The sequence below is a fragment of the Echinicola shivajiensis genome (assembly GCF_018642165.1).
In the GTDB taxonomy this organism is placed as follows: domain Bacteria; phylum Bacteroidota; class Bacteroidia; order Cytophagales; family Cyclobacteriaceae; genus Echinicola; species Echinicola shivajiensis.
In genome coordinates this window covers 57,672-115,342 of sequence record NZ_JAHHZM010000010.1, presented here as the reverse complement: position 1 = coordinate 115,342, position 57,671 = coordinate 57,672, and the positions used below count along the sequence as shown (strand labels likewise).

Sequence of the window (57,671 nt, the reverse complement as noted above, 5' to 3'; positions counted from 1 at the left end):
GAAGTAGAAGTGGTACTTATACCAACCTATTTGATGCGCATCCTCCTTTCCAAATTGATGGTAATTTTGGAGCTACAGCTGGCATTGCAGAAATGTTATTACAAAGTCATGATGGAGCAGTCCACCTTTTACCAGCCTTACCTAAATCTTGGGATTCGGGCAAGATATCAGGACTTAAAGCTAGAGGTAATTTTGAAGTGGCCATAGAATGGTCAAAAAACAAACTTAAAAAAGGACAAATCATTGCTAACTCAGGAGGAGTATTACCCTTGAGAAGTGTGACACCACTCTCCTTCAATGATGGAATCAGCATTCTAGAAAAACAAAGTAACGAACTACTTGAACCTATAATGCCTGGAGATTTCCTTAATCACTTTGAGGGTGAAATCAAAGACAAAAAAGAAGCATCATTTTTTGAATATTTCATACAAACAGTGCCTGGTCAAATAATCAATTTTAGCGAAAAATAAAACAGGGTTTTATCGAAGTGATTTTTCATTTAATGTTTCCGATTCCTATGATCAACATGATATTGATCATAGGAATCGGAACACTGTTTAAAAAAGGACAAACAATTCTTTATTAAAACACATAATTTGTCATTGAGGCAAAAAAGGAATTAAATTCAGGAAATTAAGTCCAATTAAAATTTCCCTCATTATTTATATGAATGGACAATCGATTTTATAAATAGTTCTTATATTGTGAGCCAAATATTATTAAAAGTACAAGTTATATGTTGATTAATAAGTTCTTTTTGGCTGCAGTTTTGGCAGGTGGAATTCTACCAAGTCAAGAAAATGCCAAGATTGATTCTGTTGATTTTAAAGCTTATCAACAAGAAATCCCTAATACCCAATTGACCTTTGGACTGACTCCTATACCTGCTGGAAAGTTTGTAATGGGAAGCCCAATTTCTGAAAAGGACCGAGAGTCAGACGAAGGCCCACAAAGAGAAGTAGAAATCGACGCCTTTTGGATGGGAACCCATGAGGTTACATGGGATGTTTTTGAATTGTTCCTTAATAAAAATTATGAAGCTTCTGTAAGTGAAAAAGCCCTTAGTCCAGAGGTAGATGGATTAACCCGTCCTTCTACACCTTATTTAGATATGACATTTGGTATGGGCAAGGAAGAAATGCCTGCTATTGGCATGACCCAATACGGGGCTATTCAATTCTGCAAATGGCTTTATACCAAAACAGGTGTATTTTACAGGCTTCCAACAGAAGCTGAATGGGAATATGCTGCTAAGGCAGGCAGCGAATCTGCTTACTTCTTTGGAGATGACGCCAGTAAATTGGGAGAATATGCTTGGTATGCTGAAAATTCCGAAGAAAGTACACATAAAATTGGCCAGAAAAAAGCCAACCCATGGGGATTGTTCGATATCTATGGCAATGTAATGGAATGGACTGGTGATGCTTACGTTCCTAATTATCCAGAAGCAAATGGTCCTGTTTCTAATCCACAGGAAACTACTGATGAATTATATCCTAGAACGATTAGGGGAGGAAGTTATGTAAGCGAAGCTACGGAACTTAGAAGTAGTAACCGATTTGCCTCAACCCCAGATTGGAAACAAATCGATCCACAAATCCCAAAGAGCCAATGGTGGTTCCCTGAAGCTCCATTCTTGGGTATCCGTGTGGTTAGACCATTGGAAACTCCATCTGAAGAAGAAATTATGGCTTATTATAACCAAGCCCCAATTGATGACTATTAATCATAAAACCTATAAATAACATGAACCTTAAACAAAAAAATGACAGAAGGGATTTTTTGAAAACCACCGCATTAGTTACCGGTGGTGCCATGATAAGCCCTTTTACTCTTCCAGGTGCCTATGCCGCTGGATCTGATGAAATCAAGATTGCCTTGATTGGCTGTGGTGGTCGTGGAACCGGTGCTGCTTTCCAAGCTTTCGGTACAGACCAAAATATCAAATTGGTCGCAATGGCTGATGCTTTTAGAGATAGATTGGATAATAGCTATGATGCTTTATCGAAAAAAATAGGACCTGAAAAAGTACAAGTTCCAGAAGATAAAAAGTTTGTAGGTTTCGATGCTTACAAAAAAGCCATCAAAGAAGCCGATGTAGTGTTATTGGCAACACCTCCGGGTTTCAGACCGATGCACTTTGAAGAAGCTATCAAACAAGGCAAGCATGTCTTTATGGAAAAGCCGGTAGCAGTAGATGCCAATGGTATCCGTAGGGTAATTGCTGCTGCTGAAAAAGCAAAAGCGCAAAAGTTAAACGTCGTTGTAGGCCTTCAGAGAAGATACCAAGACAACTATATTGAAACCATCAAAAGAATTCAGGATGGTGCTATTGGTGAAGTAGTAGGAGGTCATGTTTACTGGAATGGAGGCGGAGTTTGGACCCGTGCCAGACAGCCAGAGCAAACTGAAATGGAATACCAAATGAGAAATTGGTATTATTTTAACTGGCTTTGTGGAGACCATATTACAGAGCAGCACGTTCATAATTTGGATATTGCCAACTGGGTAAAAGGTGGTTATCCTGTCAAAGCAGAAGGTACTGGTGGTAGAATGGTAAGAACAGGATTGGATACAGGTGAAATTTTTGATCACCATACTATTCGATTGACCTATGCAGATGGTACTATTATCAATAGTGAGTGTCGTCACTTCCCCGGCGCAGATAATAAAGTAGATGAATCCTTTATTGGAACCAAAGGACGTGCCTATATGAATGCAGGTAATGTAGGTAAAATCTGGGGATTAGATGGAAGCGAACTTTATAACCACGATGGCAAGGGCAATATCAACCCTTATCAACAAGAGCATAATAAGCTATTTGGTGCTATTGTAAATGGTGAATACAAATATGAAGATGCTACAAGGGCTGCCATGAGTACTATGACGGCTATATTGGGCAGAAATGCCACATATTCTGGTAAGGAAATCACTTGGGATGAGGCCTTTAATTCAGAAATTGACCTTATGCCAGAAACTTATACTTGGGATGCTATGCCTAAGGTACTTCCAAATGAAGATGGACTTTATCCTCATGCGGTACCAGGAAAAACTAAGGTGGTGTAATTGAACCTTAATCAAATCCTAAAGGCCATAAAACTATCGTTTTATGGCCTTTTTTTAATAATTAATAGTTTAAAAAAAAGCGGGGAATTATAATTCCCCGCTATTAACTTCATGGTTGCTATATATTAAATGGTTGGTTCGTAACCTTTTTCATATTCTCTTGACCAAAGCTTTTTAGCTTCCTTGTTATTGATGATATGACCATTTTTAGGATCACATTCCAGAACCTCACCAGTTCTTGAAGCTATATTGGCCAAGTGGCATAGTAAGGTACTTTTAGCTCCTTCATCAATAGGGGAGTTTTGTTTTTCTTTACCCCTAATAGCCTCAAAGAAATTGTATACGTGAGTTGTAGAAACATCTCCACCACCACCTAAGGCAGTAGCTGATTCAGATCCTTTACCATAATTCTCTCTTACCAATTTACCACCACGATCATACTGCTTATACCCACTTCTATCTATAAATACAGAACCTTCAGTTCCATAAATAATTGTTCCTCTTCCACCACCGTAGGTTTGCATTCCATTTCGACTTTTTCCATCCCATTGGATGGTCTTGTTGTCTTCAAACTTAAATACCGCATCCATGGTATCATACATGGTCCAGCCATCGTCTTCCCAATGGTACTTTCCTGAGTCCACCATGACCCTGTTAGGGAAATCAACTCCCAATGCCCATCTGGCGATATCCAATTCATGAGTGGCATTATTACCGGTCTCCGCAGTACCGAAGTCCCAACCATACCAGTGCCAGTTATAATCCCAAGTATCGTGCATATATTCCTTCCTTGGCGAAGGCCCCTGAAAAAGATCCCAGTCCAAGCCTTTTGGTACAGGAGCTTTTGTAGGATTAGGCACCTTTCCCCTAGAATTAGAATAGAAAGCCGTAGCCTTATAAACTTTTCCTAATGCTCCTTCATGGATCGCATTGACAATTTCATTACTTGGTAGGGAAGACCTTTGTTGATTTCCCATCTGAATGACTTTATTATACTTCTTTTGATACTCTACTAAAAGCTCTCCTTCTCTAGGATTATGGCTACAAGGCTTCTCAACATAAACATGTTTCCCCGCTTCCACAGCCATCCATGTACCTGGAGCATGCCAATGATCAGGAGTGGCATTGATAAGGGCATCTACCTCTTGATCCTCAATTACCTTGAAAATACTATTTTCCAACTTTGGGCTGTATCCCAAAAGGCTATGAAATTTCTTTCCGGCCTTTTCTCTTTGGGATTCCATCACATCACATAGGTAAACCAGATTAACATTGGATTGTGGTAATTTAATAGGATCATAATAAGCGCCCAATCTCCTGCCTAATCCACATATTGCCACATTTAGGCGTTCATTGGCCCCAATAATATTTCCATAGCTCTTGGCTGAAAAACCCAGAGCTCCCAAACTGGAAATCCCTGCTGTAGCCAAAGCAGACTTTTTGATAAATTCTCTTCTGTTATTTTTATTCTTCATAATTAAACGGAATATTGATTCTAATTTTTTGGGACTATTATTAATTGACCTTTAAAGAACAAATGACCCCAAATACCAATTTTAATTGGACCTGGAGTCATCAGTATAGCTGTTTAAAAGCAACATGTAAATTTCAAATAATATTACTTGAGCTCCTTAATCTTAATGGACTTAAAGCTCACTCTGTTGCCATGATCCTGTAATAGGATATGACCTTCAGGTGCTTCGCCAAAGTTCTCCCAGTTCTTATATTTACTACCAGCTACCAATTTTCTGAATTCATCAGAACCTCTAACATATTCTACCACCTTAACTCCATTTAGATAATGTTCGACTTTATTGTCTGGGTATACCACAACTCTACCTTGGTTCCACTCACCAATTGCCTTAGTAAATCTTCCTTGCTTGTCGGCTTTAATCAAATCATAAAGAGAAGATAGAGTACGGTTTCCATCTTTTCCTTTTTTTGCATCTGGATGTTTTTCATCATCTAGGATTTGATATTCCAAACCAATAGCAGAACCACTATTTCCCTCACTTAGTGTCACAAAATACTTAACGCCACTGTTAGCTCCTTCAGAAAGCTTAAACTGGAAAGATAGATCAAAAGCACTGTATTTATCCTTGGTAACAATGTCACCATAAGTTTCTGACTCACTACCATCTGATTCTTTGATAGTCAATACACCATTTTCAACTATCCAACCATTTGATGGGAATTCTTCTTTATAGGCAGCTTTCCATCCATCATGATTTTGACCATTGAACAAAAGTTTCCAACCATCTTCTTTTTCATAATCTGTCAATGTATTATCAACAGTGCTTACCACATAATGTCCAGCTGGGAAAGGCTTAGACTCTAGGTTTCCAGTTTTAACCTTAATATTCTTAAAATATGTTTTTCTACCAGCGTGATCAGGATTGCTTCCAATACCATGCACTTGCAAACCGATAAAACCTTTGCTGTCCATATCATCAACTACATAAGCGACAGGCACACCGTTTACCCAAGTTTTGATTTCATTTCCGATAGCCTCAATTCTATAGTGGTTGTATTCGTCTAATTTGAAGGCTTTTCTAGCCTCTTCATTTAAGGTCAACGGGTATAGCCAACCTCTTCTAGCCTCATCATATAGTCCGCCAGACCAAGCTCTTTCTTTTGGATCAGCTTCGATTTGGTAACCAAATACTCTGTTTTTCTCGGCATTATATTGTCCTCTGGTCATTACACCTGAATTACTGGTTTCATCTTCAATTTTAAGATCCAGCTCAACGATATAATCTGAATATAGCTTTTCAGTACAAAGGAAAGTGTTTGGCGTATTTACTTTAGAAATACCAACGATTGCACCATCCTCAATCTTAAATTCAGCTTCACCACCTAGTGCCTTCCAGCCTTCTAGTGATTCACCATCAAATAATGAGGTCCATGATTCTTTCTGGACACTTGATTCGGCCTTTTGGGAGCAGGAAAAGGAAATTAATCCTCCAAGGATTAACGCTGCAGTAAAAGAAAATTTCTTAAACATGATTTTTCTATTTGATTAAATTATTCAAGTCTAAAAATGACAATTAAATCATAGCTTGTCAAATAAAGGATTCAGTTTAATTACGAAATCGATTCCGAGAAAAGTGAAGATCAGAAAACTTTAAAAGGAAATGGCTCATGTGGTTTTTACTGAATAATCCCTCATCATTTCTAAATTACCCTTAAATAATAGCCGCTTATCTTGAACAAGGTGGATCAATCTCCAATTGAGCACAGCATCACTGGCATTAAAATCTATGTCCAATAGTGTAAGGCCGATAATTCGCGCAGCTTTAGTTAATTTGCCAGAACAGTTGTTTAAAAGAAATTGATCAAAAAAATCATCTGCTGTAGATATAATCTTTGCTTCATTATCAAGAGTTCTCAGATTCTTACCCTCTTCGCACAATCTATTCCACAACTCTATCCATCTTATTTTAGCGCTTTCATCAATTTTTTTAAAATACTTAATGATTAAAGGTATCTCCTCTGAATTCATAACTGATAGGCATATCGGCACATATTGGTGACCAAACTTTGATTTAATGGTGATGTATGGAATATTTGTGACATAGATGTTTCTATGAGCTGATAATTCTTTTACTAACCTAGCAGTGGATATTAGATCCAATCCAGTTCTACCACACCAGATATAAATTATTTGGTCTTTCTTAACTTCAGATTTTAAACGTTTTATTTTCTAATATCATCATTCAATGAAGAGGAATGCTTTTTTCTATCCAATTCATTGAAGGTATGCTGGGACAACCACCTCGTTCTTTTATTGATTCCTTGATCTTGGTCAAGCTGGTCAATTGGACCAAATCTTAAGTCATCATCTAAACAAATTATTGTACCAGTGATGGATAGTTTTTCGAAGGCAACTTTCAAACGTGGTATCGATGTAAAGCCAAAAACAAGATATAAACTATTAGGAATCATAAAGTTAAAATTTGTTGACTTATTGATAAATGTATAAAAATAACCTTCTAGGCAAAAATCATTTGATGTCCCCAAGTTATAACTACCATACTAAAAAAGGCGCCAATCGGCGCCTTTTTGTCTACTATCTTATATTTCTCTTCTAGAACCTTACAAAGAAACGCCTCTCTTCCAAGGAATGAAATCATCCTGATTAAGCTTCATCGCCTTCGCCTTTTTATTTCCGCTGGCCACTTCAATGATATGTTCAAGAATTTCCTCACCCATTTCATCGATTGTTTTATCACCGGAAATTACTCCACCAGTATTGATGTCAATGATGTCAGACATCTTTTCTGCAAGAATGTGGTTTGAAGAAACTTTTAAAACAGGTGTCACTGGATTTCCTGTTGGGGTACCAAGTCCTGTGGTAAATAAAATGATATTGGCTCCAGATCCAGCCATGGCAGTAGTACTTTCCACATCATTTCCAGGTGTGCACAATAAATTCAAACCTGGTTTGGTGACAAATTCCGCATAATCCAGAACATCAACAATAGGGGAGGTACCTCCTTTTTTGGCAGCACCGGCTGATTTCATGGCATCTGTGATCAAGCCATCCTTGATATTGCCAGGGCTTGGGTTCATATCAAATCCTGAACCTACTGCTTCTGCTGATGCTGCATAAGCCCGCATCAAGCTGACAAATTTTTCTGCAGACTCATCTGTGGTGCATCTGTTTATTAGTTCTTGTTCAACTCCACATAATTCTGGAAATTCTGAAAGGATGGTTTTTCCTCCCAAGGCTACGACCAAGTCTGATGCGTGTCCTACTGCCGGATTAGCAGAAATACCAGAAAAACCATCCGAACCACCACATTCTAAGCCTACGGTTAATTTACTAAGTGGGGCTGGTTTTCTGGAGATTTTGTCAGCTTCTGTCAAGGCCAAAAATGTTTGCTGTATGGCATTGGTCAACAAGGCACTTTCAGTTCCTTCTTTTTGCTGCTCAAAAAGTAAAACCGGTTTTTGAAGATCAGGATTTATCTTATTCAACTTATCTTTAAGGATTGCTGGTTGAGCATTTTGGCAACCAAGACTAAGAATGGTTGCTCCAGCCACATTAGGGTTATTTATATAGCCGGCTATAAGTGCACAAAGCATATCTGAATCTTGTCTGATCCCCCCGCAACCACCTTGATGGGTCAAAAATTTTATTCCATCAATATTTTTGAAAATCTTGTTCTCTTCGTTTTGCTCTATTGTCTCGACGTTGAGTTCAGCTATTTTTTCCTTATCTCCTTGAGCATAAAGCTCACGCATCTGTTTGACAAAGGCTTTGTATTTGTTAGGCTTCGCAAAGCCCAATTCCTCTACAAAGGCCTCTTTCATGATCTCAATATTCCTGTTTTCACAGAAGACCAAAGGAACTACCAACCAATAATTGGCCGTCCCTACTAGACCATCTGCGCGATGATAGCCCATAAAATTCAACTTACTCCACTTATTAACATCAGGAGCAGTCCATGTCTTAGTTTCTCTCTTTCCTGTAAATTCAGCAGTTTTATGAGCTACATTTTGTGTGGTAAGCACTTCTCCTTCCATAATTGGTGACAGGGCTTTTCCACAGATAATGCCATACATGAAAATATTATCATCAATGTTCAATCGCTCTTCAGCGAATTTATGCTTTGCCTTGACGTCATGACTAAGGGTAATATCTTTTCCCTCAAAGTGTATGTGTTCACCTTTTTTCAAATCTTTTAGGGCAACTAAGACATTGTCCTTAGGATGAATCTTTAAAATTTTATGTGTCATATCTGTATAATTTTGCTATATTGCGCAATCGATTGCGCAATTTATGCAATAAAAAAATTAATCAGAATAAATTCTGCTGTTTTTTTCTAAACAAATTTATTTTGGCTTTAATTCGGGAAATAAAATAGAAGTTATCAATGAAAAAACGGGTGATCACCCTAGGGGAAATCATGATGAGGCTTTCCACACCAGGGCACGAAAGATTTGTTAATTCAAACACATTCAACACAGTATATGGTGGGGCAGAGGCCAATGTAGCGGTCTCTTTAGCTTATTGGGGAATGTCCGCAGCTCATGTTACCGCCTTTCCAAAACACGATTTAGGCAAGGCTGCCACACAGTATTTGAGATTTGCCGGAGTAGACACCTCATATGTATTTTTTGATGAAGGAAGGATGGGATTGTACTTCGTGGAGAATGGAGCCATGCAGCGATCTTCGAAAATTATTTACGACCGTTTTGATTCTGTCTTTGCCAATTTTGATCCCAATAAAATTGATTGGAAAGAAATATTTGAGGGTGCGGATTGGTTCCATTGGACGGGAATCACTCCTGCGATATCTTCCAGTGCTGCCCAAATCTGCTTTGACGCGGTGATAGCAGCCCGCCGATTAGGTGTAAAAATAAGTGGCGATATCAATTACAGAAGAAATTTGTGGCAATATGGAAAAGGTCCTTTGGATATAATGCCAGGACTCATTGATAAAACCGACTTGATCATTGCTGGGCTTACGGATTTTGAAAATTGCATGGATATTCATGAAAACGATTTTGTGACCGCCTGTCAAAAAGCACAGGAAAAATACCCTTCCATCAAGTATGTTTCCACCACTTATAGGGAATCCATTAGTGCTTCCCATAACAAACTTTCGGGCGTTCTATGGAATGGAGAAGATCTTCTGAAGTCAACAACGTATGATATGACCCATATAGTGGACAGAGTAGGTGGCGGTGATGCTTTTATGGCCGGTCTGATTTATGGTTTACTCGGTTCTTCGGATAAAGAAGCCTTAGAGTTTGCTGTGGCTGCATCTGTTTTGAAACATTCCATACCAGGGGATGCGAATTTTGTTTCAGTTGAAGAGGTAGAACAGCTGGTAAGAGGAGAAAATGTAGGAAAATTATTAAGATAATAATCAAATATGAAGTTTAGCAAAAGTGATATTATTGCAGCCATGGAAGAAACAGGGATGATCCCTGTTTTTAACCATAGCGATACTGAAGTTGCAAAAGAAGTAATGGATGCCTCCTACCGAGCAGGCATAAGGGTTTTTGAGTTTACAAACAGAGGTAACAATTCTCTTGAGGTGTTTAAAGATTTAAAAACTCATGCCGATCAATATGAAGGAATGATTTTGGGTATTGGTACCATATTTACTCCTACAGAGGTCGAAGAATTTTTAGAGGCAGGTGCCGATTTCATTGTTTCTCCAGCTTTAATTCCTTCCGTTGCTGTAGTCTGCAACAGACAAGATATATTATGGATACCAGGTTGCGGAACTGTTACTGAAATTTTTAACGCCAAAGAAATGGGAGCACAGGTATTCAAAGCCTTCCCGGGAAATGTCCTTGGTCCATCGTTTGTTTCCGCGGTAAAAGCCGTATTACCCGAAATAAAAATTATGCCTACGGGTGGTGTGGAACCCACCGAAGATAATTTAGGAAAATGGTTCAAAGCAGGTGTTACTTGTGTTGGGATGGGTTCACAGTTATTCAAAAAAGAGTGGATTCAGGACAAGAAATATGATGCCTTGGAAGAGAAAATCAGCCAAGCTCTTTCTGTCATAAAATCCCTTAAATCTTAAACTATTGAGAATGAAATTTTTAAGATCTACAAAAACAATAACCCACTTTAACTTACTGGTTTTTATTATGATAGCTTTGGCTATCTCATGTAAAGGTCCAGGTGGTAAAACAGTAATAAAATTAGGACACGGCTTAGACACTAATCATCCAGTTCACGATGCCATGATATATATGGCGAAAAGAGTTGAGGAAAAGTCTAATGGGCAAATGAAGGTTCATGTTTACCCAAATGCACAGCTTGGCAATGAGCGTGAATTAGTAGAATTACTTCAAATTGGAAGTTTGGGTATGACCAAAGTATCCTCTGCGGTAATGGAAAGTTTTGCCCCCAAAATTCAGGTACTGAGTCAGCCATATTTATTTCGAGATGATCAACACAAAGAAAGGGTGCTCAATGGTGAAATCGGAAAAATGTTGCTTAATGAAGGTACCCAATATTGGTTAAAAGGCCTTTGCTTCTACGACGCTGGATCAAGGAGCTTTTACACCAAAGACAAGCCTGTAAGAAGTCCTGAAGATTTGATTGGAAAGAAAATCAGGGTAATGGAAAGTAATACAGCCATCAATATGGTGAACAGTTTGGGCGGTTCACCCACACCTGTTTCTTGGGGTGAACTTTATACCGCCTTACAGCAAGGTATCGTTGACGGCGCTGAAAACAATCCTCCAAGTGTAGTGAGTTCCAGACACTATGAAATCTGTAAATTCTATTCTATCAATGAGCATACTGCTGTACCTGACATGTTAATTGTCAGCACTAAGGTGTGGGACAGATTAACCAAACAAGAACAGCAATGGTTACAGGAAGCAGCGGATGAATCTGCCACCTATCAATACAAAATTTGGGCAGAATCAGTTGAAGAGTCCATGAAACTGCTGGAAAAAGAAGGGGTGACCATCACCTATCCTGATAAGGAACCATTCAGAAAAGCAGTAGAGCCCCTGTATGAAACCATTAAGCGGGAACAGCCAGAAATGTATGAAATCATTGAAAAAATCAGAAACCATGACTAAACACAGCAGTTCTATTAAGAATGAAATTAACCATCGGGTAGGCTATGTGCTAATGATCATTATGAGCTTAATGGTTATCAATGTGACTTGGCAAGTGCTATCTAGATATATTTTGATGTCTCCGAGCTCTTTCACCGATGAATTGTCCAGGTTTTTATTGATTTGGTTGGGTATGCTTGGATCTGCCTATGTTGCAGGTCATAATGAACATTTGGCCATTGATATCCTCCCAGCTAGGCTGACGGGAAGGGTCAAAAACAATCTATTGATATTTATCCATATTATCATCCTTGCCTTTGCCATACCTGTAATGATCTTTGGTGGAAGCAATTTGGTCTACATCACCTATATACTTGGACAAAAATCGAGCACATTGCAAATTCCTTTGGCCTATGTGTATACGATAATCCCTCTTAGTGGGCTATTGATTACCATTTATCAAATAGCAGATATCAAACTTTTGACCCAACATAAACCAGCCGCATAACCATGGAATATTTAACCATAATAGTTTTAGTATTAAGTTTTATTACCCTTATGGGACTTGGAGTACCAGTTGCCTGGAGCTTAGGTTTTAGTAGCTTATTAACTTTGATGATCACTGTTGCTGCTGTACCTTCCATGACCACTATCGCTCAAAGAATGGGAGCTGGATTAAATAGTTTTTCATTATTAGCCATCCCCTTTTTCATACTGGCTGGGGAAATAATGAATAAAGGAGGGATAGCCAACCGACTAATTAATCTTGCCAAGGCCATCACCGGAAGACTACCAGGTGGCTTATTGTATGTCAATGTAATTGCGGCAATGCTTTTTGGGGCCATAGCCGGTTCTGCGGTGGCGGCAGCCTCTGCTTTAGGGGGAATTCTAGGAAAAAGAATGGATGATGAAGGTTATCCTAAGGAATTGGGTGTTGCGGTTAATGTAACCTCTTCCACCACCGGTTTGATCATTCCACCATCAAACATTCTTATCGTTTATTCCTTGGCTAGTGGTGGTGTTTCCATTGGTGCATTATTCGTTGCTGGTTATATCCCGGGTTTATTTGTAGGACTTTTATTGATGATAACTGCAGCATTCTTTATCAGAAAACACAAATTACCGCAAGGTGAAACAACCACTGTTAGTGAATTTGGAAGTGTATTTCTAAAGGCTGCCCCAAGCTTGACTTTGTTGGTTATAGTTATTGGAGGAATCGTAGTTGGAATTTTCACAGCCACAGAAGCTTCAGCAATTGCTGTCTTATATACATTAGGGCTTTCCTTTATCTATGGAGAATTAAAAGTAAAAGATATACCAGCCATCTTACTTAAATCTTCATCCACAACGGCTGTTGTGGCATTATTGATCGCGACTTCTATGAGTATGTCATGGGTTATGTCGAGTGAAGATATTCCACAATCAATTAGTCAAATCCTACTTTCATTAAGTGATAATAAATACATCATCCTTATTATCATCAACTTAACCTTACTATTTGTTGGGGTATTTATGGACATGACACCAGCAGTATTGATCTTTACGCCAATTTTCTTACCGGTTGTAAGCGAATTGGGTATCGATCCAGTTCATTTTGGGATCATTATGGTACTGAATCTTTGTATTGGACTATGTACTCCTCCAGTCGGCTCAGTACTCTTTATTGGCGTTGGTGTGGCTAAAACATCCATTGCAAAAGTAGTCCGACCATTGCTTCCTTTTTTTGTGGCAATGATCATAGGATTGATCATTATTACTTTATTCCCACAAATGACCTTATGGTTGCCAGGACTATTTGGTCTGTAATCTTGAAGATAGTTAAATTCGAAAGCAGTTCTTTTAGGACTGCTTTTTTTATGTTTCCTTGAAAGTACCACAGCAACATACACTGCTATTTCATTTTTTATCTTGAATATTAATATCTTGTACAAATAGCAGCGATAAATAAACTACTTTGGGTTTAATGTAGTTATTGTTCCTTATGGCAGACTGTTTTCTATAACCAATGAAGAAACTACTTTTACTAACATTCCTGATTTCATGTAATATATACCTTGCCAATGCCCAGGATCAAGGTTTTATTAAAAGGTATATTAATAAAATCATCAATGATACCAGCGATGTAGCTGAACCCCAGTTCCTGCTTTATCCAACTTTGGCTTATTCTCCCGAAACCAGTTGGGAGATTGGTTTCAGCTCCCTATATGTCTATTATGCTAAAAAGGATACGAGCAATAGACTCAGTGAAATTAATGGATTTACATTTTTTACCCTGGAAGGGCAATATGGGATTTGGTTCGATCATGCTAACTATGCAGATAAAGAGGAATGGTTCTTCCTAGGAAGGCTACGATATCAACAATTCCCCCTATATTATTATGGTTTGGGCCCAGATACCAGTAATGATTATTTAGCAATCGTAGATTCAAAACAAGTCCTCATCAAGGAAAGGGTTCTACGAAAATTAAAGAAGGACTTTTATTTTGGTATGGAGCTTGATTTTAACCATTTCGGATCAGTTGAGTTTGAGCCACAGAACTCCGATGAAGTACTTGAGCTACCTGTTGGATATGAAGGGTCCACCAATATTGGCCTGGGAATGGGAGTAGTTTATGACAATAGACACAATGTGCTTAATGTAAGGCGTGGACTGTTCTCAGAACTGGCTTATATCAAGTATGCCCCCTTTTGGAAAGGAAAATATGAATTTGCAACGATTGTTTCAGACAATAGGATATACCGGCCCATTGGAAAAAACAATGTCTTGGCTGCACAACTTTTTGGGCAGTTCAATACTGGAGAAGTTCCTTTCAATATGACCAGTGCCCTAGGAGGAGAGAGCCAAATGAGAGGTTATTATTATGGACGCTATAGGGATAATAACTATATATCAAGTCAAGTGGAATTTAGGTTTTTACCCCTTCCATTAGGATTTACCAAGAGGCTAGGAGCAGCAGCCTTTGCAGGTGCTGGAACCGTATTTCCTGATTTCGACAATTTATACCTTGACAAGATAGTATGGTCAGCTGGTGCTGGTTTGCGCTTTCTTTTGTTTCCCAAAAAAGACATATATACCCGTTTGGATTATGCTTTTGGTCAGGATACAAATGGATTTTATATTTATATAGGAGAGGCATTTTAAAACTGTTCTCTCATTTTCAGCCTCTTGAATAGGATTATTTTTACCATTTGTGGAAATACTAGTTCCATATTACCAATTGTAAAAATCAATCCTTAAATTAATTACTTTATCAAGACTTTTTGATACCCTTAAACCATGATAATAAAATGACCCAATTTAAGCTAAATATTAATGATAAGACCCACGAAGTGGATGTGGATCCTGATATGCCCTTACTTTGGGTGATCCGTGATATTGTTGGATTGACAGGGACAAAATACGGATGTGGAATTGCCCAATGTGGTGCCTGTACCATCCATCTCAATGGCAAGGCGGTAAGATCATGCGTAATTCCCGTTTCTAGCATTAAAGATGATCAAATCACCACTATTGAAGGCCTATCCAAAAATGGTGACCATCCATTGCAACTGGCTTGGGATAAAGAAGATGTTCCACAGTGTGGCTATTGCCAAGCTGGTCAGATTATGGCAGCAGCTGAGTTATTAAAAGAAATCCCGAGGCCTACAAACGATGACATTAATGTTGCAATGACCAATATCTGTAGGTGCGGAACCTATAAACGAATTAAAAAGGCCATTAAAATGGCTGCGGAAGGAGGTAAATCATGAAAAGCACTATGAATTTATCTCGCAGGAATTTTATGAAGGTGAGTGCTGCCTCGGGTGGCGGGTTGATCTTAGGTTTCAACTGGCTTTCGTCCTGTAAAAATCCTACTTCTGAACAAATGGCCGAAATGGTCGATATAAATGCCTTTGTAAAAATTGACACCAATGGAACTGTCACCCTAATGGCTCCCAATCCTGAAATTGGACAAGGTGTTAAAACGGCTCTGCCAATGATTGTTGCGGAAGAATTGGATGTAAAATGGGAAGATGTAAAAATTGAACAGGCAGGGCTTGATACTGAAAAATATAATCGGCAAGTAGCTGGAGGAAGCGGCTCTGTAAGATCAAGCTGGGATGCATTCAGAAGCGCCGGAGCTACAGCAAAATTGATGTTGATCAATGCTGCAGCTGAAATTTGGGGAGCCACACCAAGTAACTGTTATGCTTCAGAAGGAGCCGTTTTTCTCAAAGATGGTAACAAGTCTCTAAGCTATGGAAAATTGGTAGAAAAGGCTGCAAGCATGACTGTTCCTGTGACTGCTCCTTTAAAGGACATTTCTGAATTCAAATTGCTTGGAAAAAGAATTAAAAACGTCGACAATAAGGATATAGTAAGCGGATCACTAAAATATGGCATTGACACCAAAAAGGAAGGCATGTTCTATGCCGTTATTGCCAGGCCTCCTGCATTTGGACAGGAATTGATTTCCTATGAAGACCAAGATGCCCTAAAAGTAAATGGCGTACATCAGGTCCTTAGTTATGACCATAAGGTTGTGGTATTGGCCAATAATACTTGGTCCGCAATGAAAGGGAAAAAAGCACTTAAAATAACATGGTCTGACCCAAATGATCTGGAAAGCACGGATGAAATCAAAGTCAAATTATTTTCAGCGCTTAATTCCAAAAATAACGCTACAGCAAAAAGAAAGGATGGAAATATCAAAAAAGCCTTTGCTAATGCGCACCAAGTGGTAAAAATGGATTTTGATGCTCCCTTTATAGCTCATAATACCATGGAACCTATGAACTTCTTTGCAGATGTAAAGGAAAACAGCGCTGAACTCTATGGCCCCATCCAAACTCCTGAGGGAACCAGAAAAAAGGTGGCCAAGCTAATAGAAATTCCTGAGGAAAAAATCAGTTTAGGTCTGACTAGGATGGGAGGTGGATTTGGACGAAGGTTGATGTCCGATTTTGTGGAAGAGGCAGCCATGGTCTCTAAACTAGCCAAGGCTCCGGTAAATGTTATTTGGTCCCGAGAGGATGATATGGGAGGAGGTTTCTATAGGCCCATGGCTAAATACCAATACCGAGCCGCATTGGATAAAAATGGTGAAATAATAGGCTGGCATCATAATTCTGCCGGAATTGCAGGAAATCTTTCAAGACAGGATAATTTTCCAGCTGGTGCAGTACCGAATTTCCAGGTGGATACTCAAAGATATGATTCACCGGTAAGTACGGGACCTTGGAGAGCTCCCAATCACAATTTCATAGCCTTTACTGAAGAATCCTTTATCGATGAAATTGCCCATAAAACTGGTAAAGATCCTTTAGCATTTAGGCTTCACTTACTTGAGAAAGCCAAATCCAATCCCATAGGAAACGTTGCTTATGATGTAGACAGATATGCGGCAGTCTTAAAGAAAGTGGCCGATATGGCTGGCTGGGGAAAAGAAAAACCTGAAGGAGTTTATCAGGGAATTGGAGCTCATTTTTCCTTTGGCTCGTATGTAGCAGAGATCGTCGAATTGGAAGAATTACCTGATCAAAAACTAAAAATCAATAAGGTTTATTGTGCTGTTGACTGTGGGATAATTATTAATAAAAGTGGTGCCGAAACTCAAATTGAAGGTGGAATTATTGATGGCCTAGGACATGCCATGTTTGCTGAAATAACCTTGACCAATGGTCAGGCTAACCAGAAAAATTTTGATGCATACAGAATGATCAAAATGAAGGACATCCCAGAAATTGAGGTGCATTTTATCGAAAGCAATGAAAATCCCATGGGACTCGGTGAGCCAGGCCTACCACCTGCTGGCGCAGCATTAGCAAATGCCATATATTCAGCAACCAAGGTTCGACTAACCGCTCAGCCATTTAATAAAAGTGCCTTTTTCATTTAGTTTATGACTAAACAAAACCACTTCAAACCCACTTTGAATTAATGCTAGCTAATTATTTACTATGAAGCGGCCGATTTATTTAGATTATTGCTCCACCACACCTTGCGACCCAAAGGTAGTAGAGGCCATGTTGCCCTATTTCTCTGAATTTTCTGGAAATGCGTCCAGTACTGATCACTATTATGCTTGGCTAAATAAAGAGGCTGTTGAACGATCTAAAGAGCAAATTGCCGATTTATTAACTAGTCATCCCAACGATATTTTCTATACAAGTGGAGCAACAGAATCTATTAATTGGGCGATTAAGGGGCTGGCTGAAATGGCTCCAAATAATAAAAAACATTTTATTACCAGTCAAGTTGAACATAGCGCCGTTTTAGAGACATTCAGATACTTGGAAAAAGAGGGCTTTCAAGTAAGTTACCTTCCAGTTGATAAGTATGGGCAGATAAATTTAGATTTATTGAAATCAACAATTAAACAGGAGACCCTAGCTATATGCTGCATGTACGCCAATAATGAGTTGGGAACAATATACCCTATTAAAGAAATGGCTGAAATAGCAAAAGAGCATGACCTCTATTTCGTTTCAGATGCTACTCAGGCTGTCGGAAAAATTCCAATTGACCTGTCTTCATCAAATATTGATTTACTTGCCTTTTCATCCCATAAAATCTATGGACCGAAAGGAATAGGGGGACTGATAATTAATAATTCTTCCTTAAAAAAAGTTTTTCCTTCAATGATCCATGGCGGAAAACAAGAGGGGGCCAAAAGAGCAGGAACTATCAATGTCCCTGCGGCAGTTGGTTTTGGGATGGCTGCCGAATTATGCAAAGAAGAACTGTCAAGTAATAGCAAAACACTTAAGCAATACAGGGACAAAATTGAAAGTGCTTTACTAACTCTCCCCGGAACCAGGATCAACGGAAGTTTATCTACTAGACTAAGCCATATTAGCAATATTACATTTAAGAATATAGAGGCTGAAACATTGCTTTTGACCATGTCGAAAACCTTGGCTATAAGTAGGGGAAGTGCCTGTTCATCAATTGTCCAAAAGCCCTCACATGTACTAAAGGCGATAGGTTTAGACGATGAAAATGCTTTAAATTCTATTAGGATTAGTCTTGGTAGGTTCGTAGGGAAAGAAGAAATAGATATAGCCATAAATACGATAACAAAGGTTGTTTTAAAGTTGCAAGAAAGTATGAAAATTTCTAGCACATACTCATGAAAGAAATCATATCTATCATTGACGCATATGAAACTGCCCAGAAAAAAGGAGAGGCTACCGCTCTTGCTACTGTCGTAAAAGTCGAAGGTTCATCTTATAGAGGAGCAGGAGCTAGGATGCTAATCACTGAAAAAGGCCAACTAAGCGGAGCCATTAGTGGGGGTTGTCTGGAAGGCGATGCATTAAGACGTGCCTTGATGGTCATTATACAAAATAAGCCCTTGCTGGTCAAGTACGATACTTCAGAAGAAAATGGAGATGTATTTGGGGTAGGCCTGGGCTGTGAAGGGATTATTTACGTCTTAATTGAGCCAATTGATAATAAGCAGATTTTAAATCCTGTTTACTTTTTGAAACAATGCCTGAAAAAGCGCAGTCCTAATATTTTGGTCAGTCTGTTCTCAAAAAGCAACAAAAAATCAAGCAAGCAGGGAACCTATACCCTAATACGAATGGGACAAGCCCTTGGAATCAATAATGAAATCAATTGGGCAGATTTTGAAACCGAAATAAGTGAAATATTTTCTACAAAAACCTCTTTATTCAAAAGCTTCAAATTAGAGAATGAAGCTTTTGAAATTTTTTTTGAATATATCGCCCCCAGAACCAGACTAGTGATTGCTGGAGCTGGAAATGATGTGATTCCTTTGGTGGAAGCTGGAGAAATTTTGGGTTGGGAAATGGTATTATTGGACGGAAGACCCAGCCACGCCAATAAACAAAGATTCCCAACATGTCAGCTGTTGATTGGACAAGCAGGAAAAGTCCTTAAAGAAGTAAATCTAGATGAGTATACTGCCCTGTTATTGATGACCCATAATTACAATTATGACAAAGAAATAGTAAAATGGGCACTGGACAAGGAAATCAAATATATAGGAATGTTGGGGCCAAAAAAGAAATGGGCCATGATGAAGGAAGAGATAATTGCAGAAGGATTCGATCTCTTGCAAATTGAGATGCATAGCCCAATGGGGCTGGATATAGGAGCAGAGAGCTCTGAGGAAATAGCTCTATCTGTCTTGGCTGAGATAAAAGCAGTTTTTGCAGATAGTAAAGGGGGATCCCTATTCAAACAAGAAGGCCGAATACATCCTGATCGATTCTATCATTATAAGTAATACCCCGATGAACGTGGAAACTGATTTTAGCATCATGATATTGGCTGCTGGCAAATCTTCCAGATTGGGCCAAGCGAAGCAACTTTTGAAATACAAGGGAAAAAGTTTATTACAGAATACTATTGAAGCATGCACTGCTTTAGGGGCAAATGATACAGTTGTGATCCTGGGGGCAAACTCAGAGCTAATTGAGGAAAAATTAGATTTAAGCAATGTGATAGTCCTGAAAAATGAAGAATATGAAAGGGGCCTTGCATCGTCAATTACAAAGGGAGTACAATACTTGAGAGAAAAGACAAGTGCCATTTTAATTTTGGTCTGTGATCAAGCCCATATAAATTCAAATCAATTGAAAGGCATAATAAAGGCTTGGAAAAATAATCCAAGCAAAATCATCTGTAGCACTTATGTTGGAACTCTTGGCGTCCCGGCAATTTTCCCAAGCGACTTTTTTGAAGATCTTACGCAACTAAAGCAAGATAAGGGGGCAAAGAGCCTTCTAATAAATTACCAAGATAAATTAATTTCTCTCCCGTTTGAAGGTGGCGAAGTCGACATTGATACAGAACAGGACTATAATGATTTATTGCCCCACTAGGTGAAATTCAGTTTTTGTTTTTCCCTAAGTCACCCGAGGAGAAGCTAATAGCACAAAGACCTGATATCAATTTATTCACTCTACGATCTTCATTTCTCAGCCTTTACCCACTTCATGTGGGATTTATTGTTGTGGATTAAAAAACAAGGCCAAACTTTGATTGAAATTTGGCCTTGTTTGCTTCAGTCCATCGGTACTTTATTTCCATACTGCTTGAGCCAATCATCAAAACTTTTCAACTCAGGATTAAGTTCTTTCGAAAGCGCTACATCCCTATGACGATTACAAACTTCTTCAAAATCCCTATAAAACTGAAACATATTTCCCAGATCATCAGCGCCAGGAAAATCAAAACTCCTGTAAGTTTCTGGGCTGACATTATTAAAAATAACCTCTTTGCCAAGGTGTTTGGTGAACGCTGCAGCCATTTCTGCTCCAGATAGTTTCTCTCCAGCGACTCCAACAGTTTCTCCTACCATAGACTTACCTTTTTTGAAAATTCCATAGGCACATTTTCCAATATCCTCAGCAGCTATTCCGGCCATCTTTTTATCATCAATAGGAAATGTCAAATAGTATTTACCATCTTCTCCTTTTTGAGGGCCACTACCAAAATAGATGAAATTGTCCCAGTAGAATGAAGCCATTAGAAAAGTAGTGGGAACACCTAGGTCCTTGAAGAGATGATTGGCTTCACCTTTCATATCAAAATGTGGTACTTTATATTTCCCTTGTAATGTAGGCATGCGGTCATCATTCAACGGGACATACTTTCTGGTGTCTTCCAAAGTTGACCAAATCACATGTTCTAAACCGCATTCCTTAGCTGCCTCAGCCATATTCTTGGCATGTAAAAACTCTTTCTCTGGAGAATAATGATCCCAAAAAAAAGTGACCAAATAAGCACCATAAGCACCGTTCATTACTCCAACTATACTAGCCCTGTCATCTACATCTGCCTCAACCACTTCAGCTCCAAGATCACTCAGTGCTTTGGCCTTATCTGAGTTTTTGTTCCTAGTTACTGCCCGAACTGCAAATTCACTGTTAGGGTCGTTGAGGATGGCTCTTGCAAGTCCACCACCTTGGGCACCCGTGGCCCCCATAATTGTAATGATTTTTTTATCAGACATAGTATGGAATATTTTAAATGATGAATTAAGAAAGTCCCAGAATAAAATCTTAAAGGGAGTGGCAATCAGGCTAGGAGTTAGTTTAGATTTGTACCTTTTAATTTACAAATTTTAATCCGTTTATGCCTTAATACGCTGTATGGATTTCATTATACCCCTCTCATATTCTATAATTTATACCCCAAATAAAGTCAAGAAGCAATTGTATGATCGAGGAGGCTATTCTTTGATCAATTCCATTAGTTTTTCTGGTTCATCTGTTGTTATAAAATCAACTTTTTTCTCTAATAGCCAATGCATATCCTCTTCCTTATTTACCGTCCATGCATTCACAGTTAATCCAAGATCATGAGCCTCTTTTATCCATTCTGGATTATTCTTTAAAACCTTTATATTATAATCAAACCCAAAAAAACCAGCATCTGAAAGTACTGCAGGGCTCTTATCACCTTTTAGATAGGCAACCCTTGCTTTTGAATCAAGTTCAATGATTTTTAATCCTGCTTCATAGCTAAAAGTGATATAATCAACCCACTCCTCTGCATTAAGGGCCTTAACAGTATTTAGGGATTTTTCTGCCAAAAATTCACTTCTTTCGACACCAAGCTTCGATGGCTTTATTTCAAAAATTAACTTGGTACCTGTCTGCTTCATTCCTGCCAACAGGTATTCTTCCACAGTTGGCAGCTTTTCCCCGTTGGAATGTCTTCCATCCAAAAGTTCACTGTAGTTATATTGTTCTATTTCCATTCCCTCAAAATCAGCATCATGGTTGACTACCAATACACTATCTTTAGTCATCCACACATCAAATTCAGAACCTTCACAACCAAGTGCAATGGCTTTTTCCAAAGAAGCTATAGAATTTTGTGGTAAATCACTCATTTTCCAAGCTCCACGATGGGCAATCACTTTATTGGAAATAAAAGTTTTCGGCTTACAAGAACCTAAAAACATGAGCATAATCAATAGTAGTAACAAAATATTGTGTTTGAACATCATATATATAATTATTTTAAATAAATAAATTTTTAAACTATTCTACGAAAAAACAGTTAAATATCGGATTAAATTAAAAAATAATAAACATCAACTAGTACAAAATAAATATTCGTTTTTAAAAGAAATTCTACATATATATTCTGACATTACTTCAACCGTAACGGTTAACATCTACCACTGTAAAAATGGTGAAATTTCTATATTTAATGATATTTAATGATGTAAAAAAATCCTTAATATTTATTTTTCGAAATACGTTTCTATATTTACTTTTAGCAAAACGTTAATCATTGACCAATAGGAGACGCTTATTGGATACATGAAAATGAGATTTGAATGTCCCTTTTATATATAATATCAGAAATATAAATATTGCTTTTTCATCTTTTCACTCCCTAGGCTTTTTGGTACCCCACACCACTTTTGATTTCTAGATTATAAATAGATAGGACTGATAGTATCACCCTAAACTTAGTCACCCATGTCTAAAATTTTAATAGTTGAAAAGGATAAAAACTTTTCAAGTAACATTTGTGAAATTTTGGAACTATATGAATACAAAACAGAGCAATGTTACGAAACACAAAATATAGAAGAACAGATCAGGAAATCTGATCCCAATTTATTAATCCTGTCAATATCAATTGACTATGATCAATCAGGAATTGAAATTATGCAAAGGTTACTTCCTGACCATAATCTTCCAGTTGTAATCATAAGTGATAATTACTTAAAAGAACTATTTAATGGTCAATTAAAGGAAATTAAAAATTCCATTATCATTAATAAACCCTTCACGGCAAAAGAATTATTAGCAGCTGTAAAATCACTAATTTAACCATAAGCTGAAGGAAAACATTAGTTAATTTCTATATCATAGCATTCAACACCAAACCTAGCGCAATGATATTGCATATGTGGATTAATTAACTTTTGCAAACCTATTGCATGGGTTAAATGGATATCTTTGTTCTATGAAATGGATGGAAATCATATTAAGGTATTATTTATTTGCCCTAATGCTATTCCCTTGTGGGGATGAACAGGTTCAAATAGATACGGATTCTACCGATACGATTTTCCTAGCACAAGATGAGGGGCACCAAAACCATAGTGATCATGATGACTGTTCACCACTTTGCGTGTGCCATTGTTGCCACCTGCATTATGTTATACATGATCAAGCTGAAATCAATTTCATCAAGCCATATTCTATTTTTAATAAGGTCTATGTATCAGATATTCCTGAAGACCAGGTAAAAGATTTTTTAAAGCCGCCCAAACCCATTATTTCTTAAAACATTGGCTCTTTATTTATCAAAGGAGTCAAAACCATTCTATTTTATTTAAATCAATTCCTGAATCAATATCTCTTTCAGGAGATATAGATATATGCCATGGCACAGGCAATATGTGATCATAGAAGGAAGGAATTACAATCCAATTATATATGATTAATCAGCTTATAGATTTTTCTATAAAGAATAAGCTTATTATATCACTGTTTACTATTGCACTTATTATTACAGGTATATGGGCTGTCAGACAAATTCCAATTGACGCGGTTCCCGATATAACCAATAATCAAGTCCAATTAATCACCCAAGCACCAAATTTGGGAACAGAAGATATAGAGCAATTCATTACCTATCCAGTAGAGTTAGCGATGGCCAACTTACCTGGGGTAGAAGAAGTCCGATCCGTTTCAAGATTTGGACTTTCATTGGTAACCATTGTATTTGATGATAATATGGATACTTATCTGCCTCGACAACTTGTGGCAGAAAAACTCAATGTGGTTAGAGATGAAATACCGGCCGGTTTTGGAGCGCCAATGATTGGCCCAATTTCCACCGGCCTTGGTGAAATCTATCAATACACCTTAGAAATTGATCCTGCATATAAAGACTCCTATACAGTCACGGATCTTAGAACCATTCAGGATTGGATCATCAGGAGACAGATGGCGATGGTTCCTGGAGTAGTAGAAGTAAATGCTTTTGGTGGAAAAATCAAACAATATGAAGTAGCCGTTGCTCCTGATGAATTAAGAGCTATTGGTATCAGCATATTGGATATTTATGAGGCCTTGCAAAAGAACAACCAAAATACCGGTGGAGCCTATATAGAGAGAAGTCATCAAGCCAATTTCATTAGAGGCGAGGGTTTGGTTAGAAACCTCAATGAAATAAGGAATATCACTATCAGCAACGAAGAAGGATTACCTATCAAGATCAAAGATGTTGCAGACGTTAGGTATGGACATGCCGTGCGTTATGGTGCCTTTACCAAAAATGGAGCCGGCGAAGCCGTAGGTGGAATGATCTTAATGCTCAAGGGAGCTAATTCAGATAAAGTGATCTCTGATGTCAAATCTAGAATTGAACAAATCCAAGAATCACTACCTGATGGAATTAATATCAAACCCTTTCTGGACCGTAGTAAGCTAGTTGATAAAACCACCAGTACTGTTAAGACTAATCTTTTGGAAGGAGGCTTGATAGTAATTTTTGTCTTGGTATTGTTACTGGGCAATTGGCGGGGAGGATTGATTGTTGCTTCAACCATCCCTCTAAGTTTATTGTTTGCTTTTATCCTAATGAAGGTTTTTGGAGTTTGGGCCAATTTAATGAGTCTAGGAGCTATAGACTTTGGGATAATAGTAGATGGCGCTGTCATCATAGTAGAGAGCACTGTATTCTTATTGTACAGTAAAATTAAGCAAGGTAAAGAACTTAATGCTGATCTAAAGGATAAGGTCGCTAGCACAGCTTCCAAAAGAATGATGAATTCAGCATTTTTTGGACAATTGATCATCTTGATTGTTTTCCTTCCCATTCTTGCTTTGGAAGGTGTGGAAGGTAAAATGTTCAAGCCAATGGCCCTCACTTTCATTTTTGCTATGATTGGGGCCATGTTACTGTGCTTAACCTATGTTCCCATGATCTCTTCGGTATTTATAAAAGCCAGTAAAAATCCAAACTCAAAAAGCTGGGGAGACAAAATCGTATTGGCTGTAGAAAATGCTTATTTACCTTTATTACAGTGGTCACTAAAAAGAACTAAATGGGTAATAGGAATTTCCTTGTTCTTGTTTTCAATGGCCATCTATTCGTTCACAAAAATGGGTGGTGAATTTATTCCCCAACTGGATGAGGGTGACATTGCCTTTCATATCATGTTGCAGCCGGGAAGCGCCCTTTCCGAATCATTGGAAACTTCCACTAAAATCGAACGGATCATATTAGACAACTTTCCGGAAGTGGAACAGGTAATGAGCCGTTTTGGGGTCGCCGATGTCCCTACCGATCCCATGCCCATGGATATCGCGGATTGTTTTATCATTCTCAAGCCAAAATCCGAATGGGTTTCTGCAGATACTAAAGAGGAACTGATCAATAAAATAAAGGAAAAGATCAGCGTAGTCCCTGGTGTGAATTATGAGTTTACCCAACCCATAGAGATGAGATTCAATGAATTGCTCACGGGGGTAAGAGAAGATATTGCCATAAAACTCTTTGGTGATGATCTTGACGTATTGGCGCAAAAGGCACAAGAAATTGGCAGCTTGGTCAATGGAATTGAAGGCGTCGCTGATTATAGGGTAGAGGCAACAACCGGCCTACCTCAAATGACAGTTGATTATGAAAGAGATAAATTGGCCCAATATGATTTGAATGTTGAGGATATCAATGCTGTAATTCAGACTGCATTTGCGGGTAAAAAGGCAGGGGTGATTTTTGAAGGGGAGAAAAGGTTTGATTTGGTTCTGCGTTTGGACACCCTTTACAGAACCCAAATCAATGATGTAAAAAACCTTTATGTTAATACACAAAATGGTTCCCAAATACCGCTGAAGGAAATCGCTGAAGTAAGCTATCAGCCCGGTCCAATGCAAATCAGCAGGGATAACACCAATCGAAGAACCTATGTAGGCATCAATGTAAGGGGACGTGATATCAAATCCCTGGTAAAGGAAATTCAGGAAAAACTAAAAGCCGAATTAAACTTGCCTCCAGGATATTATATCCGTTATGGCGGAGCATTTGAAAACTTTGAACGTGCTACATCCAGGTTGGTCATGGTAGTGCCAGTTGCTTTGGCCTCCATCTTTATCCTCATATTCTTTGCCTTGGGGTCTATCAAACAATCTTTAATGATTTTCATAGCCATTCCTATGGCCTCCATTGGAGGTGTCTTTTCTCTTTGGTTAAGGGATATGCCCTTCAGTATTTCGGCAGGGGTCGGTTTTATAGTGCTTTTTGGCGTGGCCGTCTTGAATGGCCTGGTACTGATTAATGGACTCAATGAACTAAAAATGGAAGAAAAGTTAAACTTAAACGATAGGATACAGCAAGGAACAAAAAGAAGGATTCGACCTATTTTATTGACAGCCCTAACTGACATCCTTGGCTTCTTCCCCATGGCCCTTTCTGCAACTGCAGGTGCCGAGGTTCAAAGGCCACTGGCAACTGTGGTCATTGGAGGATTGATTAGTAGCACATTGCTGACTTTATTTGTGCTTCCAGTATTATACCAATGGGTAGAGAAGAAAAGCATCACAACAGCCTTCCCCAAATTAGGAACTGCTCTTCTATTACTCGGACTTATTATTGGCACTCAAACAGCAAATGCACAAAGCCAAGACAACTTACCAAGCCTTAGCCTAAATGAAGCCTTGGAAATGGCCAAAACCAATTATCCATTGATCAGTAAAGCTCAAATGGAAATTGATAAACAAGAGGCCATGAAGAAAAGTGCTTGGGATATGGGAAATACACAGGTATTTACTGGTGGTGAGGAATTGTTTGAGGGAGAAGGGATCTATACGAGGATTGGAGTGATGCAGCAGCAAATAGATCTATTCGGGGTACCTTCAAAGATAAAATACCAGAAACAAAAAGTGGTTCTTGCTGAAGCTGCAAAAAACCTATCTGAACTGGAGTTAAACCGTGAAGTCAGTAAAGCCTTTGCCAATTTATATATTGCTAAAAGGAAATTGTTGCTCTATTCTCATCTGGATACACTCTTTCAGGAATTCAGTAGGGCCGCTAAAATTAGATGGGAAATTGAAGCTACTAGCAAACTAGAATGGTTAACGGCCCAGAACAAGTCCAAACAGATTAGTATTCAAAAGCAACAAGCCTTCCACGACCATAATATTGCCGAACAAAAGTTCAATTTGTGGTTAGTAAGTGATCAACAATATACCATAAACGTGGGAGATGAATCAAAGCTCTTGGAGGAATTTTCAGGTATTGATCCAAATCTTGAACAGCATCCAAGTATCATGCTTTCCTCTGAGGAAAATGAATTGGCAAACAGGGCACTGAAAAAAGCTAAAGCCGCTTACTTGCCCACCATTAGTGGACAATATGGATGGCAAAGCGTCAATGGAAACACAGGATACCGTGCCTTTCAAATAGGCTTGAACATTCCCTTGGCCTTTAATGTCAACCAAGCTAAAGTTCAAAGTGCCAAAATCAATGTGGAACAGTCGAATAAAGATTACCAAGAGCAGCTAATCAAAATCAATACCGCTTATTCAAACAGCTTGGAATCAATGATAAAGTGGAAAACCTCATATGAATATTATCAGGAAGAGGCTTTACCCTTGGCAAAAGAACAGGAAAAGGGAGCTCAGCTGGCCTATAAGGAAGGAGCCATTGATTATGTAACCTTCTTAGAGAATATCAATACTGTCATGGATATCAGGATAGGGGCATTGGAAACTTTGGAAAAATACCTGATAAGCAGGGTAAACATGTCCTATTTTGAAACCCCAATAAATTATTAAGACCATGAATTTTAACCATATATATAGTTTAATAATAATCGTCGCCTTAAGCGCGTGCAGTTCAGGGACCATAGAGAATGTTGAATCTAATTCAAACAGCCATACTGAACATGAAAATGATAAAGGAGTCCATTTATCTTCTGAGCAAGTAAAGGCCTTGGGAATCGAAATAGACAGCATTCCAAAGAGGATCATAAGTGGGGTGGTAGAAGCAAATGGTGTGTTAGAGGTTCCACCACAGAACGAAGCCAATATAACAGCTATCATAGGAGCCAATATCAATAATATTAAGGTTATAGAAGGTGATAAAGTCAATAATGGGCAAGTGCTGGCCTATGTAAGTCACCCAGAGTTAATTCAGCTTCAAATTGATTACCAACAAAAATGGAATGAATTAAAGTTTATGAACCAAGAGTTTGAAAGGCAACGAGTGCTTTATGAAAACGAAGTTGGATCAGGAAAGGACTTTCAAAGAATTAAGGCCAATTTAGCTGGGCTCAATGGAAGCGTAAAAGGAATGGAAAGCCAATTGAATTTGCTGGGCATCTCACCTAAAATGGTTCAAGAAGGGGAAATCCTCCAAAATATCCCAATCAAAAGTCCCATTTCAGGCTATATCAAAAAAGTGAATGTAAAGACTGGACAATATGTGTCTCCCCAGTTCACTATGTTCGAAGTGGTCAATATAGAACATATCCATGCTGATTTAATGGTATTCGAAAAGGATATTTATAAAGTCAAGGAAGGGCAAAAGGTGAGATTCAAGGTACAAACACTTCCTGAAGATGAGCTGTATGCAGAGGTATATGCTGTTGGAAAATCCTTTGAAGAGAAGCCCAAAGCAGTGCATATTCATGCAGAAATAGAAAACAAAAAGGGATTGCTGATTCCAGGCATGTATGTGCGAGGACAGGTTATCACGGAAGGGATACTAGAATATGCAGTAAAGGAAAGTGCCATTGCCAAATCTGGTGAAAAGAACTATTTGTTCACTGCAAATCAAACTGGTGACGAATGGAATTTTGAGCCCATAGAAGTTTTGGTTACAGAAAGTAATGAAGACTGGAAAGCCATTCAGTTCCTAAACCCAGATGACAGGAACAAGAAATTTGTCATGAACCAGGCTTATTATATTATGGCTGAAATGAATAAAGGTGAAGGTGGACATGAGCATTAAGATTACACAGAAGATCAGATTTTTTTTAGAAAACAGGAGCTAGATTAATTTCTGCTAATACTTTAATGCTAGATCAGTAATGGGGATTGTTTCAGCATGGTGTCAAATAAATATCATCGCTAGAGACATTCCCCCATTACCTCTTATAAAAAAGCTGTATGTTTTATGCTAAATTGATTTATGTGTTTTATATATTTAAAAGTATAAAGTTAAGTAAATCAAAATGAATCTATCCAAAGCAACCTTTTATCAATTCTCCTATATCATTCTTTTATTATTCACTGTGAAAACCAGTATGGCCCAAATAGGAGTAGGGGCGGAAAAACCACAAAGCGCCAAATGGCTATTTGATGGCACTCGGGAAATGCTTGATGACAAATGGACATACTGGGAAGGACCTCGGTTGAAAGCAACCTTACCTATCAAATGGCAGCTATCAAACGATCCTCTTCATAGTGGAATGGCATTAAACACCTATGACGAAAGCGCAGCTAATGGACTTTATGGTGCTGCCGATATTGTAACCAAAGAGAAGTTCAGGGATTTTAGATTGCACATCGAATTTCTTATTCCTCATGAAGGAGGCAATAGTGGGGTTTATTTGCAAAACCGGTATGAGATTCAGGTTTTGGATGGAGATACTACCAGTCATGGCATGGCAGCGATTATCAATGAAAAGGCGGCTCCTTACCATATCTACAATGGTTTGGGAAAATGGAATGCATATGATATCCAATTTCGCGCAGCACGTTTTGACAAGCAAGGAAAACTAATCGAAAGGCCTCTTGTTACTATATATTTCAACGGAGTGAAAATCCATGAAAATGAGCACATACAACAAGTCTGGGGTGGACCAAATTCAGGTTTGGATGGAGGCAATGATGGTGGAAAGGGCATAACAGATCGTCCTGGAGGCTTAAAACTACAATCTGAAGGTCATGAAGTGCTATATCGAAACATCTGGATTGAAAATTTAGATATAAAAAATTCCGATACTAATTTCTAGTAAAGTGTAACAACAAGGTGTGGAATAAAAAAGTCTGGACAATTTCTTCTCAAATTGTCCAGATCTTTTTTATTGATAGATAAATACTTTCTCTACTAATATAAATCAATATCAACAGCCTCGGTTTTCAGACTTCAAATCTGCTTGGCAGGTAGATAGGCTTCCGACCTCTTAAGCTAAACATACAAAGTTACTTACTTCATAAAGAATAATCTGATTACCTAATAACTATCCACAGGAAAGAAAACTGTCGCAATAGCAAAGGCCAGTATAGAAATAATAAAGCCAAACATAAACACAGTATAGCTTTTTCTAAGTAAAACATATTTCTTAGCCAGGACCTTGCCCAAATAGTAAATATCCCTGGTCATGCTGCCATAGAGGTAATCTGCATTTTGCAACATCTTCCCCATTCCATACTCATACTCTGCCAAAGTCATTTCATGAAAATTACCAAAGTAGAGAAGGTTGCCCTCTTTTTTGTCAATGGATTCCTTATTGACTTTTCCTGAAGTTACATTGGGTCTAGTCGCCAAAATGGCAAAAACCATTGTAACCAAACTCGTGGCCAACAGCATGGTTGTTGGAATGATATAATTAGGGTATTCCTCCAGCTTCCTTAGCAGTACTGAAACAATAATGGTAAGAATGATTGAATTAACAGAAATCATGATATTCGCCTTATTATCAGCGATGGAGGATAATTCCAAGTGATTCCTTGAGGTGGTTCTAAAAAGCGTTTCCACACCTCTTTCTGGACCTTTTTGCTTTTTCTTCTTTTTGTCCTTTTTTTCTTCTGACGCTTCTATTTTTCCTATCAACTGACTGATGTTTTTTTGTTTCGCCATCTGGCATTTCTCCTTACAATAATCAGTATGATACTGATGTTTGTTTAAAAAGATCAAATTGGAACGAAGCCAAGAATTTAGATCCATATCCAATAACTTTAGCTCGATCAATTCCTCCCTTAATTTCAAAGACCTCTCAAAATATTTATCATTTCCCAAATGGGACAGGTCAGCATCGCAAAGAATCTTTTCAATGAGATTGGAAGGACTTTGCGGCATTTGGGTGGAAAAGATACATGCCTGGACTTTTTCGATAAAGTCCCGATCTACGCCTTGATCTGTTAAAAATTCCTTTGCTATTTTAGCCCCTTCACTTTCATGGTTTTCCAATTTGGATCTCACCCAACATCCTGCATCATGAAACCAAGCAGCTACCATTAGCAGCAATTTTTCATCATCCGAGAGTGGGTAATGCGAACTGATCTCCTCGCTGGCCTTTACCACATCAATGGTATGCTCGAGGTTATGGTATTTGAAAAGCTTCTGGTTGCTGTCTTCATAAAGGGCCTTTACATAATTTTCTACTTTATGAAGCAAACTAATATTAACTTCTTCCATATTTATTAAATACTTAGAATGAACTAAATTTAACAGTATTATCTTAGTAAAACATGAATTCATTTAAGTTTATAGTCTTTTTATTTTTTGTGCTATTCAACTCTTGTGGCCTAAGGGAAAGGAGATTCTATGGAGAATATTCATCTCCAAAATCTTATGATTTGACCAATGCGGAAAAGTTAATTCTCCCAGAAGTATTGGATGAAGTATCAGGAATCACCATTGGAAAAAACGGCAATATTTGGGCCATCCAAGACGAATCATCGGTTGTATATGAGCTAAAATGGCCCGACAAGAAAATCCTGAGGAAAAGTAAGTTTGCTAAAAATATGGACCTGGAAGATATTCTTTTCACAGAAAATGGACTCTTTGGTTTAAAGAGCAATGGGGATATCTATGAGATTCTTGATGTATTTGAGGACAATACGAGTTCAATTTCCTATGATTTCCCATTCAAGGGAAATAGAGACTTAGAATCCCTTGCACAAATAAGTGAAAATCAAGTCATATTGTTCTGTAAATCATGTAAATTAGATAAGGACAAGAATGAGGCAAGTGCTTTTACTTTTGACCTTAGCACCAAAACTTACAATGAATTTAAGGACTATAAATTAACCGAGAAAAAATTACGTAAAGTCCTTAAAGAGGAACAGGATTTTAAATTAACGGTAAAACCCTCTGCAGCTGCCATGCATCCCATTGAAAACAAATTGTATGTGATTTCCTCCATAGGAAAATGGTTGCTGGTTATGGATAGATTTGGAGATCCAGAGGAAATTTACAGATTGGACCCAAGGCTTTTTAAACAGGCTGAAGGGATCACTTTTAATCAGCAGGGGGATATGTTTATTTCCAATGAAGCGCATGATGGAAATGCAAATATTCTAAAATTTAAATATCAGCCGGAATAATTATAATGAAAAACTCACTCCTCATTCTTCTTATTTTTCTGGGAGGACTCCTCCAAGCCCAAACACTGGAGAGAAGAATCATTCTTGTTGGCGATGCTGGTGAGCTGGATAATGGTCATCATCCTGTTATAGAATTGGTTAATCAATTGGTTGCAGAAGATACAAGCAGCAATCAAACCGATATCTTATTCTTGGGAGATAATATTTATCCTAAAGGCATGCCGGAAATCGGCGATCCTAATAGAATTCAAAGTGAGAATATATTGTCATTGCAGGCAGGCATGGCCGATAAAGTAAATGGAGAAGTCTATTTTCTTCCAGGCAATCATGATTGGGAAAAGGGACGGGAAGGCGGCCTTGCTGCAGTCTTAAGAGCCCAATCATTTATTGATTCCTTGAAAAAGGAAAACCTTTTTTGGATACCAAAGAATGGCTGCCCTGGTCCAGAAATGAGGGAAATAGGGGATAAAGCCATTGTGATCATAGCAGATAGCCAATGGTGGCTACACCCTAATGACAAGCCTGGTTTAGATGCTGACTGTGATTACAAAACTGGTCTTGAGGTCTTAGCGGCCATTGAGGATATGGTCAATGCCAATAAAGACAAGATCATTATTTTGGCCATGCACCATCCTCTTAAAACTTATGGAGAGCATAATGGTGCCTACAGCTGGAAAGACCATCTTTTTCCCTTTACGGCCATGAAGCCCAATTTATATATTCCGCTTCCTATTATTGGCTCCATATACCCACTTTATAGAACCTATTTAGGAAATATCCAGGATATACCGCATCCAAAATATCAGGAAATGATTGAGGGAATTTCCAAGATCATTAATAAACACCCAAAGGTAGTAGTCGTTGGAGGACATGAGCATGCATTGGAATATACACTTGATGAGGGCGTACACCATGTCGTCAGCGGAGCAGGCTCCAAAAGCACCCAACTCAGAAAAAACAATCCAAGTCTATTTGCAATGGAAACACAAGGTTTTGCTAGTCTGGACCTTTATAGCAATGGAAAATTAGACTTAAACTTTTATAACCTTGAAATTGGCTTAAACCCAGTATACCAGTCGGAAATTTTTAAAGGGATTCCTGTTGTAGGTGATTCACTCTTGAGCACAAAAAACACTTTTCCTGACTCTATCAAAGTAGCTATCAGTCAGCAGTATAAAGCAAGCAAGCAGCAAGAAAAATGGTACGGAACAAATTACAGAAAAGTATGGGGAGAAGAGGTTGAGTTCAGGGTCTTTGACATCACCAAGGAGAAGGGAGGAATGAAGATAGTCAAAAGGGGCGGTGGCATGCAAACCAAATCCTTAAGGCTCGAAGATTCCACGGGTAATCAGTATGTATTGAGGTCAGTAGAGAAATACCCAGCTGCTGCTATTCCCGAAGTTTTAAGAAAAACCGTTGCAAAAGATGTGGTGCAAGATCAAATTTCTGCCTCCAATCCATACGGAGCATTAATGATTCCGCCACTTGCCGATGCTTTAAAGGTTTACCACACCAATCCTGAAATGGTCTGGCTTCCAGATGATCCTGAATTAGGGATTTACCAAAAGGAATTCGGAAAGGCTGTTTATCTATATGAGGAAAGGGAAATAAACCCTAAAGACCTAGAAGATGAAGACTATAAGTTTTACAGCACGGAGAAAATGCTTAACAAACGCTTGGATGATCAGGACTATGAATTGGATCAAAAGGAAGTCCTAAGGGCGAGGTTATTGGATTTATATATTGGTGATTGGGACAGGCATGATGACCAATGGAGATGGATAGGAATTGAAAACAAGGAGGGAAGGAAATTTATTCCTGTACCTAGAGACCGGGATCAGGCATTTTTTGTTAATCAGGGAATACTACCCAAGATAGCCAGTAGAAAATGGATCATGCCAAAATTTCAAGGCTTTGATTACCAAATGAGGGATATCAATGGATTTATGTTTAACGGCAGGTATTTTGATCGATCCTTTTTAAATGATCTTGACCGTGAAGACTGGGAAGATGAGCTTGATCGCTTTCTTCAAAAGATCACCAGCCCTGTAATTGATCAGGCTGTAACACAAATACCATATGCCATTCAGACGCTGATTAGAGTAGAACCGGATGTTCCATCGATGCTGGATTTCCGAAAGTCTTGGATGAAGGAAGAAAGCTTAAAATATTATGACTTTATTTCTGAAAATGTAGATGTATACGGCACAAATAAGGATGAACTGTTCAAAATAAGACATGAACCGAACGGAAAGGTAGATGTAGAAATTAGAAAAATTTCCAAGAAAGGTAATTTAGAGCATAAATTCTTCAATAGAAAATTTGATCCGGAGGAAACCAAAGAGATAAGAATTTATGGACTCAATGGTGATGATCAATTTGAAATAACAGGAGAGGGCCCTGGAGAAATAAAGGTCCGGTTAATGAGCGGCCTCGGCCCTGATAAGATTATTGATGAGAGCCAACTTGATAAAAGGGCCAATATCATTTATCAGTGGAAAGGCCAGGCTGATAACCTAGAATTGGGCGCTTCGTCTAAAATCATTAGTTCCAAAAGCAGTTCTGTTTTTTCCTACGATAGAAAGGCTTTCAAATATGATCTACTGATGCCTTTAGCTTCCTTTGAATACAATGTTGATGATGGCATATTTTTAGGTGCAGGGGCTCTTTGGACCACACATGGATTTAGGAAAGACCCATATGCGGTCAAGCAAAGTATCAAGTCCAATATAGCAGTTAAAACAGGTGCTTTCAATATCTATTATGAAGGCCATGCGGTTAAACTTATCAAAAGCCTCGATCTGGAATGGAATGCTTCTTTCAAAACCCCAGATTATGTAAATAATTTCTTCGGTTATGGAAATGAAAAAAGTGAATTCCTAAAGGATGAATTTGGTCCACAGTATTATAGGGTCAGGTATAATCAAATCAACCTAAATACCTGGATCAGAAAAAATATTAATCAGAATATATACTTTAGAGTTGGGCCTCAATACCAAAGGGTCAGAATGGACGAAGATGATAATGCTGATAAATATATCAATTCAGAAGAGCAAACGGATATCGATATCACTGAATTAAACAAACTAAAGGAATATGCTGGATTCAATGCGCAGTTTATAATCGACCAGACAGATCATCCCAAATTGCCCAACAGAGGCATTAAATTCCTTCATGAATTTAACCTGAGTGCAGGTCTAACAGAAAGCAGCAATACCCTAAGCTCCATGAATACTGAAATAGCCCTTTTTTGGAGCCGCCTGATCCCTTCCCAAGTAACTTGGGCAACCAAATTCGGAACTGGGTTCAACTGGGGAAAATATGAGTTTTTCCAGGCCCAAAGTTTGGGTGGTCAAAATAACCTAAGAGGATACAGAAGAAGCCGTTTTCAGGGTCATTCCATAGTTTATAACAATACAGAAGCTAGGATAAGGCTTAATAATTTTACCACTAGACTATTCCCTGCAAGTATTGGACTTACGCTATTCCATGATATAGGTAGAGTATGGTATGAAGGTGAAAACTCTTCAAGATGGCACAATAGTTTTGGTGCTGGGCTTTGGTTAGCACCAATGAACATGATGGTAATATCAGGTACATTATCCATTGGCCAAGAAGAAGTACTGCCTACCTTTACCTTTGGTTATCAGTTTTAAGGCTGTCTTTGCCCTTGCGTTGGGAGATATCAGAATACAAAGGTTGACCTACATTCACCCTAATGGCTTTAAGTCCATTTACCCCTTGTAAATCTTCTAAATCCAAGTGTTCTACTTCAGTGCCCAGCAAACCTTTGATTTGCAGATATGCAATATAATCCATGTATTCCACCTCTTCTTTTGGCTGTGAATAAATAATAGCAATTTTGCCTGGTTGGGTAAGTCTTTCCTTGCTGTTTTTTATCAATGCCTTATCAATTCGTTTTTTCATGATTTCATAACGAATATTATAAGCACCTTCAACATCAAACTTTCTTTCATCCATTCTAAAACTTATGGATAGCGGAGAACTATGCACCAATAAAAGTTGGGTAGTTTCCAATGGAATAGGTAGCTTATCCTTCAAAGATTCACTTAGAAAAGCACTTTCACTCAAAGTAGTTAACTGCCATAATTTAAGACTTTTAAGATACACAGGATCGAACACTTTATCCCTAACCAGGGATTGGCCAATATAGATATTATAGTCAATGCCGTCCGTCTTATATTTCTCATAATAATGAGGGAACATTTGTTGGGCCTGAACCTGCGCTTTGTCTATATGCTGACTTAATGCACTATTAAGCATGGCCAAGCTTTGCTCAAAGGCACTCCTGTTTTCATATAATAAACCCACTTCCTGATTGATTTTAGAAAAGTAGGAATTGATCATTTCATCCAAACTTCGATGCACTATTTGAAGGTGCTTGAACAAAGGCTCCAGCTCATCTGAAAGAAAATAATTGATTTTGGATTCATCATCAGCCACCAAAATCAACTGGATATCTTCCAACATTTGCTGGATCTTAAAGCTCATTTTTTCCAATACAGGCAAATCATTCAATTCAATGGCCGCTTGAATAATCTTTTGGGCCATTTTTAATTGCTCTTGGAGATCTCTCTGGATGGTTTCTAGCCTTGTTGAGGAAGAATTTCTTATATCCACAGCCGCATATAGAGGGTAGACATCCTCAAAAACGACAGGCTGCAAATTACTGTTTTTACCATTCTCCAGATCAACGATCTTTTGGACTGCCACTTCATTGAACTTCCATTCAATGGCAGGTTGTATGGCTGTATAATTCTTTCTGATTACTTGTTGGACCTGATACTCAAACTGCTTCATGTTTTTCTGCATCGCAATGGCCAAAGGTTGATTAATATTTTTGAGCTTATCCAACATCAATGCATTTAAAACACCATCTTCTTCAGTGGCTATCTCCAGGACCCCCACCAATGTTCCATCATAATGCAAAGGAACAATAATGATTTCTTTGATCCCCATCTCCTGAATCTGGGAATAAGACGCTGGAGCCTCAGGACAAGTAGCAAAATCATTTAGAAAAACAGGATCTTTCACATTGGAAAGGAAAGAAACCACACTTTCATAACTGTGATCACAATCCATCATGCACAGATGTCTAATCAGAAAACTATTGGCAAGCCTTCTGTCCGAAATCAAGTATTTATTATCGAACTTTTGAAATGCAGCAACCCCCACCTTGATATTGGAAACTCCCAAAAGGCTTTTTACACTTTGGTCTACCACATCGATAAAGTTCTTCGATGAAAAGTCATTTTCTTCCAATAAGGCATTGCTCAACTCTGAAATGCTCTCCGTTCTGGTAAAATCCTTAAGTTGTAGTATAAGGAAACCCGAAAAGGTAAAATCCTCCAGAGGCAAAATCTTTTGCCATTTTTCCAAATCACGAATACATGGATTATTTCCAGAACAAGCTCTGAGGACTTCTTCCTTTGAAGGTAAAGTACTATTTGTAGTAACTTCAATAAACTCTGAATTGACTTCTGAGTAAAAATACTTGTTGAGTCCGGTGCTATCCACGACTTTATAGACCAAGCTGTCATCAGCTTTGATATCTAAGCCATAGAATTTATTCAGTATGATTTTATAGGCATGGATTAATTTTGAATAACGCATCTCTTCTTTCTTCTCTTCAATATTGGAAGCAGAAAAGGCATCTGGACATAAAAACTTCTCTTTAAACCCATCTGAGGCATAAACAATATCCATAGTAAATGGCAGCGACATCATATACATCTGCCTTTTAGAGTCAAGTGAAACCGGAAACACACTATTAATAATAAAGGCCAGTGCCTTTTTATCATTAATCAATTCTTCCTTATCTATGTTATGTTGAAGCAAAATAGGGTAGGACCTGGCCTCTTCTAACAGTCTTTTAAAGAAAAAACTATTAAGCTCATCCTTGTCTTCCGCTTTTTCCTCCCAAGTAGCGAACAAAGGCAAAAAGGAGAGTTCCCTTTGACTGGTCAAATAAGGGAAATTGTTATTCCAAGCTGTTTGTATATTCATAACATGTATTCAATAATAACTTATACCCATTTTTACCAAAAATGGTTCATTTATTATCTAATATTTGCGTTCAGATCTTAGACAACAAATCAGTCTAATCTTTTATTATTCAAATCATTACAAATGAAAAGCAACTGAATAACACCCTTCCCATAAAAGTAATAATGCCCAGCTATTTTGGGCCGGGCATTATATAAGTCGCTTGCATATTTAGCACTATAGTATATTACTAAAACTATTCTTTATTTTCAAAGTCAAACCATAAAACAATATCCATCTTTGCGTCTCCATGGTGCATTACATCATTCTCCTTTTGGGCTTGAGGCCCCATTTCTTGGGCACTGTGGAACTTGGTTCCAATAGCAGGGATAGTGTATAAGAAAGACAAATCACCTTTAGGAAAAGGAACCTTCAAATGCTGAGTAACAAAAGGGGAGTCCTCCGGACTAAATAACCTGAAAAATAAGCCAGCTGTTTCAGTAAATACCTTAATATTACCTTGCTTCAAGGCTAAGTTGTAAGCATATAAATTGGCATGATATCCCTTGAATTCAGGGTATTCCATCTTTCCATTAGAAAAGCCAGTGATGGTATTATTATACTCCTTTTGCCAAACGCCAAATTTGGGACCCCGCATCCTGTTTTTCCAAACCCTGTAAGGGCCATTGCCCAGCCACGAGATCCCTTTTACCTCTTCCTCGGGGAATGAAAAGTTAACTCCCAAAAACTCCACATTGGATAGCCTTTTGTCCGGAGCAGCCACTACAGCCTTCAACAAGCCATTTTTAAATACCGTCCACCGTATTCTTTTAGGATAAGATTCATAATGAGCTGTCAAAACAAAATTTCCTTCACCATCCAAATCATATTCCAACTTTTCCAATGGATTATTATCCTGTTGAATTGGGCCTGAAAGCTCAAAAATTTCATCCTTACTTTTTACTTGATTAAGCATTCCGGAGCTTTTGTCAAATTTATATTCAGATCCATTGACACTTATTTTTAGGATATTGCCGTCTTCTGAATAAACTACCTTATCAACACCTGCTTCATTTCTAGCTGAAATATTCCTCTCGGCAAATTCTTTTGCCTGGCCTATTGCCCAAGTCCAATAATGAAGTTCCTTACCCTTTGGATCTTTCACAGATATTTTGATCCAGTCTGCAGTAGAAAGTTCACTTGGGATATCCAGCTGTATCTTCTTGCTTTCTTCTGGTAAAATTTCAGGCAAAACCTGTGAACCAGAACTAATCAAATTTTGATTGTTCCAATTATCAAAGGACAATAATGACCATTCCAAATTATAACCTTTAAGGTTTGTATAGAGGTATCTATTCTCCAAAACCAGGTTCCCATCAAAATGCTCGTTTACCACCATAGGTTTTATTTGCACAGGAGACCAAATATCCTTTATGGTATAAAAACTACCTTCCTTCTCACGGTAAGGACCTACTATCCCATCTGGAGCATGATTGCCATCCGCATCTAAACTATCGGCCAAGTCGGTCCTAAGCACAGCTTCATCTGAAAATACCCAAAGAAACCCACCTGCTGCTGCTGGATTTGCCATATAATCATTCCAAAAATCTTCCAGTCCAGCACCATGGCCGCCATCATAAAGCCCATGTAGGAACTCTGTAGGCATAAAGATGTCCTGTCCATTGGACAATCGATGGATTCCTGCCCCGTAAACTGGATAATGAAAAGTATCCACTCCATTTCTTCGAAGCCATGGATAGATTACAGGCCTTTTTTGTATATCCATATAATGGAACCAAGGCTCATTTCTGAAATCCCAGCCTCCCTCATTTCCATGGTCCCAGAGAACTACAGATGGATGGTTTTCATCCCTGAGTACTGTCTCTCTAATCAGTTTTGGCCCCACAATAGTATCGTAGCCATCTTGCCAGCCAGTAACCTCATCAAGTACAAACATCCCCAAGGAATCACATAGATCAAGGAAGGCTTCATCTGGAGGGTAATGGCTCATCCTAACGGCATTCATATTCATTTCCTTCATTAGTTGAATATCCTCAAGATGGTTTTCCAAACTTAAGGCTCTGCCACTCTTGGGATGAAAGGAATGTCTATTGACACCTTTAAATACCACCTTGACATTATTTATATAAATACCATCTTTTTCCCGAAGCTCTACAGTACGGAAACCAATTCGCTCTACCTTGCTATATACAGCTTTGTTTTTGACCAATAATTGAAATTTGGCCTGGTACAATTTAGGGTGCTCAGGATTCCAATTCTGAATGCCTTCAAAGTTTCCTTTTATCCATCCTTCATCACCAGAAATAGGCTCATTAAGGCTAGCTATTAGTTTATCCTGGTCAAAAAGCTGCACTTCTACCTCGGCATCCTTTAAGCTTTTATTCAAAGTAATAAAGGATGCAAATTCTCCATCCTCTTTAGCATTGATGGCAATCCTGTCAAAGTGATACTTGGGAAGAACTTCTAAATAAACAGGCCTGAATATCCCACCAAAAATCCAAAAATCAGCTTGCCTTTCAGCCCTGTTGATAGACTCATTGGTGGAGTGTTTCGCGACTTTGACCTCAAGCAAATTCTTTTGACCATAGGTTAATAATTTACTAATATCATACCTAAACTCATAAAAAGCTCCTTGATGGATAGGACCAGCTAATTTACCATTTACCCTTACTTCCGTATCTGTCATCGATCCGCCAAAAACAATATTAATTACTTCACCTTTCCAGTCTTTGGGGACACTAAATTCATGTTTATAATAACCGACTTCCTTACCAAGTACCTTATCGGTTACATTATGGTCATGCCCATAGTTATAGGTTCCAAAACCATGCAATTCCCAATTGGAAGGTACAGGAATCTTGGACCATTCTCCGGACTTCCTACCATCCGATACCTTAAAGTCCCATTCCACGGCAGTGGCAGCATCTTTTCCTGAAAGATAAACACGCTGGTAATTGATATTTTGGGCAGATAAAGGAACTAATCCGCAGAACATGCAGATTAAAAAAATAATAATAGTCTTATGCATAATGATTCTTCTTTGGTGGTTTATTGGGTTAACATAAAGTTTTGAAATTACTTGAATTACAGTCTAAAAAAAATCCATTCATCACATAATATTCTACTTTAATAAATAGGCTGGAAGCCCAATCGGTATTGGAAAGAATCTAACCAACAGCTTAAGGCTGGGACAATTACATGATTTTTATCATATCTCCAACTGAATATTGCTCTGATTTTAAGCCATTAAAGGATTTAATTTTGTCAAGAGCAATCAAGTAAATCTTACAATATGTCACTTAGCAACAATATTCTATCCCATTCACTAGATATTCATAATTTTCATATTCCCGTTATGGGATTGGGCTTTACCATAGATACCCCACTAAAGGTAGGTCGATTTGGAATCAACAGTGTAGTTTCTATCATGGAAGATGACTTAATAGAATCTATGAGGAAAATCCATTGTAGGAAATCAGGTGAACCCTACATCCCCATTCGTGCTGAAGAAGCCGATTCTAGGGCAAAAAGGATCACTGCCTATTTGAATCTAATGCATAAATTGCTTGATGCGCAAATTGAAAAACTAAAGCAGCTTTCCTTTCAAAATGAAGAGAATGACCTGAACAGGTATTTTAAAATGCTACCTTCCTCTCATCCATATGCACAACTTTACCAGCAAATGCTGCATAGCAAAGGGTCTGAGAAGCTTGAATTGGAAAATATTCTGAAAGACTCAATAAAAGCAGGAAATATAGATGTTAATATAATGACAAAAGTAGATCGCCTAAGTTACGACAAAGAGGGCAATACACTTCCGAGAGAGTTTTCTGCTGCACTTTCAGCCTTGAGAGGCTTTGCCCAAAGTGATTTAAAGTCCAATGTGGTTTTCTCAGCGGGAATGAACCCTGCCTTATTCAGCTATTTGGAATCCTTTGAAGATTTCTTCCCAGATGTCAATGGGCATATAAACAAAGGGATTATATTAAAGGTAAGTGACTACCGCTCCGCCTTAATTCAAGGGAAATTCTTGGCAAAAAAAGGGCTTTGGGTCAAAGAGTTCAGGCTAGAATCAGGCCTTAATTGTGGTGGGCATGCTTTTGCAACTGATGGCCACTTGATGGGCCCTATTTTGGAGGAATTCAAAGAAAAACGGAGTGCCTTAAATGGAGAGTTATTTGACTTATGCCAACAGGTACTCAGCAGCAAGGGAAAAGTTGCTTTAGCCAGTAACACTAAAATTAAGATTACTGCACAGGGTGGGATTGGAACTGCTGAAGAAAACCAGTTACTATTGAAACATTATAATCTGGACAGTACAGGTTGGGGCAGTCCCTTTTTGATGGTGCCCGAAGCGACCAGTGTTGGTTCAGATACTATTCAACGAATTATCAAGGCCGACAAATCTGATTTCTTCCTAAGTCATGCATCTCCTTTGGGAGTACCATTTAATAATCTCCGCACCAGCACGGGAGAGGAGCAAAGGAAAGAAAGAATTGCCAAGGATAGACCTGGAAGTCCTTGCTATAAAAAAGTGCTTTCTTCAAATACGGAATTCACTGATATCCCAATATGTACTTCCTCCAGACAGTATCAAAACCTTAAACTGAAAGAAATTAAAAATAGCAGTTCTTCTGAGGAAGAATACCAAAGAGAAGCTGCCAAGATCACAGAAAAAGACTGCCTATGTGAGGGTTTGGCAGCCCCAGCAATATTATCCCATGGAGAACAGCCAGCTAGGAACCTGGATGCAGTGACGATATGTCCTGGCCCCAATTTGGCCTATTTCAAAGGTATCTTTAAGCTGCAGGAAATGGTAGATCATATTTATGGTAAGCATAAATTGACCATAGAACAGGATAGACCGTATTTCTTCATCAAGGAATTACAATTGTACATGGACTATTTCAAAAAAGAACTTGGTGAATACAATGCATCACCACTACCAAAATTGGCTTCCTATCTGAATAAGTTCAATAAAAACCTGCAATCAGGAATTCAATATTATAAATCCCTTTTGGGTACAACCATCAAGGAATCTGATGAGGCTATCGGTAAAATTAAGAGAGAATTGGAAAGTGCAGCAGATTATTTAAAGTCTCTTCAATCTGAACATATAACTTCTTGATTGTAATAGGGCTGAAAATTAATTTTAGCCCTTTATTTTTATGTTTACTTCATTATGTGTCCATTCTTAGATATTTTTAAGGGAGACATTTCTGCCAACAAAGTCATTTTGTAACAAAATCCTGAGGGAAGAGTTGGTAATGAAAGCCTTGAACATAAAAAAATGATTGTTGATCGATTGAAAAGCTTAATTAATGAGGTTCCTGATAATATTACTGGAGTTTATTATTTATGGAATGAAAGGGATAGGGTTATTTATATTGGTAAAAGCAAGAATATCAGGTCAAGACTATACCAACATTTTAGCAATAGCACCAATAAAGCCCAAAGGATGCAAAAGCAAACGGTAAAAATCACCTTTGAAAACCTAGGCAATGAATTAATAGCACTTTTACGAGAATCAGAGCAAATCAAAACATACCAGCCTATTTTTAACCGAGCGCAAAGAAGGGCCTTTTTTAATTGGGGGATTTTTAATGATATAGATGCCAATGGATATAATTCGCTATATCTGGATAAAATTGATAAATCAAAACAGGAATTGATGTCTTTTTCCAACAAATCAGAAGGCAAGGAGTTTTTATTTCGAATAACAGAAAAATACGGGCTTTGCCAAAAAATCAATGGCCTGTATCCAAGCCAATCATCCTGTTTCCAATATACACTCAAAATGTGTAAAGGAGCCTGTATTCAAGAAGAGGATCCCTTTACCTATAACAGAAGAGTAGATAGATTTATAAATGACAACTTCCTTCCCAAAGAAGATAAATTAATTGTTTTAGCTGGAAGAAAGCCAAAAGAAAGGGGTATAATACTTATAGAAAATGGAGTATATAAAGGTTACGGCTTTATAAGTGATCAGCCCCTTGGCAAGGATCTAAAGAAACATATTCAATCCAAGTCAGATAATAAGGAAACCCAAAGATTAATTCGTTCTTTCTTAAAAAAAGAAAAATTATAATGCAATTAATTCGGTTATTTTACCAGAATCATTATAAAACATGATATATATCATGTGATTAGGTCAAAATCTACTGTACATTGAATTATAAACTTAAGGAAAAATGAACCCATCTTACGTACATTTATTGATCAATGCAATTCCAGTTTTAGGCACATTATCCGGCTTGATTTTATTAGGATATGGCTTAGTAAAATCCTCAAGACGATACGATAGAGAATCCTATATGGTTTTTATGATCAGTGCCATAGCTACTATGCTCACCTATATCACTGGATTTTGGATTATGGATGCGATAAAGTCTCCCAGTAACGAGATGATGGAATCTATCCAATTACACAAGTACATCGCTCAGGGAGCCTTAACAAGTATGATAATCCTAGGTCTTACTTCTTTCTATGCCTATAGATTGTCAAGCAAAGGACACGCAGTCTCCAATACCCTTAACTATGTTCTGTTAGGCTTAGCCTTCGTTTCTTTGGCCATTACCTTATCTACTTCTATGCAAGGAATTAATATTCATTATCCAATCAACTAAGCGGCCCATTCAATTTTCATTGAACAACAAAGGTATTTCGCTCCTAGACATAATTTTATGTCCAAGACTGAAACTATTTTTAGAATAGCATATAAAGGATATCATGTCACAAACTCCCTGGAATTCAGATAGCAGATTAGGTTACTCTTCGCATAAAGCCTAGTTAGAATTTAGAGAAAAATTATTTAGGATAAATTTGTCCGAAATAAAAAAGCTCCTACATTTGTGCCAACCAAACTTAAATAAGCATGTTTTCCAAAGCCTGTGAATATGCCATTAGAGCAGTCCTTTACATTGCTACCCAATCCGAACAGGGTAGGAGGACATCCTTGAAAGATATTTCGAAGGAGATAGATTCACCTGAGGCTTTTACTGCTAAAATCCTCCAGCAATTATCCAAAAATAATGTTTTATTATCCATCAAAGGCCCCAATGGTGGCTTTGAAATTCCTGATGATACCATGGAGAGGGTAAAACTAATTGAAATCGTAAGAATCATTGACGGTGATCAATTATTTACTGGATGTGCCCTAGGATTAAAGGCCTGTAATGAGGATAAACCTTGCCCGCTTCACAATGAATTCCTTGGAATAAGAACCAATATCCATCAACTATTGGAAACCACTACGATAAAAAAATTAGTCAATGATTTAGAACTTGGTTTGACCTTCTTAAAGAGATAAAAAAAAATTACATTAATAAAGGATATAAAGATCCTTTATTCTTTTATTTACAACAATAATCAACAAAAAAATGGCTAGTGCTAAAACAATCGAGATTGTAAAATCTACCGCTCCAGTCCTAAAAGAGCATGGAGAAACCATCACCAAAGTTTTCTATCAAAACATCTTCTCAAAGCATCCTGAACTAAAGAATATCTTCAATATGACCCACCAGGCTAAGGGATCCCAGCCAAGGGTTTTGGCCAATGCCATATTCCAATACGCCACTTATATCGATCAATTGGATATGCTATCAGATGCAGTAAGCACTATTGCACATAAACACAGCTCTCTATCCATAACACCGGAAATGTACCCCATAGTAGGAGAGAACCTGTTACTGGCCATTAAAGAGGTATTGGGAGATGCTGCTACAGATGAGATCATCGACGCGTGGGCAGAAGCTTATGGGGATTTGGCGAAAATATTTATCCAAACCGAGGAAACAATATATCATACCCAAGAATCAAGATCAGGAGGTTTTAGAGGTAAAAAAACTTTCAAGGTAGTACAGAAAACAGTTGAGAGTAAAATCATTACTTCCTTTTGTCTACAGCCTGCTGATGGCAGTAAAGTACCTGACTTTATCCCCGGGCAATATATTGCACTAAGCGTAGAAATTCCTGGTGAAGAACACTTGCATACTAGAAATTACAGTTTGTCGGATTTACCTGGAAAGGATACCTTAAGAATTAGCGTCAAGAAAGAGCCAGGTAATCCTGCAGGAATTGTATCCAATTTTCTCCATTCAGATATTCAAGTTGGAGACACTTTAGAAATAGGTATGCCATCTGGCGAATTCACGCTTAAAGATAATGATAAGCCAGTAGTCCTAATTGCAGGAGGTGTAGGGATTACACCATTACTAAGCATGTACAAAACTTTAAATCAAGAAAACAAAGAAGTAGTACTATTTCAATGCGCCATTAATTCCGATGTACATGCATTTAGTAACGAAATTAAAGCGATCAGTACTGGGCATAGTAAATATAAAGTGATTTTTAGTGACCCGACTGCTGAAGATGAGCGAAACCAAAACTTCGATGATAAGGGTTTGCTGACTGCGGAAATGCTACAAGCTTCATGGCCAGATAAGCCAAGCGACGTATATTTCTGTGGCCCTAAACCTTTTATGATATACACATTACAATTATTGACGGAAATGGGAATTAACGAGGAAAATATTCATTATGAATTTTTCGGCCCAAGTGAGGAGTTAAGAACTGAAAGTCTACCAGTCTTATAATTTAAATTAAAGGAGGCTGTCACTTTATCAAGTTTGGCAGCTTCCTACTCATTTTAATAATATCATTTTCTATAAAATCTCCATTAACTCTTTATTCCAAGACATCTTTTAAAATTCATGATATACTTTTCCCTTCGACTTTGGTATTTCTTGGGATGCATATTATAGGGATAATGTCTGTTTTTGGGAAAATTGTTAACCAGTAAGGCAATGACCAATAGGATTATTGCACCTGATAAAACCGGACTGAGCACATAAAAATAACCCAAGGATTGAATCTTTTCAGAACCTATCACAGCTATCAAGGCAGAAGCACCGCCAGGGGGATGCAGAGCCTTTAACATCTGCATGGCAACTATGGACGTGGCTACTGCCAAAGCACAAGTCAGCCAAAATACCTCAAAATAGCCAACGGTTTTCACCATCGTCACCCCTATAAAGGCACTTATCCCATGCCCGACAATCAAGTTTCTAGGCTGTGCCAGTGGACTATTGGTAGCTCCATATACCAGTACAGCTGTTGCCCCAAAAGAACCAATCAGGAAAACATTTTCCAGGGCAGAAAAATCATGATAATAAGATTGCACAAAACCTACTGCTCCAATTCCCAAAACAGCCCCAATAAAAGTCCAAATATGGTCAATGGGATCAAGAATCGTCTGTTTATAAACAATGTACTTAGCCTTTCTATAGCCCTTTTGAATACGCTCCAAAACAAATAATTTATACCTGAAATAATCTGGTGCAAATTTAAAAACAATTCTTCCCTTAAAAAACCAAAGTCAAAGACTAAATCAAGAAAGTTTCCTTATTGGACACCCTAAAAACTATGGAATAAAAATAGAAATCATGGGCTGACAGCTGAGTCTTAAAATAAGACTTACTAATAATTCATAAGTGTTTAATTTCTATAATCAATTTTGTAAATTATTGGAATACAATTCTTTTATAGCAATATTAATAGAAGAATATTTTATTACTGTGAGTTTTTTGCTTTAGCCAACTAAAAACAATCAAGATGAATTTTTTTGAGAAAATTAAAAATAAACTTGAGGACAGCATAAAGGATAAGTCAAGCATAGAACATGCCCTTATTCAAAGAAATAATGGTAAAGATGAGCTTTTGATTTACCGGAAACAGGGATTGGACGGTGACTGTGTCAATTACCAAAGTTCTGAAAAAATTGCCACCGAATTAATAAAAGCATTTAATGAATCCTTTCAAGCATCAGTGATTTCCAGAAATGCAATCATTAGGGCTGCCATAGAGATATTCAAAAATTAACCACTAAAAGCAAATCAAGATGAACGAAAACTTAAGCAAGTTACAGGAAGCAATCAAAAAGGGGATAGAAGACCTTGGCACTCTTGAAGTTGCCACTTTTACAGGTTCGGAAATTGACCTTAATACTGCTGAAGAAAATGGGGAATATAATTCCAACAAATTATTTGAAACCATAAGAAAAGGACTTCCAACAGCCACATTGGTGGGCTATTCCCGCTTTGAAGTGGAAGGAGACACCATCAATTATCTCAATAGTGATCTGGGCGCAGGAAAGAAATATTTAACAGACGGTCATAATACCTTAGTTGAAGGTGCCCAGAGAACCAGAAAAGACTTTTTTGAATTTGTGCTCAAAACCATAAAGGATATTTAATGAAAATCTTTATTTATTCTTTTCGACCAAGTGTTCAACTCCCTGTATTAATATCAAAATTCAGAATATGGTGGAAAAAAGAATTAAATGAAAATCCTGAAGCAGTAGCAACTGAAGAACATGAAGTCATTGACCATACAAGTTTAGATTCAACAGATGCACAAGTAAACGAACTTCTGTTGATCTGGACTGATTTAAAAAAATCCCACGCTTGGCTAATGGAAAGAATATGAGCGAAACTGATGTATTAGAACTCATTCCCGAAACCGAAAGGCCTACATTTGCCAGAGCTTTGATCAAGCAGGATAGATTGGATGCTATACAATTGCTCAGCGACCTCAAATACCTTCCCAAAAGGGCCTTTGAAGATGGTATCATAACGAATGAAGAGCTTAAATTAGCCATTGCACAATTTAGAGAGGAATGTGATCAAGCCTTAACAGGAAAGGATAATTGCTCCAATTTTCAACAGCTCTGGGACGAATCCTTGCTTAACAGCGCCATTTATGAAGAAGGAAAATTGTCCCAAGAAGAAATTCTGCTTCTGAAAGACCTTACTGCCCTAGAAGGAGAATTTGTTTTTAATCAATCTCCAGGATCGGTTAATATTGCCTATAGGGTAGCCATTTATAGATTTCGAATTTACAGTCTCATTAACCCACATTTAAGACCTAGTCAAAGTCTTTTCGAGGCACATATTAATACGTTTCGGCAAGTACTCCAGCAATATAAATTTGAAGGTGACTTGCATGAATTCCTCAATATACTGGGAGATCAGTTATTGATGAGTGACTTTTGCAAAAACTCCAGTTTCAGTACAGAAGGCTTTATTGGCCCCATCTTTTTTTTCAGTGTCAAACACAAAAATGCCAGACGGTTCAATGGACTAACAGGGGACAGGGTCCGGCTTACCAAGCCAAAGGATTTTATAGACGGAATTAAAGAACGCAAACTTCAGTCAAGCTTAAGGAAAGTCTTATCAAAAAAGCCCAAGACACAAATTGATAATTATATCCTAAGTGATGAAAATAAGTTTATGCTCAGAGTTGTTCAGGTCAAACTCTGGGTGCTCGGACTTTATCAGGGTAAACTGGATCATGAATTCGGCCCTGACACTTTGGATGCCTTAAAACAATTCTTGGAAATGATATTTGAGGATAGTCAAAAAGGGGAGGAGGATTTGAAAAACATTCTTTTCATCATTAATAAAGACCAGTGCCTTATTAACTTCCAATACTTGCTGGAAAACCATATTATTCCCCTTGAAACACAGGACGAAGAAGAAAATCCCTATGAAGATTATTACCAATTATTGGAAGGCGATTACATCGACAATAAAAACCTAAAAATCCGTAATGCAGCAATAAAATTGGACAGGGAGCTCCAATCCAACTTAATTGATCATTCCCAAAAGCTGATCACATTAAAAAATCCCCTAAGGGTCTATAAGGGCAAGCGAGGATTCAAAAAATTAATTTCCAAATTAACCCGGACCATAAAAAAAGTTGCTGGCAAACTTTTGGGATTGATCAGGGCATTGATAAAGCTATTGTCAAAGACCATAAAATTCATTTTCGATGAGATCAAAGAAGCCTTGCTTACCTTTAAAAGAGGAATGTCCTTCCTTTTTGGAAGAAGAAAGGTCTCCACTCAACAGCATATCATTACCGATTATGATTTTGACTTCGATGGACACACCCTCCTGAAATCAGATGTTTCCTCCATGCCCCTCGGCCAACATCTCAAAGAACTCGATCTACGCTCAGGAGCCCTTTATCCCAGTATTCGATTTGTAGTAGAAGTAATAAGATGGGGGATACAATTTGCCACTGGATTGGCCTGGTACAAGATTCTCCTCAAAATGGCCCGGCTATTAAAAGACCTACTCTTAAAAAGTAAGCTAAGAAAAGAACTGATATAAAGATTTTCTGATTATCCGCTATGATGCCAGTAACCATAAATCCTTTGCTCAAGTGGTCCGAAGACTGAAGTAATTGATACTTTCATCAAAAGGATCGTTTCGATTCCCTTTTAACATTTACTGGTGCAATTGCGGATATACATAAAAGATTAAATGAGGCCAGCTGTACCAAGTCTATGGTGTCTCAGAAAAGTAAATATATTTGAGGCCTATTGATTCTTTGAAAAAATAAAGGCCGAATTTCAAATCCGGCCTAGCATTATATCTCTTTCTTTAACGGAATTACTTTCCGATACAAAACTTACTAAAAATATTAGCCAGCAAATCATCTGTAGTGATCTCACCGGTAATCTCTCCTAGGAAATGTAAGGAGCGACGGATATCCATGGCCATAAAGTCATTGGTGATTTCATTGTCTATACCATTCAAGACATCCAATAAAGATTCACGGGTCTTCACCAGGGAATCATAATGACGAATATTGGTTACCACGGTATTACCAGTTTTGAATTTGTCCAAATTCACCAATTCTAAGATCTTATCCCTTAGTTCATCGAGATGCTCTTTCTTACCTGCAGAGATAAAAATCACATCTGGATATTTATCCTTTAACTCTTTGACAAACTGATTATTGGACTTATCTATCTTATTCGCTACTTTAACAAATGGCACACCCAAATTTTCCAGTTTATTCACATCCCTGTTGATCTCCACCATATCGGTATCGGATAGATCAAATAGGTAAAGGATCAATGAAGCAGTCTTCATTTTTTCCTGTGTCCTGGATACCCCAATCGCCTCAATAGTATCTGTAGTTTCTCTTAATCCAGCGGTGTCTATAAAGCGGAAGATCACCCCGCCTATATTGATTTCATCTTCGATAAAATCACGGGTTGTTCCGGCAATATCAGAAACAATGGCTTTTTCCTCATTCAATAGTGCATTGAGTAGTGTAGACTTCCCTGCATTGGGTTTGCCAGCAATCACTGTAGGCACCCCGTTTTTGATCACATTCCCAAGGTCAAAGCTGGAAATCAAATGCTCTACCACCCTCAACAGCTTTTCTACCAAATGCTGCAAGTCCTGACGACTGGCAAATTCCACATCTTCTTCAGAAAAATCCAACTCCAGCTCAATCATGGAAGCAAAATGGATCAGCTTATCCCTTAACTCCTTTATCTCGCCACTAAATCCACCACGCATTTGGTGCAGTGCAGCCTGATGGGAAGCTTCGGAATCTGAATGGATCAAATCGGCAACAGCTTCTGCCTGGGCCAAGTCAAACTGTCCATTCAAAAAGGCCCTTTGCGTAAATTCGCCTGGCTTAGCAGGTCTAGCGCCCTTTTTAATAAATAGCTTGATTACCTGATTGATAATATAAGAAGAGCCGTGGGTGGAAATTTCCACCACATTTTCCTTGGTAAATGACTTAGGCGCCACAAAGAGCGAAACTAAGACCTCATCAATGATCTTCTCTCCATCTCTGATCGTACCGTAATGAATGGTGTGGGAATCCTGTTTTCCTAGGTCTTTCCCTGCAAATACCTCATTGGTAAGTTTGATGGCATCCTTTCCGGACAACCTGATTACAGCTATGGCCCCAACTCCCTGCGGAGTGGCCAAAGCAATAATGGTATCTTCTTTTTCGCTGATTGAAAAAGCCATAAAAGCTGTTGATTAAATATTAACCGATTGATTAATTGGAAAAACGCTGTATGGTAGCATCAAGATCTTTTAGAAATACATCTGCTGTCCTATAACCAGGCAACTGGGTAATGTTTTCCATGGCTGCATCAATAATCACAAAATTAGGGTAGGAGCTTACACGCATGGACCTGGCCATACTTTCCTCTGTGTATTCATTACCTCTGAACTGGAAAGTTTTCTTATTATTTTCCGCATCCAATTTCACAGCATAAAAGTTCGCATTGATATATTCGATTACCTTGGCATCGGTAAAAGTTTCCTTGTCCATTTTTTTGCACCATCCACACCAGTCAGTATAAACGTCCACGATAAGCATTTTTGAATCTTCTTGATTAAGGGCTGTAGCCTCTTCAAAACTGTACCATTTGATTTCGGCTTTGTCTTGTGCGTAAAGACCAGTAGCACAAAAGATTAATACAAGGATTGCTAATACGTTTTTCATCTTATTCATAATTATTAGCTAAAACTAAGCATTTTCATTCTTAGTTCCTTACATCCAGTATTTGGCTGCGTCTAAATTTAAGTAAAATTTTGAAATATTAGTTTTAAGTATTAAGACAAAAGCTCTTTAATCGCATATACCCAACAGCCTAATTATCATTAAATCAAATAAAGAAAAAAATCCATACATATTCCTCCTAAACTTAGAATAGCTAAAGCTTCTGCCTATAAAAAACCAAAGCCATTACATGGATCAGGTAATGGCTTATCTTAATAATTATTTATTTCTGTCATCAGAATCAGGTCTTCTGCGGTCAGGATTATATGGCCTTCTGCCTTGTTGGCCTTCTGGTCTTCTCCTTTCATCCGAACCTGGCTTCTTTTTATCATCTTTTTCAGTAGGCGGCTCAGGTGGTGTGTCCGAAATATTCCCAAATTCGTCCACATAAGCAATCATATCCTCCAGTTTTCCACTGGTTTCCTGCTGCTTTCTTTCCAAGCGGTTCTCAAATTTTTCCTTTTTCTTCTTTGCTTTTCTGTCTGCCTTCTGCTTTTTGATAAAGCTATTATTCGATCTTGCCATATATTTTGTTTGGTTCTCAAATACAAGCCACCTAGCTTTAGTTAAAAACTTCAACAAAATAATTTTTAGTAGATGTCTTAATGCACTAGCATTCAACTAGAAATGAAATTTGGAAATAGCCTTTAAGGAAAACTTAGGAAAGTATGCTTGCTTATAATTAACCAAAGGTCAACAAAAAAGCGCAGGATAGCTAATTGTAAGCCCTTTATTTTATTTATCTACGCATTATATGAAAGTAAAGAGGCCTTATACATTTCTAGGAACAAGGCCTTAATAAATCACTTCCTTTTCACTCCCCTTACAGCTTCAGCATCCAATGGATCATCTGGCCAGTAATGCTTTGGATAACGTCTTTTCATTTCTTTTTTTACTTCGAAATAGGTGTTTTCCCAAAAACTCCTAAGATCAGAAGTCACCTGCACAGGTTTAAATCCTGGAGAAAGCAAGTGCATCAAAACCCCCACCTTTCCACCATTTAAATTTGGAGTATCCATTAGACCAAAGACCTCTTGGAGCCTGACAGCCAAAATAGGACTTTCACCATCTTTTTGATAGCTAATCTTAATTTTTGAGCCACTTGGAACTACTAACTTTTCTGGTGCCAAATGCTCAAGTAACTGCTGCTTTTCAAAGGACATATTGTGCTGTAGAATATCCTTAAGGTTTAGTCTTTTAAGTTCTTCTGCGCTGTCTACATCAATGAGATAGGGCATCAACCATTCTGGATCTTTAAGCAGGTTCTTGGTACTAACATCAGGCCAATCTTCCTCTGGATTCCAAATTCTTAAACTGTTAACCCTATTCTGCCATTCTTGAACCTTATCATCAAAATTCAATAATCGCTCTCCTTCATCTTGTATCGCTTTATAAAGTGCTTCACTTTGCTGTTCAGGATCAATGTCCTCCAAAGGTCTAGACTGTAACACAATATGGCCAATACGCCATTGCTTTTCTGCTATCAGCTCACCTTTCCTACTATCCCAGGCCACAACTTCTTTTTCCTTGACCATATAAGCAAGGTCTTTGGGATTCAGTGGCGCAGCCATAAAAATCTTGCCCATACCATCCCTGGCATCCACATGGGCAATACTCAGCCATGCTTCATGCGCCAGCTCATCCTTATGGTGCATCATGGCCAGTTTACCATTCGTCATTTTAAACTGGGCATTATTCCCCGGCCTAGCATGGGCAATACGCTCTGGATAGGCATAGGTAAGGATAAGACCTGATTCAAAAGGATCAAAAGGACCATTATCTTCAGCCAGATCAAATAATCTCCTATAATTGGCTGCTACTTTTTCTATTCGGTCAAACCCACGGCCTTGTTTATTGACAGACCTATGTCTGCGCAATTTCTCAAGCCTAAGGTTAAGATCAGTTCCCGCTTCCTTGGGTAGGGGATCCTTTTCTTCCAAAACAGCCGCAATATCAGTAGCCAAGGCCAAATTATCCTCTTTCTTGGCCATCAACAGCATATGGGCCAATCTAGGATGACAGGGGAGTTCCCGCAACTGCTCACCATGCTTGGTTAGTTTATTATCGTCTATGGCGCCAAGCTGTTCCAAAAGCTCCTGCGCCTGTGACAATGCTCCAGCGGGAGGAGGGGTCAACCAAGTCATATTGGGAATATCCTTGATGCCCCATTGAACCAAATCAAGACAAAGTGAAGCCAAGTCTGCCTCCATGATTTCAGGAGTCCTAAATGCAGCCAATCGATCATCTGTCGCCTTGGTCCAAAGTCTGTAACAGGTTCCCGGTGCCAACCTACCGGCACGACCGGCCCTTTGGGCAGCCGAATCCTTAGATATCTTTATGGTTTCCAACCTTGACAAACCTGATTTAGGATCGAATTTAGAAGTTCTGCCAAAACCGGAATCAACTACAACCGTGATCCCCTCAATAGTCAAGCTGGTTTCAGCTATAGAAGTGGCCAATACCACCTTTCGCTTACCTGCGGGATGGGGCAAAATAGCCTGTTGCTGCTTCTGGGGTGATAGTTGCCCATATAAGGGACAAATAGCCAAATCAGGCAAAAGGCGCTTAAGCTTTTCTTCTGTCAGTTTGATCTCTCTTTGGCCAGGTAAAAAGGCCAAAATATCCCCCTCTTTTTCTAGGGAGGCTTTGATTATAGTTTGGCTCATAATATCCGGCAGTGTCCACTCATCTGCATCCTGAGTATGGATTATTTCAACTGGATACTGCTTACCCAAGCTTTCGGCAATTGGCGCTTGTAGCAAGTCAGATAACTGCGGCATATCCAAGGTAGCCGACATGACCATAATCCTAAGATCTGGCCTTAAGACTTGTTGCACTTCCCTGCAAAGTGCCATGGCAACATCTGCATGAATATTCCTTTCGTGAAATTCGTCAAAAATCACCAAGCCTACATTTTCCAAGGCATTGTCATGATGGATCATCCTGGTCATGATCCCCTCAGTGAGCACTTCTACCTGTGTTTGGTCGGTAGCTTTACTCTCGAATCGTATCCTATAACCCACACTTTGACCCACTTTTTCACCCAAAAGACCTGCCATGCGCATAGCAATGGACTTGGCCGCCAACCTTCTAGGTTCCAACATGAGGATTTTCTTTCCCTTTAGCCATTCTTCCTCCATCACGGCCAAAGGCACCAAGGTACTTTTACCCGCACCGGGAGGGGCATGAAGGATCAAAGATGAATTTTCAGCTAGTTGTTTTTTGACCTGCGGGATGATGTCAACGACAGGGAGATTTATTTTTAAGGGATCAAATGCCAAGGCTATACTATTTTTTGATCCAAAGGTAAGGGGACTAAGAATGGAATTCAAGACAAAATAGTCCTTATAAAAAGTAAAACCGCCCTTAATTACTAAGGACGGTTTATTAACAAATGGGTCTTTATCTGAATTAGGGTTATTGAATATTAACTTTTCCTTTTCCGTATTCCCATCTAACTTCAAAACCATCTTCAACTACTTCATATACCAACCTTTCCTCCATGGTAGAAGTCTGCTCAGAAGGAATATTTACCCTTAAAACATCCTTCGACTCATCATAATCATAATGTCCCCACTGTTTGGCTACTGAGTTGAAAATAAATACGGACTCTTCTTCTCCAGGGATAATAAAGAAGCTATATTTTCCAGCAGGCAAAGTTTTGCCTTCTACCTTAATATCCTTACTGGTTTCAAAGGTGGTGGCATCATTGGCCCCAGCTCTCCAAACTTTTCCAAACGGAACCAGATCACCCCAAATCACTCTACCCTTAACTCCGGGACTGTGATAATTAATGGTTATATCTGCTCCATTAATTTTTCCTTTGGCAGTGGCTGGAGGACTTGGCTTCTGGGCTTCTTGGGCATAAAGGCTGATACAAAGTAAAAAGCTTAAAATGGTAAAAATACTAAGCTTGCTGATCATACTTGTTTTCATAAATTTATTTTGGTTTTATGTTTGTCTCAATATAGGTAAAATCAAGGAAAAAATTTGCTATCAAATCATAAATTGAAATTGTTTAAAGACATAAAAAATGGAATTTCCATCATACTCTTCCTGGTTCTTAGTTTTAACCAATAAGGAATTAAGAGTCATGAAGGTTTGGTATGTTCTTTTGTGCAACATTTTAACTTCATGCCCTTAGCCCCTGCATGTTTCCTGCTTTTTCATCTTGTGGGAGATAAAATTTTATGCAATTACCCCAGATCCAATACTTTCATCACCATCATACCAAGCTACAAATTGCCCAGAAGCAATTCCCTTTTGGGCCTGATCAAAAAGAACATAAAGGCCATTTTCCTTCATGATCAAAGTGGCCATACTTAGGGGTTGCCTGTACCTGATCCTAGCAAGATATCGCTTACTTTCTCCTGGGCTTAATCTCAAATCTT

The 57,671-nt window shown here is 38.2% G+C and carries 47 protein-coding genes (2 of these 47 cut by a window edge); 30 read left to right on the top strand and 17 right to left on the bottom strand.

Annotated elements, in window-relative coordinates; translation table 11 throughout:
* From KMW37_RS16405 to KMW37_RS16395, 3 genes are all read left to right on the top strand, one after another.
* Positions 1-470, top strand: the end of a protein-coding gene (locus tag KMW37_RS16405; protein ID WP_215225740.1) for a glycoside hydrolase family 95 protein. The gene continues 2,155 nt to the left of window position 1, outside the view; the window shows 470 of its 2,625 coding nt (coding positions 2,156-2,625); the start codon falls outside the window, past its left edge; it ends in the stop codon at positions 468-470.
* A gap of 266 nt (positions 471-736) precedes the next feature.
* Entirely contained in the window at positions 737-1,726 is a 990-nt protein-coding gene (locus KMW37_RS16400; protein WP_215225739.1) for a formylglycine-generating enzyme family protein, read from the top strand.
* Between the two features lie 20 nt (positions 1,727-1,746).
* Positions 1,747-3,066 carry a Gfo/Idh/MocA family protein gene (locus KMW37_RS16395; protein WP_215225738.1) on the top strand — a complete coding sequence of 440 codons (1,320 nt, stop codon included), beginning with the start codon at positions 1,747-1,749 and terminating at the stop codon, positions 3,064-3,066.
* 125 nt (positions 3,067-3,191) lie between these two features.
* Here the strand turns inward: KMW37_RS16395 and KMW37_RS16390 are convergent, their stop codons facing one another.
* The 5 genes from KMW37_RS16390 to KMW37_RS16370 all read right to left on the bottom strand — a co-directional run bounded on the left by KMW37_RS16390 (position 3,192) and on the right by KMW37_RS16370 (position 8,808).
* Positions 3,192-4,541 carry a Gfo/Idh/MocA family protein gene (locus KMW37_RS16390; protein ID WP_215225737.1) on the bottom strand — a complete coding sequence of 450 codons (1,350 nt, stop codon included), beginning with the start codon at positions 4,539-4,541 and terminating at the stop codon, positions 3,192-3,194.
* Positions 4,542-4,684: 143 nt separating this feature from the next.
* Positions 4,685-6,070 (bottom strand): 3-keto-disaccharide hydrolase, encoded by a 1,386-nt coding sequence (locus KMW37_RS16385; RefSeq protein ID WP_215225736.1) that lies wholly within the window; start codon positions 6,068-6,070, stop codon positions 4,685-4,687.
* A 135-nt stretch (positions 6,071-6,205) separates the two neighbouring features.
* The gene (locus KMW37_RS16380; protein WP_215225735.1) at positions 6,206-6,568 is read right to left on the bottom strand and encodes a DUF3658 domain-containing protein; all 363 of its coding nucleotides are present in this window, start codon (positions 6,566-6,568) and stop codon (positions 6,206-6,208) included.
* A 194-nt stretch (positions 6,569-6,762) separates the two neighbouring features.
* A complete protein-coding gene (locus KMW37_RS16375) occupies positions 6,763-7,011 on the bottom strand; it encodes a DUF1835 domain-containing protein (protein WP_215225734.1) in 249 nt (82 codons plus the stop codon).
* A 150-nt stretch (positions 7,012-7,161) separates the two neighbouring features.
* Positions 7,162-8,808, bottom strand: coding sequence for a UxaA family hydrolase (locus KMW37_RS16370; RefSeq protein WP_215225733.1), 1,647 nt, complete (start codon positions 8,806-8,808; stop codon positions 7,162-7,164).
* Positions 8,809-8,945: 137 nt separating this feature from the next.
* On the opposite strand from KMW37_RS16370, the gene KMW37_RS16365 reads away from it, so the two are divergent.
* From KMW37_RS16365 to KMW37_RS16315, 11 genes are all read left to right on the top strand, one after another.
* Positions 8,946-9,941: a sugar kinase gene (locus tag KMW37_RS16365; RefSeq protein WP_215225732.1), complete on the top strand. Its 996-nt coding sequence runs from the start codon at positions 8,946-8,948 to the stop codon at positions 9,939-9,941.
* A gap of 9 nt (positions 9,942-9,950) precedes the next feature.
* The gene (locus KMW37_RS16360; protein WP_215225731.1) at positions 9,951-10,613 is read left to right on the top strand and encodes a bifunctional 4-hydroxy-2-oxoglutarate aldolase/2-dehydro-3-deoxy-phosphogluconate aldolase; all 663 of its coding nucleotides are present in this window, start codon (positions 9,951-9,953) and stop codon (positions 10,611-10,613) included.
* A 10-nt stretch (positions 10,614-10,623) separates the two neighbouring features.
* Positions 10,624-11,628 carry a TRAP transporter substrate-binding protein gene (locus tag KMW37_RS16355; RefSeq protein WP_215225730.1) on the top strand — a complete coding sequence of 335 codons (1,005 nt, stop codon included), beginning with the start codon at positions 10,624-10,626 and terminating at the stop codon, positions 11,626-11,628.
* Positions 11,621-12,115: a TRAP transporter small permease gene (locus KMW37_RS16350; protein WP_215225729.1), complete on the top strand. Its 495-nt coding sequence runs from the start codon at positions 11,621-11,623 to the stop codon at positions 12,113-12,115. Before KMW37_RS16355 ends, KMW37_RS16350 begins: the two co-directional genes overlap by 8 nt.
* Positions 12,116-12,117: 2 nt before the next feature.
* Entirely contained in the window at positions 12,118-13,413 is a 1,296-nt protein-coding gene (locus KMW37_RS16345; RefSeq protein WP_215225728.1) for a TRAP transporter large permease, read from the top strand.
* A gap of 199 nt (positions 13,414-13,612) precedes the next feature.
* Positions 13,613-14,749 (top strand): BamA/TamA family outer membrane protein, encoded by a 1,137-nt coding sequence (locus tag KMW37_RS16340; protein WP_215225727.1) that lies wholly within the window; start codon positions 13,613-13,615, stop codon positions 14,747-14,749.
* Positions 14,750-14,895: 146 nt separating this feature from the next.
* Entirely contained in the window at positions 14,896-15,357 is a 462-nt protein-coding gene (locus tag KMW37_RS16335; RefSeq protein WP_215225726.1) for a (2Fe-2S)-binding protein, read from the top strand.
* Positions 15,354-17,486: a xanthine dehydrogenase family protein molybdopterin-binding subunit gene (locus tag KMW37_RS16330; protein ID WP_215225725.1), complete on the top strand. Its 2,133-nt coding sequence runs from the start codon at positions 15,354-15,356 to the stop codon at positions 17,484-17,486. The genes KMW37_RS16335 and KMW37_RS16330 overlap by 4 nt, the downstream gene beginning before the upstream one ends.
* Before the next feature lie 61 nt (positions 17,487-17,547).
* Positions 17,548-18,723, top strand: coding sequence for a cysteine desulfurase family protein (locus KMW37_RS16325; protein ID WP_215225724.1), 1,176 nt, complete (start codon positions 17,548-17,550; stop codon positions 18,721-18,723).
* Positions 18,720-19,844 (top strand): XdhC family protein, encoded by a 1,125-nt coding sequence (locus tag KMW37_RS16320; RefSeq protein WP_215225723.1) that lies wholly within the window; start codon positions 18,720-18,722, stop codon positions 19,842-19,844. The genes KMW37_RS16325 and KMW37_RS16320 overlap by 4 nt, the downstream gene beginning before the upstream one ends.
* A gap of 7 nt (positions 19,845-19,851) precedes the next feature.
* Positions 19,852-20,442: a nucleotidyltransferase family protein gene (locus tag KMW37_RS16315; RefSeq protein WP_215225722.1), complete on the top strand. Its 591-nt coding sequence runs from the start codon at positions 19,852-19,854 to the stop codon at positions 20,440-20,442.
* Between the two features lie 182 nt (positions 20,443-20,624).
* Here KMW37_RS16315 and KMW37_RS16310 read toward each other — a convergent pair whose 3' ends face one another.
* Together KMW37_RS16310 and KMW37_RS16305 are read right to left on the bottom strand one after the other, a co-directional pair.
* On the bottom strand, positions 20,625-21,575 hold the full coding sequence (locus KMW37_RS16310; protein WP_215225721.1) for an NmrA/HSCARG family protein: 951 nt from the start codon (positions 21,573-21,575) through the stop codon (positions 20,625-20,627).
* A gap of 219 nt (positions 21,576-21,794) precedes the next feature.
* Positions 21,795-22,577 (bottom strand): glycerophosphodiester phosphodiesterase, encoded by a 783-nt coding sequence (locus KMW37_RS16305; protein ID WP_246581536.1) that lies wholly within the window; start codon positions 22,575-22,577, stop codon positions 21,795-21,797.
* Between the two features lie 481 nt (positions 22,578-23,058).
* On the opposite strand from KMW37_RS16305, the gene KMW37_RS16300 reads away from it, so the two are divergent.
* From KMW37_RS16300 to KMW37_RS16280, 5 genes are all read left to right on the top strand, one after another.
* Positions 23,059-23,415, top strand: coding sequence for a response regulator (locus KMW37_RS16300; RefSeq protein ID WP_215225720.1), 357 nt, complete (start codon positions 23,059-23,061; stop codon positions 23,413-23,415).
* Positions 23,416-23,560: 145 nt separating this feature from the next.
* Entirely contained in the window at positions 23,561-23,875 is a 315-nt protein-coding gene (locus tag KMW37_RS16295; RefSeq protein WP_215225719.1) for a DUF6660 family protein, read from the top strand.
* Positions 23,876-24,027: 152 nt separating this feature from the next.
* Positions 24,028-28,374: a CusA/CzcA family heavy metal efflux RND transporter gene (locus KMW37_RS16290; protein ID WP_215225718.1), complete on the top strand. Its 4,347-nt coding sequence runs from the start codon at positions 24,028-24,030 to the stop codon at positions 28,372-28,374.
* A 4-nt stretch (positions 28,375-28,378) separates the two neighbouring features.
* Positions 28,379-29,551, top strand: a complete 1,173-nt coding sequence (locus KMW37_RS16285; RefSeq protein WP_215225717.1) for an efflux RND transporter periplasmic adaptor subunit — start codon at positions 28,379-28,381, stop codon at positions 29,549-29,551.
* A 223-nt stretch (positions 29,552-29,774) separates the two neighbouring features.
* A complete protein-coding gene (locus KMW37_RS16280; RefSeq protein WP_394369626.1) occupies positions 29,775-30,557 on the top strand; it encodes a 3-keto-disaccharide hydrolase in 783 nt (260 codons plus the stop codon).
* A 221-nt stretch (positions 30,558-30,778) separates the two neighbouring features.
* Here KMW37_RS16280 and KMW37_RS16275 read toward each other — a convergent pair whose 3' ends face one another.
* Entirely contained in the window at positions 30,779-31,963 is a 1,185-nt protein-coding gene (locus KMW37_RS16275) for a Pycsar system effector family protein (RefSeq protein ID WP_215225716.1), read from the bottom strand.
* A 53-nt stretch (positions 31,964-32,016) separates the two neighbouring features.
* Between KMW37_RS16275 and KMW37_RS16270 the strand changes: the two genes are divergently transcribed.
* Together KMW37_RS16270 and KMW37_RS16265 are read left to right on the top strand one after the other, a co-directional pair.
* On the top strand, positions 32,017-32,874 hold the full coding sequence (locus KMW37_RS16270) for an SdiA-regulated domain-containing protein (protein ID WP_215225715.1): 858 nt from the start codon (positions 32,017-32,019) through the stop codon (positions 32,872-32,874).
* Positions 32,875-32,879: 5 nt separating this feature from the next.
* Entirely contained in the window at positions 32,880-36,530 is a 3,651-nt protein-coding gene (locus tag KMW37_RS16265) for a BamA/TamA family outer membrane protein (protein WP_215225714.1), read from the top strand.
* Here KMW37_RS16265 and KMW37_RS16260 read toward each other — a convergent pair.
* Positions 36,508-38,901: a GAF domain-containing protein gene (locus KMW37_RS16260; RefSeq protein WP_215225713.1), complete on the bottom strand. Its 2,394-nt coding sequence runs from the start codon at positions 38,899-38,901 to the stop codon at positions 36,508-36,510. The genes KMW37_RS16265 and KMW37_RS16260 overlap by 23 nt on opposite strands.
* Positions 38,902-39,136: 235 nt before the next feature.
* Complete coding sequence (locus tag KMW37_RS16255) at positions 39,137-41,929, bottom strand: glycoside hydrolase family 2 TIM barrel-domain containing protein (RefSeq protein WP_215225712.1); 2,793 nt, start codon at positions 41,927-41,929, stop codon at positions 39,137-39,139.
* Between the two features lie 264 nt (positions 41,930-42,193).
* On the opposite strand from KMW37_RS16255, the gene KMW37_RS16250 reads away from it, so the two are divergent.
* The 5 genes from KMW37_RS16250 to hmpA all read left to right on the top strand — a co-directional run bounded on the left by KMW37_RS16250 (position 42,194) and on the right by hmpA (position 47,495).
* Positions 42,194-44,029 carry a hypothetical protein gene (locus KMW37_RS16250; protein WP_215225711.1) on the top strand — a complete coding sequence of 612 codons (1,836 nt, stop codon included), beginning with the start codon at positions 42,194-42,196 and terminating at the stop codon, positions 44,027-44,029.
* Between the two features lie 177 nt (positions 44,030-44,206).
* Positions 44,207-44,989: a GIY-YIG nuclease family protein gene (locus KMW37_RS16245; protein ID WP_246581535.1), complete on the top strand. Its 783-nt coding sequence runs from the start codon at positions 44,207-44,209 to the stop codon at positions 44,987-44,989.
* A 103-nt stretch (positions 44,990-45,092) separates the two neighbouring features.
* On the top strand, positions 45,093-45,527 hold the full coding sequence (locus tag KMW37_RS16240; protein ID WP_215225709.1) for a hypothetical protein: 435 nt from the start codon (positions 45,093-45,095) through the stop codon (positions 45,525-45,527).
* Between the two features lie 248 nt (positions 45,528-45,775).
* Positions 45,776-46,210 (top strand): RrF2 family transcriptional regulator, encoded by a 435-nt coding sequence (locus KMW37_RS16235; RefSeq protein ID WP_215225708.1) that lies wholly within the window; start codon positions 45,776-45,778, stop codon positions 46,208-46,210.
* 70 nt (positions 46,211-46,280) lie between these two features.
* On the top strand, positions 46,281-47,495 hold the full coding sequence (hmpA, locus tag KMW37_RS16230) for an NO-inducible flavohemoprotein (protein ID WP_215225707.1): 1,215 nt from the start codon (positions 46,281-46,283) through the stop codon (positions 47,493-47,495).
* An 83-nt stretch (positions 47,496-47,578) separates the two neighbouring features.
* On the opposite strand, the gene KMW37_RS16225 is transcribed toward hmpA, so the two are convergent.
* A complete protein-coding gene (locus tag KMW37_RS16225; RefSeq protein ID WP_215225706.1) occupies positions 47,579-48,208 on the bottom strand; it encodes an HPP family protein in 630 nt (209 codons plus the stop codon).
* Positions 48,209-48,513: 305 nt separating this feature from the next.
* Between KMW37_RS16225 and KMW37_RS16220 the strand changes: the two genes are divergently transcribed.
* Genes KMW37_RS16220 through KMW37_RS16205 form a run of 4 tightly spaced genes read left to right on the top strand, consistent with a single transcriptional unit; the run spans position 48,514 to position 51,074 of the window.
* Positions 48,514-48,780, top strand: a complete 267-nt coding sequence (locus KMW37_RS16220) for a hypothetical protein (RefSeq protein WP_215225705.1) — start codon at positions 48,514-48,516, stop codon at positions 48,778-48,780.
* A 19-nt stretch (positions 48,781-48,799) separates the two neighbouring features.
* Positions 48,800-49,153 carry a hypothetical protein gene (locus KMW37_RS16215; protein ID WP_215225704.1) on the top strand — a complete coding sequence of 118 codons (354 nt, stop codon included), beginning with the start codon at positions 48,800-48,802 and terminating at the stop codon, positions 49,151-49,153.
* The gene (locus KMW37_RS16210) at positions 49,153-49,386 is read left to right on the top strand and encodes a hypothetical protein (protein ID WP_215225703.1); all 234 of its coding nucleotides are present in this window, start codon (positions 49,153-49,155) and stop codon (positions 49,384-49,386) included. Before KMW37_RS16215 ends, KMW37_RS16210 begins: the two co-directional genes overlap by 1 nt.
* Positions 49,365-51,074, top strand: a complete 1,710-nt coding sequence (locus KMW37_RS16205; RefSeq protein ID WP_215225702.1) for a peptidoglycan-binding domain-containing protein — start codon at positions 49,365-49,367, stop codon at positions 51,072-51,074. The genes KMW37_RS16210 and KMW37_RS16205 overlap by 22 nt, the downstream gene beginning before the upstream one ends.
* A gap of 282 nt (positions 51,075-51,356) precedes the next feature.
* On the opposite strand, the gene mnmE is transcribed toward KMW37_RS16205, so the two are convergent.
* The 6 genes from mnmE to mnmA all read right to left on the bottom strand — a co-directional run.
* Complete coding sequence (gene mnmE / locus KMW37_RS16200) at positions 51,357-52,739, bottom strand: tRNA uridine-5-carboxymethylaminomethyl(34) synthesis GTPase MnmE (RefSeq protein WP_215225701.1); 1,383 nt, start codon at positions 52,737-52,739, stop codon at positions 51,357-51,359.
* Between the two features lie 31 nt (positions 52,740-52,770).
* Entirely contained in the window at positions 52,771-53,223 is a 453-nt protein-coding gene (locus KMW37_RS16195; RefSeq protein ID WP_215225700.1) for a thioredoxin family protein, read from the bottom strand.
* 276 nt (positions 53,224-53,499) lie between these two features.
* Positions 53,500-53,805 (bottom strand): cold-shock protein, encoded by a 306-nt coding sequence (locus KMW37_RS16190; protein WP_246581534.1) that lies wholly within the window; start codon positions 53,803-53,805, stop codon positions 53,500-53,502.
* 278 nt (positions 53,806-54,083) lie between these two features.
* The gene (hrpB, locus tag KMW37_RS16185) at positions 54,084-56,750 is read right to left on the bottom strand and encodes an ATP-dependent helicase HrpB (protein WP_215225699.1); all 2,667 of its coding nucleotides are present in this window, start codon (positions 56,748-56,750) and stop codon (positions 54,084-54,086) included.
* A complete protein-coding gene (locus KMW37_RS16180) occupies positions 56,698-57,216 on the bottom strand; it encodes a DUF2911 domain-containing protein (protein ID WP_215225698.1) in 519 nt (172 codons plus the stop codon). Before KMW37_RS16180 ends, hrpB begins: the two co-directional genes overlap by 53 nt.
* Positions 57,217-57,468: 252 nt before the next feature.
* Positions 57,469-57,671, bottom strand: the final stretch of a protein-coding gene (gene mnmA / locus KMW37_RS16175) for a tRNA 2-thiouridine(34) synthase MnmA (protein ID WP_215225697.1). 1,009 nt of this gene lie beyond the right edge of the window; 203 of the gene's 1,212 nt are visible here — the last part of the coding sequence; its start codon lies off the right edge, out of view; it ends in the stop codon at positions 57,469-57,471.

Excerpts from the sequence above, each read along its gene's own strand:
- KMW37_RS16320 (WP_215225723.1), top strand. The coding sequence starts at position 18,720 with ATGAAAGAAATCATATCTATCATTGACGCATATGAAACTGCCCAGAAA.
- KMW37_RS16325 (WP_215225724.1), top strand. The coding sequence starts at position 17,548 with ATGAAGCGGCCGATTTATTTAGATTATTGCTCCACCACACCTTGCGAC.
- KMW37_RS16335 (WP_215225726.1), top strand. The coding sequence starts at position 14,896 with ATGACCCAATTTAAGCTAAATATTAATGATAAGACCCACGAAGTGGAT.
- KMW37_RS16180 (WP_215225698.1), bottom strand. The coding sequence starts at position 57,216 with ATGAAAACAAGTATGATCAGCAAGCTTAGTATTTTTACCATTTTAAGC.
- KMW37_RS16250 (WP_215225711.1), top strand. The coding sequence starts at position 42,194 with ATGTCACTTAGCAACAATATTCTATCCCATTCACTAGATATTCATAAT.
- KMW37_RS16395 (WP_215225738.1), top strand. The coding sequence starts at position 1,747 with ATGAACCTTAAACAAAAAAATGACAGAAGGGATTTTTTGAAAACCACC.
- hmpA (WP_215225707.1), top strand. The coding sequence starts at position 46,281 with ATGGCTAGTGCTAAAACAATCGAGATTGTAAAATCTACCGCTCCAGTC.
- mnmE (WP_215225701.1), bottom strand. The coding sequence starts at position 52,739 with ATGGCTTTTTCAATCAGCGAAAAAGAAGATACCATTATTGCTTTGGCC.
- KMW37_RS16330 (WP_215225725.1), top strand. The coding sequence starts at position 15,354 with ATGAAAAGCACTATGAATTTATCTCGCAGGAATTTTATGAAGGTGAGT.
- KMW37_RS16375 (WP_215225734.1), bottom strand. The coding sequence starts at position 7,011 with ATGATTCCTAATAGTTTATATCTTGTTTTTGGCTTTACATCGATACCA.
- KMW37_RS16275 (WP_215225716.1), bottom strand. The coding sequence starts at position 31,963 with ATGGAAGAAGTTAATATTAGTTTGCTTCATAAAGTAGAAAATTATGTA.
- KMW37_RS16240 (WP_215225709.1), top strand. The coding sequence starts at position 45,093 with ATGAACCCATCTTACGTACATTTATTGATCAATGCAATTCCAGTTTTA.
- KMW37_RS16370 (WP_215225733.1), bottom strand. The coding sequence starts at position 8,808 with ATGACACATAAAATTTTAAAGATTCATCCTAAGGACAATGTCTTAGTT.
- KMW37_RS16280 (WP_394369626.1), top strand. The coding sequence starts at position 29,775 with ATGAATCTATCCAAAGCAACCTTTTATCAATTCTCCTATATCATTCTT.
- KMW37_RS16285 (WP_215225717.1), top strand. The coding sequence starts at position 28,379 with ATGAATTTTAACCATATATATAGTTTAATAATAATCGTCGCCTTAAGC.
- KMW37_RS16255 (WP_215225712.1), bottom strand. The coding sequence starts at position 41,929 with ATGCATAAGACTATTATTATTTTTTTAATCTGCATGTTCTGCGGATTA.
- KMW37_RS16190 (WP_246581534.1), bottom strand. The coding sequence starts at position 53,805 with ATGGCAAGATCGAATAATAGCTTTATCAAAAAGCAGAAGGCAGACAGA.
- KMW37_RS16260 (WP_215225713.1), bottom strand. The coding sequence starts at position 38,901 with ATGAATATACAAACAGCTTGGAATAACAATTTCCCTTATTTGACCAGT.
- KMW37_RS16235 (WP_215225708.1), top strand. The coding sequence starts at position 45,776 with ATGTTTTCCAAAGCCTGTGAATATGCCATTAGAGCAGTCCTTTACATT.
- KMW37_RS16400 (WP_215225739.1), top strand. The coding sequence starts at position 737 with ATGTTGATTAATAAGTTCTTTTTGGCTGCAGTTTTGGCAGGTGGAATT.
- KMW37_RS16265 (WP_215225714.1), top strand. The coding sequence starts at position 32,880 with ATGAAAAACTCACTCCTCATTCTTCTTATTTTTCTGGGAGGACTCCTC.
- hrpB (WP_215225699.1), bottom strand. The coding sequence starts at position 56,750 with ATGGTTTTGAAGTTAGATGGGAATACGGAAAAGGAAAAGTTAATATTC.
- KMW37_RS16290 (WP_215225718.1), top strand. The coding sequence starts at position 24,028 with ATGATTAATCAGCTTATAGATTTTTCTATAAAGAATAAGCTTATTATA.
- KMW37_RS16340 (WP_215225727.1), top strand. The coding sequence starts at position 13,613 with ATGAAGAAACTACTTTTACTAACATTCCTGATTTCATGTAATATATAC.
- KMW37_RS16305 (WP_246581536.1), bottom strand. The coding sequence starts at position 22,577 with ATGATGTTCAAACACAATATTTTGTTACTACTATTGATTATGCTCATG.
- KMW37_RS16355 (WP_215225730.1), top strand. The coding sequence starts at position 10,624 with ATGAAATTTTTAAGATCTACAAAAACAATAACCCACTTTAACTTACTG.
- KMW37_RS16295 (WP_215225719.1), top strand. The coding sequence starts at position 23,561 with ATGGAAATCATATTAAGGTATTATTTATTTGCCCTAATGCTATTCCCT.
- KMW37_RS16210 (WP_215225703.1), top strand. The coding sequence starts at position 49,153 with ATGAAAATCTTTATTTATTCTTTTCGACCAAGTGTTCAACTCCCTGTA.
- KMW37_RS16390 (WP_215225737.1), bottom strand. The coding sequence starts at position 4,541 with ATGAAGAATAAAAATAACAGAAGAGAATTTATCAAAAAGTCTGCTTTG.
- KMW37_RS16300 (WP_215225720.1), top strand. The coding sequence starts at position 23,059 with ATGTCTAAAATTTTAATAGTTGAAAAGGATAAAAACTTTTCAAGTAAC.
- KMW37_RS16270 (WP_215225715.1), top strand. The coding sequence starts at position 32,017 with ATGAATTCATTTAAGTTTATAGTCTTTTTATTTTTTGTGCTATTCAAC.
- KMW37_RS16360 (WP_215225731.1), top strand. The coding sequence starts at position 9,951 with ATGAAGTTTAGCAAAAGTGATATTATTGCAGCCATGGAAGAAACAGGG.
- KMW37_RS16345 (WP_215225728.1), top strand. The coding sequence starts at position 12,118 with ATGGAATATTTAACCATAATAGTTTTAGTATTAAGTTTTATTACCCTT.
- KMW37_RS16350 (WP_215225729.1), top strand. The coding sequence starts at position 11,621 with ATGACTAAACACAGCAGTTCTATTAAGAATGAAATTAACCATCGGGTA.
- KMW37_RS16220 (WP_215225705.1), top strand. The coding sequence starts at position 48,514 with ATGAATTTTTTTGAGAAAATTAAAAATAAACTTGAGGACAGCATAAAG.
- KMW37_RS16215 (WP_215225704.1), top strand. The coding sequence starts at position 48,800 with ATGAACGAAAACTTAAGCAAGTTACAGGAAGCAATCAAAAAGGGGATA.
- KMW37_RS16315 (WP_215225722.1), top strand. The coding sequence starts at position 19,852 with ATGAACGTGGAAACTGATTTTAGCATCATGATATTGGCTGCTGGCAAA.
- KMW37_RS16380 (WP_215225735.1), bottom strand. The coding sequence starts at position 6,568 with ATGAATTCAGAGGAGATACCTTTAATCATTAAGTATTTTAAAAAAATT.
- KMW37_RS16385 (WP_215225736.1), bottom strand. The coding sequence starts at position 6,070 with ATGTTTAAGAAATTTTCTTTTACTGCAGCGTTAATCCTTGGAGGATTA.
- KMW37_RS16365 (WP_215225732.1), top strand. The coding sequence starts at position 8,946 with ATGAAAAAACGGGTGATCACCCTAGGGGAAATCATGATGAGGCTTTCC.
- KMW37_RS16310 (WP_215225721.1), bottom strand. The coding sequence starts at position 21,575 with ATGTCTGATAAAAAAATCATTACAATTATGGGGGCCACGGGTGCCCAA.
- KMW37_RS16195 (WP_215225700.1), bottom strand. The coding sequence starts at position 53,223 with ATGAAAAACGTATTAGCAATCCTTGTATTAATCTTTTGTGCTACTGGT.